This is a genomic window from Pseudomonas ekonensis (assembly GCF_019145435.1).
In the GTDB taxonomy this organism is placed as follows: Bacteria; Pseudomonadota; Gammaproteobacteria; order Pseudomonadales; family Pseudomonadaceae; genus Aquipseudomonas; species Aquipseudomonas ekonensis.
In genome coordinates this window covers 671589-729259 of the sequence record NZ_JAHSTS010000003.1, presented here as the reverse complement: position 1 = coordinate 729259, position 57671 = coordinate 671589, and the positions used below count along the sequence as shown (strand labels likewise).

Sequence of the window (57671 nt, the reverse complement as noted above, 5' to 3'; positions counted from 1 at the left end):
CCGTTCGCGCAAATGTCCCCAGCTCTGCAGGTGCATACGCCGATCCAGCGCCTGCCCCAACAACGCCCCAAGCATGGCCCCCGGAATGCTGGCGATCGCAAAACCCGCTCCGGCTCCAATCAGAGTCCCTGGCCACAACATATCAACGGCTCGCTTCTATCAGTTTTTCGGCTTCGGCCAGACGTTCGTGGGTGCCGACATCCACCCACTGCCCCTTCAGCCGTTCGCCCGTCACCTGGCCGCGAGCCATGGCGTCGCGCAGCAGCGGCGCGAGCTTGAACGCACCCGCCTCGCACCCGTCGAACAACTGCGGGTGCAGGACGGCGATGCCGCTGTAGGTCAGGGTCTGCGCCTGCGGCTGCCCATCCTGGACACGCCCGTTGTCGAGGACGAAATCGCCGGCCGGGTGATGGGCCGGGTTGTCCGCCAGCACCAGATGCGCCAGACCGGCGATCGGCTGATGCAGCACGCTGAAGTCGTAATCGGTCCAGATGTCGCCGTTGACCACCAGGAACGCCTCGTCGCCCAGCAGCGGCAACGCCCGGAATATCCCGCCGCCGGTCTCCAGCGGCTCGCCTTCCGGCGAATAGCGGATGCGCACGCCGTAGCGCGAGCCATCGCCCAGGTAGTCCTCGATCTGCTGGCCGAGCCAGGCGTGGTTGATCACGATGTCATCGAAACCCGCCGCCGCCAGGGCGTGCAGGTGGTACTCGATCAGCGGGATGCCGCCGGCGCGCACCAGCGGCTTGGGGGTGGTCAGGGTCAGCGGACGCATGCGCTCGCCCTTGCCTGCCGCCAGAATCATCGCCTTCATGCATTCACCCCGGCACGCAGGCTGGCGAGCAGCGCCTGCAACGGCGCAAGCTCAGGACGCCGGGCGATCACTTCATCTATATAAGCGAAGAAGCGCGGCACGTCGGTCAGGTAGCGCGGCTTGCCGTCGCGGTGGCAGATGCGGGCGAAGATGCCGATGACCTTGAGGTGGCGCTGCACGCCCATCAGGTCGCTGGCGCGCAGGAACGCCTCGAAGTCCGGCTGCACCGGGATGTTCAGCGCCGAGGCCCGCTGCCAGTAGTCGAGCAGCCAGCCGCGCACGCGCTCCGGCGACCAGCTGAGGAAGGCGTCCTTGAACAGGCAGGTCACGTCGTACGTCACCGGGCCGTACACCGCGTCCTGGAAATCCAGCACGCCGGGGTTCGGCTCGCTGAGCATCAGGTTGCGCGGCATGTAGTCGCGGTGCACCAGCACCTTGGGCTGGGCCAGGGCGCTGTCGATCAGCAGCTCGCTGACCTGCTGCCACTGCCGTTGCTGGGCCGGATCGAACTCGATGCCCAGTTCGCGCTTGACGTACCACTCCGGGAACAGTTCCAGCTCGCGCGTGAGCAAGGCCACATCGTAGCTGGGCAGCGGTGCCACCATCGGCAATTGCTGAAACGCCAGCAGCGCCTTCAGGGCATCGTCGAATAGCGCGTCGGCGTTGTCGCTGCCGATCACGTCCAGATAGGTCTTGTTGCCCAGGTCGTTGAGCAAAAGGAAGCCGCGCTCCAGGTCCTGCGCATAAATTTTCGGCACGTTGATGCCGGATTTGGCCAGCAGAAACGCGATATCCACGAAGGGTTTGCAGTTTTCCTGGGGCGGCGGGGCGTCCATCACGATGAAGCTGCGGCCGGCGCCTTCCCAGCGGAAATAACGGCGGAAACTCGCGTCGCTGCTGGCCGCGGTCAAGGTGGCCGGGGGGACGTCGCCCCACTGGCGGTCGGCGTAAAGGGCCGACAACTGCTCATCGAGCCAAACTTTCAGGTGTTGCAAGCGTACATCTTGGTCAGGCATTGCAAGGGTCTCCGACGGCGCTAGCCGTCAAGCGGGTCATGCTTTATTATCCAGCATCTTTTTCAGACCATCGAGAGGCGTGCGGCCCACACCGCGGGCAGATGGCACGCAGGAAGCCCGGACTAATAAGATGGCATTGAAATCCCCCGCGTTTCGTAAAAAATTTCCGTTGTTGATGACCGGCAGCCTGCTGGCCATGCAACCTCTGGCCAGTTCCTTCGTCACCGCGGCCGAGCAGTATGACTGCTCCGTCTCGGAGTCGGGCGGCTGGGCCTGTGCGCCCAAGTCCACGGCCGCTGCCTTGCCGCCGCGTCCGGTGCATGACGGCAGCGCCGTCAGCGCCGCCGGCGAAGCGCCGGCCGAAAGCGGCGCCAGCCAGGACACCGGCCCCAAACCCGTGCTCGTCACCGAGTCCAAGGGCCGTGGCCTGAAATCCCGCAGCGAAGACTACAGTCACCTCGACTGGGTTCCGCGCGAGAAGCTCACCGCCGCCCAACTGGCCGAGACAGGTCCTTACTGCTCTGGTTCCTATATCGAACCGATTCGTCCTGGCATGAATGACAAGACGAACAAAAGTGACACACCGACCTTCATCGGCGCCAAGGCCTCCCGCTACCAGCAGGATTCGCAGGTCGCCAGCCTGGCCGGCGACGTGGTCATGCGTCAGGGCAGCATGCAGGTCGAGGCCGACGAGGCCAACCTGTACCAGGCCGAGAGCCGTGGCGAACTGGCGGGCAACGTGCGCATCCGCGACAACGGCGCGCTGATCGTCGGCGACCATGCCGACGTGCAGCTGGACACCGGCGAAGCGAAGGTCGACAACGCCGAATACGTGATGCACAAGTCGCACATCCGCGGCAACGCGCTGTACGCCAAACGGGCCGAGAACGCGATCATCCGCCTCAAGGACGGCACGTACACCACGTGCGAACCGAACAGCAACGCCTGGCAGCTCAAGGGCAACAACATCACCCTGAACCCGGCCACCGGCTTCGGCACCGCGACCAACGTGACGCTGCGGGTCAAGGACATTCCGGTTCTGTACACCCCGTACATCTACTTCCCGATCGACGACCGCCGCCAGTCGGGCTTCCTGCCGCCGAGCATCGGCACCAGCAGCGACACCGGCTTCATGCTGGTCACCCCGTACTACTTCAACCTGGCGCCGAACTACGACGCCACGTTGTACCCGCGCTACATGGCCAAGCGCGGCTTGCTGATGGAAGGCGAGTTCCGCTACCTGACCAAATCCAGCGAAGGGCAGTTCGGTGCGGCGTACCTCAATGACGAGGACACCGACCGCAGCAAGCAGACCGACTACCAGAAGAACCGGTACATGTACAACTGGCAGCACAAGGGCGGTCTCGACTCCCGCGTGTTCACCCAGGTCGACTACACCAAGATCAGCGACCCGTACTACTTCCAGGATCTGGAAACCGACCAGATCGGCGTGAAGAGCGCCGACTACGTGAATCAGCAAGGTTCGGTCACCTACCGTGGCGACAGCTACACCGCCCGGTTGAACGCCCAGGCCTACCAGCTGGCGACCGTGTCGAACATCACCCCGTATGACCGCCTGCCGCAGATCACCTTCAACGGCCAGCTGCCTTACCATCCGGAAGGCCTGGACTTCGACTACGAGACGGAGCTGGTCCGCTTCGACCGTGACCTGAAGAACGGCAACTTCGTGAACGAGGACGGCAGCGTCGAAAGCCGCCTCGACAACAACGTCACCGGCCTGGCCCGCGCCAACGGCGACCGCCTGAACCTGAAGCCGGGCGTCAGCCTGCCGCTGAACTGGACCTATGGCTTCATCAAGCCATCGCTCAAGTACCAGTACACCCAGTACCAGCTGGACCTGGACAGCACCGGCAAGAACCAGATCGCGCAGCAGGAGGCGGCGGCAGCCGCTGCCGGCACCAAGTACCTCGGCGGCAAGTTCGGCAGCAACCAGAACCGCGGCGTACCGATCGCCAGCATCGACAGCGGCCTGTACTTCGACCGTGACACGTCCTACTTCGGCAAGAACTACCGCCAGACCCTGGAACCGCGCCTGTTCTACCTCTACGTACCGGAGGTCGACCAAGAGGACATCCCGGTATTCGACACCAGCGAATACACGTTCAACTATGCCTCGCTGTTCCGCGACAACCGCTTCTCCGGCGCCGACCGCGTCGGCGACGAGAACAAGCTGTCGCTGGGCGTGACCAGCCGCTGGATCGAGGACGACGGTTTCGAGCGTCAGCGCATCAGCGTCGGCCAGGCCCTGTACTTCAAGGACCGCGAAGTCCAGTTGCCGGGCATCGACGCCAAGACCCGCGACGACGCGCATTCCAACGTCTCGCCGTACGCGCTGGAATACGAGTACCGCTGGAACCGCGACTGGCGCACCACCGCGGACTACAACTGGGATCCGGACAGCCGCAGCCCTCGCTCGGGCAGCGCGATGTTCCACTACCAGCCTGAAGACAACCCGAACAAGGTGGTCAACTTCGGTTACCGCTACCGCAACGACCAGGTCCGCTACGACCAGAACACCGGCAAGTGGTCGGTGGGCGGCGGCGACTACGGCGTGCCGGGCGATCCGAACTACGTGAAGGACTACTACAAGATCAAGCAGCACGACTTCTCGGCGATCTGGCCGATCGTGCCGCAGTGGAGCGCCATCAGCCGCTGGCAGTACGACTACAACCGCAACCGCACGCTGGAAGCCTTCGGCGGTTTCGAGTACGACAACTGCTGCTGGAAACTGCGCCTGATCAACCGTTACTGGGTGTCCTACGACGAGTTCAGTCAGCAGGCTCCGCAAAACGAAAAAGGCGACCACGGCGTCTTCCTCCAAATCGTCCTGAAGGGCCTCGGCGGTGTCGTAGGCACCAAGGTAGAGAGCTTCCTCGACAAAGGCATCCAAGGTTATCGTCAACGTGAAGACCAAGCTTTCTGATTGTCTGCGCCCGCTGATGCTGGGCGCGCTGTTCCTCGGTACTTCGGCCGGCGCCGCGGTGCAGTCCATCGATAAAGTGGTGGCCATCGTCGACAACGACGTGGTCATGCAGAGCCAGCTGGACCAACGCGTCCACGAGGTGCAGAAAACCATCGCCAAGCGCGGCGGCGGCCTGCCGCCTCCGGGCGTGCTGGACCAGCAGGTGCTGGAACGCCTGATCGTCGAGAACCTGCAGCTGCAGATCGGCGAGCGCTCCGGCATCCGCATCACCGACGAAGAGCTGAACCAGGCCGTAGGCACCATCGCCCAGCGCAACAACATGACCGTGGACCAGTTCCGCGCCGCGTTGTCCCGCGACGGCCTGTCCTACGACGAAGCCCGCGACCAGATCCGCCGCGAGATGGTCATCAGCCGCGTGCGTCAGCGCCGTGTGGCCGAACGCATCCAGGTGTCGGAACAGGAAGTGAAGAACTTCCTGGCCTCTGACCTGGGCAAGATGCAGCTCTCCGAAGAACTGCACCTGGCCAACATCCTGATCCCGACCCCGGAAAGCGCCAGCTCCGAAGCCATTCAGAGCGCCGCCCGCCAGGCCATGGACGTTTACCAGCAGCTCAAGCAAGGCGCCGACTTCGGCCAGATGGCCGTGGCCAAGTCCGCCAGCGACAACGCGCTGGAAGGCGGCGACATGGGCTGGCGCAAGGCCGCCCAGCTGCCGCCGCCGTTCGACCGCGAACTGAGCAGCATGTCGCCGGGCGAAATCACCCAACCGGCCCGCACTCCGGGCGGCTTCATCATCCTGAAGCTGCTGGAGAAGCGCGGCGGCGAAGGCCAGGTGCGCGACGAAGTGCATGTGCGCCACATTCTGGTCAAGCCAAGTCCGGTTCGTGACGAAGCGAAGACCAAGGAACTGGCCCAGTCGCTGTACAACCGTATCGAAGCCGGCGAAGACTTTGCCGAGCTGGCGAAGAAATACTCGGAAGACCCGGGTTCCGCCCTCAACGGCGGCGACCTCAACTGGATCGACCCGAACGCCCTGGTGCCGGAGTTCCGCGCCGTGATGGCCAAGTCCCCGCAGGGTCAGCTGTCCAAGCCGTTCCAGACCCAGTACGGCTGGCACGTCCTGGAAGTCCTTGGCCGCCGCGCCACCGACAGCACCGCCCAGGCGCGCGAGCAACAAGCGATGACCGTGCTGCGCAACCGCAAGTACGACGAAGAGCTGCAGACCTGGCTGCGTCAGATCCGCGACGAAGCCTACGTTGAAATCAAACTCCCTGGCGCAGACCAGGCAGCGCAGTGAAACCCAAGCGTTTCGCGCTGACACCCGGCGAACCGGCCGGCATCGGTCCCGACCTGTGCCTGCTGCTCGCCTCGCAGGCCCAGCCGCACCCCCTGATCGCCATCACCAGCCGCGACCTGCTCCTCGAGCGGGCCGCGCAGCTGGGGCTGGCCGTCGACGTGCTGGCCGTCACCCCTGACCGCTGGCCGGACGCTCCGGCGCCGGCCGGCAGCCTGTACGTCTGGGACACGCCGCTGAGCGCCCCGGTGGTCGCCGGGCAACTGGACAAGGCCAACGCCGCGTTCGTCCTCGAAACCCTGACCCGCGCCGGCCAAGGCTGCCTGAACGGCGACTTCGCCGGGATGATCACCGCGCCGGTGCACAAGGGCGTGATCAACGAATCCGGCATCGCCTTCTCCGGGCACACCGAATTCCTCGCCGACCTGACCCACACCGCCCAGGTGGTGATGATGCTCGCCACCCGCGGCCTGCGCGTGGCGCTGGTCACCACCCACCTGCCCCTGCGCGAGATCGCCGACGCGATCACGCCGCAGCGGCTGGAGCGGGTCACGCGGATCCTGCACGCCGACCTGCAAGACAAGTTCGGCATCGCCCGGCCGCGCATCCTGGTCTGCGGGCTCAACCCGCACGCCGGCGAAGGCGGCCACCTGGGCCATGAAGAAATCGACATCATCGAACCGACGCTGGAGCGTCTGCGCAGCGAAGGCATGGACCTTCGCGGCCCGCTGCCCGCCGACACCCTGTTCACCCCCAAATATCTGGAGCACTGCGACGCGGTGCTGGCGATGTACCACGACCAGGGCCTGCCCGTGCTGAAGTACAAAGGCTTCGGCGCAGCGGTCAACGTGACCCTGGGCCTGCCGATCATCCGCACCTCCGTCGACCACGGCACCGCCCTGGACCTGGCCGGCAGCGGCCGGATCGACACCGGCAGCCTGCAGGTCGCCCTGGAAACCGCCTACCAGATGGCCGAGACCCGTTTATGACCGAGCAATACCAACACAAGGCGCGCAAACGCTTTGGCCAGAACTTCCTGCACGATGCCGGCATCATCGACCGCATCCTGCGCGCCATCCACGCCAAGCCCGAAGACCGCATGCTGGAGATCGGCCCGGGCCAGGGCGCGCTGACCGAAGGCCTGCTCGGCGCCGGCGCCCAACTCGACGTGGTGGAACTGGACAAGGACCTGATCCCGATCCTCAACAGCCAGTTCGCCGGCAAGAGCAACTTCAACCTGCACCAGGGCGATGCGCTGAAGTTCGACTTCAACACCCTCAACGCCGCGCCGAACACACTGCGGGTGGTGGGCAACCTGCCGTACAACATCTCCACCCCGCTGATTTTCCACCTGCTGGACAACTCGCACCTGATCCGCGACATGCACTTCATGCTGCAGAAGGAAGTGGTCGAGCGCCTGGCCGCAGGCCCCGGCGGCGGCGACTGGGGTCGCCTGTCGATCATGGTCCAGTACCATTGCCGGGTCGAACACCTGTTCAACGTCGGCCCCGGCGCGTTCAACCCGCCGCCGAAAGTCGACTCGGCCATCGTGCGCCTGGTGCCCCACGCCGTGCTGCCGCACCCGGCCAAGGATCACCGGCTGCTCGAGCGCGTGGTGCGCGAGGCGTTCAACCAGCGCCGCAAGACCCTGCGCAACACCCTCAAGCAACTGCTCACCAGCGCCGAGATCGAAGCGGCAGGCGTCGACGGCAGCCTGCGCCCCGAGCAACTGGACCTGGCGGCGTTCGTGCGCCTGGCCGACCAGCTCGCCGAGAAACCCCAGCAGCCGCCCAAGGCCGACTGACGGCGTCATCGGGCAACGGCCGCGCTGGTCTGTTGCCCGATACTTGCCTAGACTGAACCCCTATCAGCCGCACCCCTGCGTTGCGCTTCGCTCTTAAGGCCTTTTGCATGTCCGATCCCCGTTATCAGGTCGACGTCAGCGTGGTCACCCGCTATCTGGCAGACCAATCGCAACCCGAGCACGACCGCTTCGCCTTCGCCTATACCATCACCGTACAGAACAACGGCGACCGGCCGGCCCGGCTCATGTCACGGCACTGGGTCATCACCGATGGCGACGGACATGTCGAGGAAGTCCGCGGCGCCGGCGTGGTGGGCCAGCAACCGCTGATCGAGGCGGGCCAGAGCCACACCTACAGCAGCGGCACGGTGATGACCACCCAGGTCGGCACCATGCAGGGCTCCTACGAAATGGTCGCCGACGACGGCAAGCATTTCGACGCCGTCATCAAGCCTTTCCGCCTCGCCGTGCCCGGAGCCCTGCACTGATGGCGACCTATGCCGTAGGCGACCTGCAGGGCTGCCTCGAACCGCTCAAGTGCCTGCTCGGCCAGGTCGCCTTCGACCCGGCCCTGGACCGCCTGTGGCTGGTGGGCGACCTGGTCAACCGCGGCCCGCAGTCCCTGGAGACCCTGCGCTACCTGTACGGGCTGCGCGACTCGCTGGTGTGCGTGCTGGGCAACCATGACCTGCACCTGCTGGCCGCCGGCCAGAACATCGAGCGCATGAAAAAGAGCGACACCCTGCGCGAGATCCTCGAAGCCCCCGACGGCCCCCAACTGCTGGACTGGCTGCGTCGGCAAAAGCTGATGCACTACGACGAGCGGCGCGAGGTCGCCATGGTGCACGCCGGGATCCCGCCGCAATGGTCGCTGCGCAAGGCGCTCAAGTGCGCCGAAGAGGTCGAGTCGGCCCTGCGCGACGACAACCTGTTCCCGGCCTACCTGGACGGCATGTACGGCAACGAGCCGGCGAAATGGGACAACGACCTCAAGGGCGTGACGCGCCTTCGGGTCATCACCAACTATTTCACCCGCATGCGCTTCTGCACCCCCGAGGGCAAGCTCGACCTCAAGAGCAAGGAAGGCCTGGACACCGCCCCGCCCGGCTACAAGCCGTGGTTCCAGCACAAGGAGCGCAAGACCCGCGGCCTGCGGATCATCTTCGGCCACTGGGCGGCGCTCGAAGGCAACGTCCACGAGCCCGGCATCTGCGCCCTCGACACCGGCTGCGTGTGGGGCGGCAGCCTGACCTTGATGAACGTCGACAGCGGTGAGCGCCTGTCGTGCAAATGCGACGACCACGGCAACGCCCTGCCGACCGTCGCCCCGCTTATCCCCCTCTCCACGTCAGCCAGCGCCCCGCGCTAGACTGCGTCACCCGCCGGACCACAGGAACCCGCCATGAGCGAATTCAAACGCATCCCCCCGGAACAGGCCAAGGCCCTGCGCGAGCAAGGCGCCGTGGTGGTCGACATCCGTGACCCGCAAGCCTTCGCCAGCGGACACGTCACCGGGTCGCACCACCTGGACAACCACTCGGTCGCCGATTTCATCCGCAACGCCGACCTCGACGCCCCGACGGTGGTCGTCTGCTACCACGGCAACTCCAGCCAGAGCGCAGCCGCCTACCTGGCGGGCCAGGGCTTCTCCGACGTCTACAGCCTGGACGGCGGCTTTGAGCTGTGGCGTGCGACGTATCCTGCGGAAACCGCCCAAGGCTCCGCCGAATAATTTTTTTGCGCCCCGCAAGCCCCGGCTCCTGCGGGCTTGCACGGTGGCGGACGAACGGTCTGCCACAACTAATTACGCATCTCGCCTTTACCTCGCCAATTCCCAACTATCCTTAAGCCCAGGCCATCCAAAACAGGGGAGAGCCGGTACACCGGCGCACGGGTCATCGGGAGTAGCTTTCGCGGTTGTCCGCGCGGAAGAGTTCTGGGGGGTAAACAACAGCTGCCAAAGCGGCTGCTTGCCAGCATCGACTGAGTGATCCGGCGTCGGCTCCACGTATCGAGCGAGGTGACGTCATGAGTATCTTTAGCCACTTCCAACAACGCTTCGAGTCCACACGCCAGGAAGAATTCTCGCTGCAGGAATACCTGGAACTGTGCAAAAAGGACCGCAGCGCCTACGTTTCCGCCGCCGAGCGTCTGTTGCTGGCCATCGGCGAACCCGAGCTGCTCGACACCTCGACCAATTCGAGGCTGTCACGCATCTTCTCCAACAAGGTGATCCGCCGCTATCCGGCCTTTGAGGACTTCCACGGGATGGAAGAATGCATCGACCAGATCGTGTCGTACTTCCGCCATGCGGCCCAGGGCCTGGAAGAGAAGAAACAGATCCTCTACCTCCTCGGCCCGGTGGGCGGCGGCAAGTCGTCCCTGGCCGAGAAGCTCAAGCAACTGATGGAGAAGGTGCCGTTCTACGCCATCAAGGGCTCGCCGGTGTTCGAGTCGCCCCTGGGGCTGTTCAACGCCACCGAAGACGGCGCGATCCTCGAAGAGGACTTCGGCATCCCCCGCCGCTACCTGAACACCATCATGTCGCCCTGGGCGACCAAACGCCTGGCCGAGTTCGGCGGCGACATCAGCCAGTTCCGCGTGGTCAAGCTGTACCCCTCGATCCTCAACCAGATCGCCGTGGCCAAGACCGAACCGGGCGACGAGAACAACCAGGACATCTCCGCGCTGGTGGGCAAGGTCGATATCCGCAAGCTGGAGGAGTTCCCGCAGAACGACGCCGACGCCTACAGCTACTCCGGGGCGCTGTGCCGGGCCAACCAGGGCCTGATGGAATTCGTCGAAATGTTCAAGGCGCCGATCAAGGTGCTGCACCCGCTGCTGACCGCCACCCAGGAAGGCAACTACAACAGCACCGAAGGCCTGGGCGCGATTCCGTTCACCGGGATCCTGCTGGCCCACTCCAACGAATCGGAGTGGCACACCTTCCGCAACAACAAGAACAACGAAGCCTTCATCGACCGGATCTACATCGTCAAGGTGCCGTACTGCCTGCGGGTCAGCGACGAGGTGAAGATCTACGACAAGCTGCTGTTCAACAGCTCCCTGGCCCGGGCCCACTGCGCGCCGGACACCCTCAAGATGCTGGCGCAGTTCACCGTGCTGTCGCGCCTCAAGGAGCCTGAGAACTCCAACATCTACTCCAAGATGCGCGTGTACGACGGGGAAAACCTCAAGGACACCGATCCGAAGGCCAAGTCGATCCAGGAATACCGCGATGCGGCGGGCGTCGACGAGGGCATGAACGGTCTGTCGACCCGGTTCGCCTTCAAGATCCTGTCCAAGGTGTTCAACTTCGACCCGCACGAAATCGCCGCCAACCCGGTGCACCTGCTCTATGTGCTGGAACAGCAGATCGAACAGGAACAGTTCCAGGCCGAGACCCGCGAACGCTACCTGCGCTACCTGAAGGAATACCTGGCCCCGCGCTACATCGAGTTCATCGGCAAAGAGATCCAGACCGCCTACCTCGAGTCCTACAGCGAGTACGGCCAGAACATCTTCGACCGCTACGTGCTGTACGCGGACTTCTGGATCCAGGACCAGGAATACCGCGATCCGGAAACCGGCGAGATCCTCAACCGCGTCGCCCTCAACGAGGAACTGGAAAAGATCGAGAAACCGGCCGGCATCAGCAATCCGAAGGACTTTCGCAACGAGATCGTCAACTTCGTGCTGCGTGCCCGGGCCAACAACAACGGCAAGAACCCGACCTGGCTCAGCTACGAGAAACTGCGGGTGGTCATCGAGAAGAAAATGTTCTCGAACACCGAGGACCTGCTGCCGGTCATCAGCTTCAACGCCAAGGCCAGCAAAGAGGATCAGCAAAAGCACAACGACTTCGTCACCAGGATGGTCGAACGCGGCTACACCGACAAACAGGTACGGCTGCTCTCCGAGTGGTATCTGCGGGTCAGAAAATCGCAGTGAGGCAGCTGCAAGCTTCTAGCAGCAAGCCGCAAGCGAACAGCGGGTAAGTCCCCATCCCGGGATCTGAGGCGCTTTCGCTTGCAGCTTGAAGCTTACGACTTGAAGCTCCCCGGAGGGGCCTATGAGCTATGTGATCGACCGACGCCTCAATGGCAAGAACAAGAGCACGGTGAACCGCCAGCGCTTCCTGCGGCGCTACCGTGACCACATCAAGAAGGCTGTCGAAGAAGCCGTCAGCCGGCGCTCCATCACCGACATGGAGCACGGCGAGCAGATCAGCATCCCCGGTCGCGACATCGACGAACCGGTGCTTCACCACGGCCGCGGCGGCAAGCAGACCGTGGTGCATCCCGGCAACAAGGAGTTCACCGCCGGCGAACACATCGCCCGCCCGCCGGGAGGCGGCGGAGGCCGGGGCCCCGGCAAGGCCGGCAACTCCGGCGAAGGCATGGACGAGTTCGTCTTCCAGATCACCCAGGAAGAATTCCTCGAATTCATGTTCGAGGACCTCGAACTGCCGAACCTGGTCAAACGCAACCTGACCGGCACCGACACCTTCAAGACCGTGCGCGCCGGCATCAGCAACGAGGGCAACCCCTCGCGCATCAACATCATCCGCACCCTGCGCTCGGCCCATGCCCGGCGCATCGCGCTGTCCGGCAGCAGCCGGTCGAAACTGCGCGAAGCGAAAGAGGAACTGGCCCGGCTCAAGCGCGAAGAACCGGACAACTTCGGCGATATCCAGGATCTGGAGGCGGAAATCGAGAAACTCAGCGCCCGCATCCACCGGGTGCCGTTCCTCGATACGTTCGACCTCAAGTACAACCTGCTGATCAAGCAGCCCAACCCCAGTTCCAAGGCGGTCATGTTCTGCCTGATGGACGTGTCCGGCTCCATGACCCAGGCGACCAAGGACATCGCCAAGCGCTTCTTCATCCTGCTGTACCTGTTCCTCAAGCGGAACTACGACAAGATCGACGTGGTGTTCATCCGCCATCACACCAGCGCCCGGGAAGTGGACGAGGAGGAGTTCTTCTATTCGCGGGAAACCGGCGGCACCATCGTCTCCAGCGCCCTGAAGCTGATGCAGGAGATCATGGCCGAGCGCTACCCGAGCAACGAGTGGAACATCTACGCCGCCCAGGCCTCCGACGGCGACAACTGGAACGACGATTCGCCCATCTGCCGCGACATCCTGATCAACCAGATCATGCCGTTCGTGCAGTACTACACTTATGTGGAGATCACCCCCCGCGAGCACCAGGCCCTCTGGTACGAATACGAACGCATCGCCGAAGCCTTTTCCGACACGTTTGCCCAGCAGCAACTGGTCTCGGCCGGGGATATCTATCCGGTCTTCCGTGAACTCTTCCAGCGCAGGTTAGTGACATGACCGCCAAAGAGCAGAAGCGCCAACCCATCTCCACCGGCTCCGAATGGACGTTCGAGCTGATCCAGGCCTACGACCGCGAAATCGCCCGCATCGCGGCCCGCTATGCGCTGGACACTTATCCCAACCAGATCGAGGTGATCACCGCCGAACAGATGATGGACGCCTACGCGTCGGTCGGCATGCCGCTGGGCTATCACCACTGGTCCTACGGCAAGCACTTCCTCAGCACCGAGAAATCCTACAGCCGCGGGCAGATGGGCCTGGCCTACGAGATCGTGATCAACTCGGATCCGTGCATCGCCTACCTGATGGAGGAGAACACCATCTGCATGCAGGCCCTGGTGGTGGCCCACGCCTGCTACGGCCACAACAGCTTCTTCAAGGGCAATTACCTGTTCCGCACCTGGACCGACGCCAGCTCGATCATCGATTACCTGGTGTTCGCCAAGCAGTACATCATGCAGTGCGAGGAGCGCCACGGCATAGACGCCGTGGAGGACCTGCTCGATTCCTGCCACGCCCTGATGAACTACGGCGTGGACCGCTACAAACGGCCGTATCCGATTTCCGCCGAGGAAGAGCGGCGGCGGCAGAAGGATCGCGAAGAGCACCTGCAGAAGCAGATCAACGACCTGTGGCGCACCATCCCCAAGGGCACCGACAAGCTCAGCGACAAGGACAACGCCCGGTTCCCCGCCGAACCGCAGGAGAACATCCTGTACTTCATCGAGAAGCACGCGCCGCTGCTGGAGCCGTGGCAACGGGAAATCGTGCGCATCGTGCGCAAGATCGCCCAGTACTTCTACCCGCAGCGCCAGACCCAGGTGATGAACGAAGGCTGGGCGACCTTCTGGCACTACACCCTGATGAACGACCTGTACGACGAAGGCCTGGTCACCGACGGTTTCATGATGGAGTTCCTGACGTCCCACACCAGCGTGGTGTTCCAGCCCGGGTTCGACAGCCCCTACTACAGCGGCATCAACCCCTACGCCCTGGGCTTTGCGATGTACCGGGACATCCGGCGCATGTGCGAGGAGCCCACCGAGGAGGATCGGCGCTGGTTCCCGGAGATCGCCGGGTCCGACTGGCTGTCGACCATCAAGTTCGCCATGAGCAGCTTCAAGGACGAAAGCTTCATCCTGCAGTACCTGTCGCCCAAGGTGATCCGCGACCTCAAGCTGTTCAGCATCCTCGACGACGACCAGCGGGACGACTTGCTGGTACCGGCCATCCACGACGAGGGCGGCTACCGGATCATCCGCGAGACCCTGGCGGCGCAGTACAACCTCGGCAACCGCGAGCCGAACGTGCAGATCTACAGCATCGACCGCCGCGGCGACCGTTCGCTGACCCTGCGCCACCAGCAGCATGACCGCAAGCCCTTGGGCGATTCCACGGAAGAAGTGCTCAAGCACCTGCACCGGTTGTGGGGCTTCGACATCCATCTGGAAACCCTGCAAGGCGACCAAGTGATGAAAACCCACCATGTGCCGCCGCGAAACGAGCACAGCGAAGGGGACTACGGTCGGCTCGACCTGGCCGTCATTCATCTTTGATCCCGCTCCAGCCTCCGAAAGTCCGGCGCAAGGGTTATCCTGTCGGGCCAACGGAGGTTTTTTATGCAGATTTACAAGGTCGGCGGCGCCGTGCGCGATCGCCTGCTGGGCAAACCGGTCACCGATATCGACTGGGTGGTGGTCGGCGCGACCACCGAAGAGATGCTCGCTCAGGGCTTTCGCCCGGTCGGCGCGGACTTCCCGGTGTTCCTTCACCCCAAGACCGGCGAGGAATACGCCCTCGCCCGCACCGAACGCAAGAGCGGCCGCGGTTATGGCGGGTTCACCTTCCACGCCAGCCCCGAGGTCACGCTTGAGCAAGACCTGATCCGCCGCGACCTGACCATCAACGCCATGGCTGAGGACGACGGGCAGAACCTGACCGATCCCTACAACGGCCAGCGTGACCTCGAAGACCGCATTCTCCGCCACGTTTCCCCGGCGTTCGCCGAAGATCCGCTGCGCGTGCTACGCGTGGCGCGTTTCGCCGCCCGTTATGCCGCACTGGGGTTCACCGTCGCGCCCGAGACCCTTGAACTGATGCGCACCCTCAGCGAATCGGGGGAGCTGGAAGCTCTGACCGCCGAACGCAACTGGAAGGAGATCTCCCGCGCCCTGATGGAAGAGCAGCCGCAGGTGTTCATTCAGGTGCTGCGCGACTGCGGCGCGCTCAAGGTGCTGATGCCGGAAGTGGATGCGCTGTTCGGCGTGCCGCAGCCGGAAGCCCACCACCCGGAAATCGACAGCGGCGTCCACACCTTGAGCGTGCTGGAGCAATCGGCGCTGCACAGGCAACCCCTGACCGTGCGCTGGGCTTGCCTGCTGCATGACCTGGGCAAAGGCCTGACGCCGCAAGAGGAATGGCCGCGGCACATCGCCCACGAGCATAAAGGACTGAAGTTAATCAAAGCGGTCAACGAACGCTTCAAGGCCCCGAAGGAATGCCAGGAACTGGCGCTGCTGGTCGGCCAATACCACACCCACGGGCACCGTGCCCTTGAGCTGAAGGCCACGACGCTGCTGGAGCTGCTGCAAAGCTTCGACGTCTACCGCCGGCCGCAGCGTTTCGAGGAGTTCATCGCCGCCTGCGAAATGGATGCACGCGGACGCAAAGGCCTGGAGCAGCGCAGTTATCCACAGGCCGATTACTTGCGCGGCGCTGCGAACGTTGCGCGCAGCGTGGCGGTTCAGCCGTTGCTGGAGAAGGGATTCAAAGGCCCGGAACTGGGCGAGGCGCTCAAGCGCGAACGGCTCAAGGCGTTGAAGGCGTACAAGGAGGCGGCAGCCTCCTGATACATGCATTCCGAATCGTCGCACCGCCGATCCCGCAAGGAACGGCGGCGCTTACGGATTCTGTGCTCACAAAACGGTGAGAGCCAGCCTGCTGAAGAGGGCGTCATTGAAGGCGCCTCAGGCCGACAACAGATCCTCGGGGGTCAACGCCTCTCCCCGCCAATCAAAGGCCACCGGCGCCAGCTCCTGATCGATCTGCGCCTCTGCCCACAGCGTGGCAAAGTTTTTTCCCACACCCGGATGCACCCGATCCGGCGCGATCAGCGACAGCGGCCACAGCACGAAGGCGTTTTTCAGGATCTCCGCCCGCGGCAGGACCAGCCCGTCGAAATTGCCCGTCAGGTCGCCGTACAGCAGCACGTCGATGTCCAGCGGCAGGCCCTTGCGATCCGGTGCGTAACGGCCGTTGTCCGCCTCGATGAACTTCAAGCGACGATCCAGTTCCATCAACGGCAGGTCGGTGAACGCCGACACCACGAAATTGAAGAACGGGCCGCTCTTGATGCCCACCGGCTGGCTCTCGAACACCGCCGAACAGCGGATGTCCACCAGGAACGCGGCCAAGGCCTCGAGCCCGGCGCGCAAATGGGTTTCACGCTCGATATTGCTACCGAGGCCGAGGTAGACCTGTGTCAGCGACATCCGCGCTCGATCTCCACACCCACGCCGCCCTTGGCGGCCGGCACGGCGCCCGGCTTGGTCAGCTTCAGGCGCACCCAGGTGATCTTGAATTCGTCCATCAGCGTCTCGACCAGCCGTTCGGCGAAGGTCTCGACCAACTGGAACTGCGCCTGCTCGGCGAAGGCCTGGATCCGCGTGGAGACGCTGGCGTAGTCGAGCGCCAGGGTCAGGTCGTCGCCGGCGGCGGCCGGACGGTTGTCCCAGGCGAAGCTCAGATCAAGGCGCAGGCACTGTCGGATGCCGCGCTCCCAGTCGTAGGCACCGATCACGGTGTCGACTTCCAGGCCCTCGATAAACACTCTGTCCAAGCACTTTTCTCCGTTGCACGACAAGGGCGCGTTGCGCCGTTAGAATCAGGGCGTCCTCGCCCGGAATAGTTAGCATGTTTTGGTCACTGGCGGTTTTCGCCTACCTGCTCGGCTCGCTGTCCTTCGCCATCTTGCTCAGCCGCCTGACCGGAAACCCGGATCCGCGAATGAGCGGCTCGGGCAATGCCGGCGCCACCAACATGCTGCGCCTGGCCGGCCGCAAACTGGCGGTCCTGACCTTGCTCGGCGATCTGTGCAAAGGCCTGCTGCCGGTGCTGATCGCTTCGGCGGCCGGCCTGTCGCTGCAGGACCAGGCCTGGATCGGCGTCTGCGCCGTGATCGGTCACCTGTTCCCGCTGTATTTCCGTTTCCGCGGCGGCAAAGGCGTCGCCACGGCGGCCGGCATGCTGCTGGGGCTGTATCCGCCCGCCGCGCTGCTGGCCATAGGCGCCTGGCTGCTGACGTTCTACCTGACCCGCACCAGCTCGCTCGCGGCCCTGATCGCCACCCCCCTCACCCTGCCGCTGCTGGCCTGGCAGGAACCGGCCGCACTGCTGCCGATGAGCACGCTCACGCTGCTGATCGTCTGGCGGCACCGGGGCAATCTACGCGACCTGTTCGCCGGGCGCGAACGGCATTTTTGAATGCCGTCCTTGAACGACGCTCATCCCAGCGCGGACAACTGCTCCATCGGCCAGCGCGCCTGCACGGTGATCGCCAGGCTTTCCTGCTGGCCGGCCTGCAACCGCTGGCAACCGGCGAACGCGATCATCGCGCCGTTGTCGGTGCAGAACTGGGGACGGGCGTAGAACACGCTGCCCTTCATGTCGCCGAGCATCTTCTCCAGCGACGCACGCAACGCCCGGTTGGCGCTGACGCCGCCGGCGATCACCAGGCGCTTCATGCCGGCTTGCTTGAGGGCACGCTTGCACTTGATGGTCAAAGTCTCCACCACGGCCTGCTGGAACGCCAGCGCGATGTCGCAACGGGCTTGCTCGCCGTCGTCCCCGGCGCTGACGCTCTGTTGCCAGGTGTTGAGGGCGAAGGTCTTCAGGCCGCTGAAACTGAAATCAAGGCCCGGACGGTCGCACATCGGACGCGGGAAGGTGAACCGGCCGGCAACGCCCCGCTCGGCGGCCTTGGCGATCTCGGGCCCGCCCGGATAGTTCAGCCCCATCATCTTGGCGGTCTTGTCGAAGGCTTCGCCGGCGGCATCGTCGAGGGTTTCGCCGAGCAAGGCGTATTGGCCGATGCCATCGACCTGGACCAGTTGCGTATGGCCACCGGAGACCAACAAAGCGACGAACGGAAACTCCGGCGGCTGCGCCTCGAGCATCGGCGCCAGCAGATGGCCTTCCATGTGGTGCACGCCCAGCGCCGGAATGCCCCAGGCGAACGCCAGCGCCTGGGCGCAGGAGGCGCCCACCAGCAGGGCTCCGACCAGGCCGGGGCCTGCGGTGTAGGCGATCGCGTCGATCTCGGTCGGCACGCAGTCGGCCTCCGCCAGCACCTGCCGGATCAGCGGCAGCATGCGCTTGACGTGGTCGCGGGAGGCCAGCTCCGGCACCACGCCGCCGTAGACGCGGTGCAGGTCGATCTGACTGAACAGCGCGTCCGCCAGAAGGCCGCGTTCACTGTCGTAGAGCGCGACGCCGGTTTCGTCGCAGGACGTTTCCAATCCCAGTACTAGCATGGGTTCTGGCCTTGTTTAGGCTAAATTCGAAGGCGCGCATGATAGTCGCCGCGTGATGCTCCGACCAGCGGTTTTCGATCAGAGGCTTTGCATTCCGAGCGTTGAGGGGTTAACATCCGCAACCCTTAAAAACCGACGTCTTCAAGTGCTCTTTTGCCGCGAGGATGTTGACCCCGGTAATGAATGAAGGTAGCTCTGGATGCCAGCCGTCAAAGTTAAAGAGAATGAACCCTTCGACGTAGCTCTGCGTCGTTTCAAGCGCTCCTGCGAAAAAGCCGGTGTACTGGCTGAAGTTCGTAGCCGCGAATTTTACGAGAAGCCAACTTCCGAGCGTAAGCGCAAGGCAGCAGCCGCTGTTAAGCGTCACGCCAAGAAAGTTCAGCGCGAACAGCGCCGCGCCGTTCGTCTGTACTGATACGCAGACGTTCGTAGCAAGCTTCTGCCAAGCCCGGCCTTCCGCCGGGCTTATGGCATTTGCGGAAAACGCTTGATGCTTCACCGTCGAAGCCGCACATGCGACCGAGACAAATCCGCTTCACCGCGTCAGGCCTGGCTCCTTTGCCAGCGGTGCACGTCTTTTCTGACGGGCCTTTCAAGGCTGCCGACGAGCACACCCACTGATTCCTCTCACGACGATCAGCCCAAGGCACCTGCCTGCTTCATGAGCTATCCGAGGCCGCATACCGGCCGTCAGCGGATTCAGCGCAACACTTTCAAACGGTCGGAATCCGATGGCTGCTAACGCCAAGGGAATTTCGGCAGATACACTTCCCGACAGCGATCACGCAGACGACACCGGTCGAGCCGCCGAAAGCACGCGCCCCGCCGGATGAGCCACGTCCTTTGCGCCCATCGCATCGGATCCTTTGAGCGCAGACGACGAGAACGCCATGGCCGGGTTGATCCCCCAGAGCTTCATTGACGACCTTCTGAACCGCACCGACATCGTCGACGTGGTCAGTTCGCGCGTGCAATTGAAGAAGGCCGGCAAGAACTTCACCGCGTGCTGCCCGTTCCACAAGGAAAAGACCCCGTCGTTCAGCGTCAGCCCCGACAAGCAGTTCTACTACTGCTTCGGCTGCGGCGCGGGCGGCAACGCCCTCGGCTTCCTCATGGACCACGACAACCTGGATTTCCCCCAGGCGGTCGAGGACCTGGCCAAGGCCGCCGGCATGGAAGTCCCGCGGGAGGAAGGCGGCCGTTCGCACAAGCCGCGCCAGCCGACCGATTCGCCGCTGTACCCGCTGCTGACCGCGGCGGCCGACTTCTACCGGCAGGCGCTCAAGAGCCACCCGGCGCGCAAGGCCGCCGTGGACTACCTCAAGGGCCGTGGCCTGACCGGCGAGATCGCCCGGGACTTCGGCCTGGGGTTCGCCCCGCCGGGCTGGGACAACCTGTTCAAGCACTTGAGCAGCGACACCCTGCAGCAAAAGGCCATGATCGATGCCGGGCTGCTGATCGAGAACGCCGAGACCGGCAAGCGCTACGACCGCTTCCGCGACCGGGTGATGTTCCCGATCCGCGACACCCGCGGCCGGATCATCGCGTTCGGCGGCAGGGTGCTGGGGGACGACAAGCCCAAGTACCTGAACTCGCCGGAGACTCCGGTGTTCCACAAGGGCCAGGAACTCTACGGCCTGTACGAAGCCCGCAAGAACAACCGCAACCTCGACGAGATCATCGTCGTCGAGGGCTACATGGACGTCATCGCCCTGGCCCAGCAAGGCCTGCGCAACGGCGTCGCGACGCTTGGCACGGCGACCAGCGAAGAGCACATGAAGCGCCTGTTCCGCGTGGTGCCCAACGTCCTGTTCTGCTTCGACGGCGACCAGGCCGGCCGCAACGCCGCCTGGCGCGCCCTGGAAGCCACGCTGTCGAGCCTGCAGGACGGCCGACGCGCGCGTTTTCTGTTCCTGCCCGAAGGCGAAGACCCGGATACGCTGATCCGCGCCGAGGGCACCGATGCCTTCCGCGCCCGGATCAACCAACATGCGCAGCCGCTGGCGGACTACTTCTTCCAGCAACTGACCGAAGAGGCCGATCCCCGTTCGCTCGAGGGCAAGGCGCACATGGTCACCCTCGCGGCACCGCTGATCGAAAAGGTGCCGGGCGCCAACCTGCGGATCCTGATGCGTCAGCGCCTGACCGAAATCACCGGCCTGAACAGCGAAACCGTCAGCCAACTGGCCCAGAGCGCGCCGCAGGAAGCGCCGCCGGCGTACGATCCCGGTATCGATTACGGGGCGATGCCGGACTACAGCGACTACCATCAACCGCAAGCGGCGGAAATGTACGCGCCGCAGCAGGAGTGGACGCCGAAGAAATCCGGTTCCGGCGGCAAGAAGTGGGAAAAGAAGCCCTGGGACAAGAACGGCAAGCGCGGCGGGGACCGCGACCAGCCGCGCACACCCCGGGTGCCTGCCGCGGTCGAGCCGCCGATCCAGGCCGCCCTGCGGACCTTGCTGCACCATCCGCAACTGGCGGAGAAGGTCGAGGACGCCGGGCACTTCGCGGACGAAAGCCAGACCAACGCGCAATTGCTGGTGGCCCTGCTCGAAGCCGTACAGAAGAATCCCAAGCTAAACTCAATTCAGTTGATCGCGCGATGGCACGGAACCGAACAAGGTCGCCTGCTCAGGGCGCTGGCCGAGAAGGAATGGCTGATCGACGGAGACAACCTTGAACAACAGTTTTTCGACACCATTTCCAGTCTGTCAGCCCGTCAACGCGAACGGAATCTGGAACAACTGCTCAGAAAAGCCCGTCAAAGCGAACTGAGCAGCGACGAAAAAAACCAGCTGCGCGACCTGTTGAGTCGCAATGTTCCCGCTTCAAACCCGACCTCAACTGGCGCGTGAGGTCATAGCTCAGGTATAATCCTCGGCTTGTTTTTTGCCCGCCAAGACCTTCAGTGGATAGGGTGTTATGTCCGGAAAAGCGCAACAGCAGTCTCGTATTATTGAGTTGATCAAACTGGGCCGTGAGCAGAAATATCTGACTTACGCCGAGGTCAACGACCACCTGCCCGAGGATATTTCAGATCCGGAGCAGGTGGAAGACATCATCCGCATGATTAACGACATGGGGATCCCCGTACACGAGAGTGCTCCGGATGCGGACGCCCTTATGCTGGCCGACGCCGATACCGACGAGGCCGCTGCGGAAGAAGCAGCCGCCGCGCTCGCGGCGGTGGAGACCGACATCGGTCGCACCACGGATCCCGTGCGCATGTACATGCGCGAAATGGGTACGGTCGAGCTTCTGACCCGCGAAGGCGAAATCGAGATCGCCAAGCGGATCGAAGAAGGCATCCGTGAAGTGATGAGCGCGATCGCCCACTTCCCCGGCACCGTCGAGCACATCCTCTCCGAGTACGACCGCGTCACGTCCGAAGGCGGCCGCCTGTCCGACGTGCTGAGCGGCTACATCGATCCGGACGACGGCACTGCGCCGCCGGCCGCCGAAGTGCCGCCGCCGCTCGACGCCAAGGCCGCGAAAGAGGAAGAGTCCGACGACGATGACGACGCCGAATCTTCCGATGACGAAGAAGAAGCCGAAAGCGGCCCGGATCCGGTCATCGCCGCCCAGCGTTTCGGCGCGGTCGCCGAGCAGATGGAAATCACCCGCAAGGCGCTGAAGAAGCACGGTCGCCACAACAAGGCGGCGATTGCCGAGCTGTTGGTTCTGGCCGACCTGTTCATGCCGATCAAACTGGTGCCGAAGCAATTCGAAGGCCTGGTCGAGCGTGTCCGCAGCGCCCTGGACCGCCTGCGTCAGCAAGAGCGCGCGATCATGCAGCTGTGCGTGCGTGACGCCCGCATGCCGCGTGCCGACTTCCTGCGCCAGTTCCCGGGCAACGAAGTCGACGAGAGCTGGTCCGATGCCCTGGCCAAAGGCAAAGGCAAATACGCCGAAGCCATCGCCCGCCTGCAGCCGGACATCATCCGTTGCCAGCAGAAGCTGGTCGCGCTGGAGACCGAAACCGGCCTGACCATCGCCGAGATCAAGGACATCAACCGTCGCATGTCGATCGGTGAGGCCAAGGCCCGCCGCGCGAAGAAAGAGATGGTCGAGGCGAACCTGCGTCTGGTGATCTCCATCGCCAAGAAGTACACCAACCGCGGCCTGCAGTTCCTCGACCTGATCCAGGAAGGCAACATCGGCCTGATGAAGGCGGTGGACAAGTTCGAATACCGTCGCGGCTACAAGTTCTCGACCTACGCGACCTGGTGGATCCGTCAAGCCATCACCCGTTCGATCGCCGACCAGGCGCGCACCATCCGTATTCCGGTGCACATGATCGAGACGATCAACAAGCTCAACCGCATTTCCCGCCAGATGCTGCAGGAAATGGGTCGCGAACCGACGCCGGAAGAGCTGGGCGAGCGCATGGAGATGCCTGAGGACAAGATCCGCAAGGTACTGAAGATCGCCAAAGAGCCGATCTCCATGGAAACCCCGATCGGTGATGACGAAGACTCCCATCTGGGTGACTTCATCGAAGACTCGACCATGCAGTCGCCGATCGATGTCGCCACCGTGGAGAGCCTGAAGGAAGCGACCCGCGAAGTGCTGTCCGGCCTCACCGCCCGTGAAGCCAAGGTGCTGCGGATGCGTTTCGGCATCGACATGAACACCGACCACACGCTGGAAGAGGTCGGCAAGCAGTTCGACGTGACCCGCGAGCGGATCCGTCAGATCGAAGCCAAGGCGCTGCGCAAGCTGCGCCACCCGACGCGGAGCGAGCATCTGCGCTCCTTCCTCGACGAGTGACACCAGAACCCCCGGCCCAGGCCGGGGGTTTTGTTTTGCGGCAGATTAAATCCCCCGCCCCTCCCTCCCCCCGCGCAGCCCGTCTACACTCGAAACATTCCCCCGTGCCATAACGAGACCGTTATGCCCAGACTGCCGACCGTGCTTTTTTTGCTGTCGCTGATCACCTGGACCGCAACGGCTGGCGCGCTGACTCTGACCGACGAAGAACGTGCCTGGCTGGCGGCTCACCCGGACTTGCGCCTGGGCGTGGACGCCTCGTGGCCGCCCTTCGAGTTCCGGGACGACCAGAACCGCTACCAGGGCCTGGCGGCGGACTACATCGACGTGATCCGCCAGCGCCTGGCAATCAAGCTCACGCCCATAGAGCCGGTGAGCTGGACGGTGGTGCTGGAGCAAGCGAAACAGGGCAGCCTGGACCTGCTGCCGGGCATCATGTCCACCCCGGAGCGCCAGACCTACCTGGCGTTCACCCGTCCGTACCTGGACTTCCCGATCGTCATCCTCGCCCACGTCGGTGGCCCGCAGCCGCGCAAACTGGACGATCTGTACGGCCTGAAAATCGCCGTGGTGGAAAACTACGCACCCCATGAATTGCTGCGCACCCACCACCCCGACCTGAACCTGGTGGCCATGCCCAACGTCAGTTCGGCGCTCCAGGCCCTGGCCACCGACGAGGTGGACGCCGTGGTCGGCGACCTCGCCTCCAGCGTCTGGAGCCTGCGCCAACTCAAGCTCGACGGCCTGTACGTCAGCGGCGAGACACCCTACCGCTACCAGCTGGCGATGGCCGTCCCCCGGGACAACAAGATGCTGGTGACCATCCTGGACAAGGTGCTCGCCGACATGTCTCCGGAGGAAATCAGCAGTATCCAGGAGCATTGGGTCGGCAACGTCCTCGATCACCGGACATTCTGGTCGGATCTTCTGATATACGGCCTGCCGGGCCTGCTGTTGCTGTTCAGCGTGCTGGCGGTGGTGATCCGCATCAACCGCCGCCTGAGTTCGGAGATCGCCCGGCGTATCGATCTCGAACAGGAGCTGCGCAGCAGCGAGTACCACTACCGGGGCCTGGTGGAGAGCCTGTCGGCCATCGCCTGGGAAGCGCGGATCAGCGATTTCACCTACAGCTACGTCTCGCCCCACGCCGAGGATCTGCTCGGTTATCCGCTCTCCCACTGGCTGATCCCCGGCTTCTGGCGCAACATCATCCACCCGGCGGACCTGACCCGGGCCCAGACCTTCTGCGACCACGAGGTGCAGGCCGGGCGCGACCACAGCCTGGACTACCGGGTGATCACCGCCGACGGCCGCTGCCTGTGGGTCCGCGACATCGTCAGCCTGATCGAACACGGCCACGAGCCGGTGATGCGCGGCCTGATGATCGACATCAGCGAAGCCAAGCGCACGGAAGAAGCGCTGCGGCTGTCGGAACAGAAATTCGCCTCGGTGTTCCAGCAGTGCCCGGACATCCTGGTCATCGCCCGGCTGTCCGACGGCTGCCTGCTGGAGGTCAACGAAGCCTTCGAAGAGCAGATCGGGCTGAAGGCCGAAGAGGTGATCGGCCAGACCGCCACCGAACTCAACATCTGGGGCATTCCCGGCGTCGGCCCCGGCCTGCTGCAACGCCTGCAGGCCGGCAGCATCCGCAACCTGGAGATGCCCTTTCGGCGCAGCAACGGCCAACTGTTCACCGGCCTGATCTCCGCCGAACCGTTCGACCTGGACACCACGCCGGCCCTGGTGGTGGTGGTGCGCGACATCTCCCAGCTCAAGGAAACCCAGCAACAGCTGCAGACCTCCGAGGAAAAGTTCGCCAAGGCGTTCCATGCCTCGCCGGACGGCCTGCTCCTGTCGCGCCAGAGCGACGGTCTGCTGCTGGAGGTCAACGAAGGCTTCAGCCGCATCACCGGCTACAACAGCGCCATGTCGGTGGATCGCTCGGCGCTGGATCTCGGGATCTGGGTCAACCTCAACGAACGCAAGCAGATGCTCGACCTGCTGCACCGCGACGGCTACGTGCGCGACTTCAGCTGCCACATCCGCCGCAGCGACGGGCAGATCCGGCTCTGCGAGGTCTCCAGCCGCCCGCTGCCGATCGGCGAGGACGACTGCATGCTGACCATCGCCCGGGACATCACCGAACGGCACCTGATGCAGGAGAAACTGCAGCAGGCGGCCACGGTGTTCGAAAGCACCGCCGAAGGCGTGCTGATCACCGACACCCAGCAGCACATCAGCGCCGTCAACCGCGCCTTCACCGAAATCACCGGCTACAGCGAAAGCGAGGCCCTGGGCCACACCCCTCGCTTGCTGGCGTCGGGCCTGCACGACAGCGCCTTCTATGCCGCCATGTGGCACCAGTTGACCGACGAAGGCCACTGGCAGGGCGAAATCTCCAACCGGCGCAAGAACGGCGAACTCTACCCCAGCTGGCTGACCATCAGCGCCGTGCGCAACCGCGACCGCTCCATCACCCACTTCGTCGCGGTGTTCGCCGACATCTCCAGCCTCAAGCACGCCCAGGCCAAGCTCGACTACCAGGCCCACCACGACCCCCTCACCGGCCTGCCGAACCGCACCCTGTTCGAAAACCGGTTGCTCATGGCACTGAACAGCCAACAAGAAGACGGCGGCCAGGGCGCGGTGCTGTTCCTGGACCTCGACCGCTTCAAACACATCAACGACAGCCTCGGCCACCCGGTCGGCGACCTGCTGCTCAAGGGCATCGCCGTGCGCCTGAAGGAACAGCTGCGCGACATCGACACCGTCGCCCGCCTGGGCGGCGACGAGTTCATCATCCTGTTGCCCGGCCTGCAGCAGGCCAGCGACGCCGACCACATCGCCAACAAGCTGCTGCACTGCTTCAGCGCGCCGTTCCAGGCCGGCGAGCACGAGTTCTTCATCAGCGCCAGCATCGGCACCAGCCTCTACCCTCGGGACGGTTGCGACGTGGCCACGCTGGTCAAGAACGCCGACGCGGCGATGTACCGCTCCAAGGCCAAGGGCCGCAACCGCGTCGAAAGCTACACCCGCGACCTCACCGCCCAGGCCAGCGAACGCGTGGCCCTGGAGCACGAACTGCGCCGGGCCATCGAGCGCGATGAGCTGTACCTCTACTACCAGCCGAAAATCAGCCTCGACGACCACCGCCTGGTCGGCGCCGAAGCCCTGATCCGCTGGCGCCACCCCAACTTCGGCGAGGTGCCGCCGGAGCATTTCATTCCGCTGGCCGAAGAGAACGGCATGATCCTGCAGATCGGCGACTGGGTGCTGGAGACCGCCTGCCGGCAGATGTTCGAGTGGAACCAAATCTACGAAAGCCTCGGACCGCTGTCGGTCAACCTCGCCGGCGCCCAGCTGCGCCAGCCGAACCTGCTGGGCCGCATCGAGCAACTGCTCAAGGACAACCGCCTCAGGCCGGACCTTTTGCAGTTGGAGATCACCGAAAACTTCATCATGAGCCAGGCCGAAGAGGCTCTCGCGGTGCTGCACCAGCTCAAGCGCCTGGGCGTGCAACTGGCCATCGACGACTTCGGCACCGGCTATTCCTCGCTCAGTTACCTCAAGCGCCTGCCGCTGGACATCCTCAAGATCGACCAGTCCTTCGTCCGCGGCCTGCCCGACGACCCGCACGACGCAGCCATCGTCCGCGCCATCATCGCCCTGGGCCGCAGCATGCAGTTCACCGTGATCGCCGAAGGCGTGGAGTCCCAGGCCCAGGAGCAGTTCCTCGCCGCCGAAGGCTGCGAACAGATCCAGGGCTACATCGTCAGCCTGCCCTTGCCGCCCGAAGAGTTCGCCGCCACGTTTCTGCGCATCGCCGTATCGGATTTTTCGGATAGCACAGCCGCCAAACCGTCGCTATAATCCGCCGCCTACTGAGGGCCTATAGCTCAGTCGGTTAGAGCAGAGGACTCATAATCCTTTGGTCCACGGTTCGAGTCCGTGTGGGCCCACCAGACATCAAAAAGCCGCGCGAATGCGCGGCTTTTGCGTTTTTGGCGGAATCGCCTCAGATACGGAATGCTCCTTTGCAACTCGTAAACCCGAGTGCGAGCCGGGTCCTTTCCTCATCCGTTTTTGTGGGGCCGGCGTCGCCTACGCCGCCCGGCCTGACTTTTGCTCGACGACTATTCGCACACAATCTACTCGTCAGCCGGCTCGAAGCGTTCGCCACGAAACACCCGACGTGGATTGCCACGCTCGATGCGGTGATGGAACAACCGCCGCTCCGCGCGCAGTTCGCTGTCGACCTGCTCTGCCTGTTGCGCCAGGCGTTGACCGATGAGCAGCAGCGCCAAGCGTTTGTTGGCGTGCTGGCTACGCTCGCTCTGTACCTTGACGCTGACGCCGCTGGCCAGGTGCGTGGCGCGCACTGCCGAGTCGGTGGTGTTGACATGCTGACCACCCGGCCCGGACGAACGCAAGGTCTCGAAGTGGATCTCGCTCGCCAATTCCGGTGCCGGCGGCGCAAACCGTGCGCCCCCAAAGAACCAGTTCTTGCGCGCATGCCCCGGCCGGTACGGACTGTTGCACGTCCATTGCAGCGAGCCCGTCCAGTGATCCGCCAGGCGCTCGGCCTGCTCGCCATCCAGTGCCAGCAACACCGAGCGCAAGGTACCGCGCCGCGGCCCCGGCTCTTCTTCGACTATCCGTACCGCCACGGCCTGGGCATCCGCTTCGGCCTGCAGCCTGAGCAATGCCTTGGCCACTGCCAGGGCACATTCTTCCGGCCCCTGAGCCGCCGAGAGTTGCAGCAGGATCATCAGCAGCACCCTCCGCGCGTCTTGTAGGTGAGCACCGGTTTCAGTCGTGCCAGCACGCGAACCAACCCCGCTTCACGCAAGGCACCCACCACCGAGTCGATAGCCTTGTAGGCCTCCGGCGCTTCCTCGTAGATCAGCGCCCGGTCGGCGCAGATCACGCGGCTGCCTAGTGCCGTACGACTCAGTTGCTCGACGCTGTAGCGCGAGGCGAGGCGGTCCTTGCACTCGCTGCGCATCCATTTGCGTCCGGCGCCATGGGCCAGGGACAACAGGCTGCGCTCGTCGGCGATCGGCTGTACCAAGTAGCTGTAGTCGCCGCGCGAACCAGGGATCACCACCGCCCCCTGATCCGACGGTGTGGCGCCTTTGCGATGCAGCCAGCCATCGAGCCCGTCGACCTGCGCTGGCGACACCAGGTTGTGGTTGATGTCGAGCAGTACATCGCCATCGGCACGCAAGCGGTCGAGCATGCGCCGGGCAATCAACTGACGGTTGGCTTCGGCAAAACGCAGCGCGCCGTTGTGCCGGCTCAGGTAATGAGTGCTGGCCTCGCTGCCCGCCTCCAGTCCGTGATGACCGAACAGGTCGACCTGCTCACGCAAGATCGCCTCGCCCAAACCACGCGAGCCGCTGTGCACCAGCAACAGCAGGTGTTTGCGCTCGATGCCCAAGGCTGCCAGGGCCGCATCGTCGTAGCCTTCATCGAGTTGCTGCAACTCGGCGAAGTGGTTACCACCACCAATGGTGCCTAGAGAACGCTCGTGCCCCGTGGCAGGCAAACCGAAGCTGGCGACGGCTTCCTGCCACGTCTCGTCGAGCGGCAGGTCGAGGTTGCCAAGGCGTTTCTCCAGCTTGTCCAGATGCAGCTTGGCGGTCGGGATGTCCGTGCGCCACAGCGCCATGCCACAGCCGATGTCATTGCCGACCAGCGTCGGGTACAAACGCCCCACGGAAAAGAATGCCGCGCCGACCGGATAGCCACGCCCCGGATGCAGGTCCGGCATGCCGGCCACCCGATGCATGCCCCCTAGGCGAGCGGTGGTTTCGAGTTGTTGGATCGCTTTTCCTTCGATCCAGGTGTCGTCCGCGGCGACCAATACGGCGCCGTCGGACAAATTGCGAATGCAAGTGCCCATAGTCCAATCCTGATGGGTTGAAACAAAAAGATGTTCGGATTGGCAGGCCAGAGGCCGGGCGTTGCTGTACCGCTAACGAGTAGCGGCGAATGCGTTCAAGCCAGGCGCGACCTGCAAAGGGTGATCAACTGTTGCATGATGTACCTCCTTTGCTGTCGGGTGAGAGAAGGCGGGCATGTTAGGTGTGTAATTGCCACCTTGCAACAACCCTGATCACATTTTTACCAGGCGAACAACGTCATGGCCGAAAAACCTGACCGCTCCGCGGTACAAAAAACAATACACTGGCGACACAGTGCCCAGCTTCCACCCATTTCGCCAAATTCGCGCCCCGCCCGCCGCCAGCAGGATGTACTGCCTTCCGGTCTTGGGCGACACGCAGGTCATCGGGCGGCGGGCGCTTGGTGATGTTCGGGTTGCCCGGATCCCAGGCCCACACCCGTTCGCCGCTGCGCACACGGTTGCCCGCCGCAATGTGTCGCAATAGAAATAAACCAGACAGTCCAGAAACCCTTCGATTGTCGGCCGTAAGCGCTCTCCCGCCTGAATCTGTAACATGCAGCCCATCCGTCCGCGCCCCTGGAGACGCCCTTTGCCTGACATCCGCCCGCCCGTGCTCGACGAAATCGACCGTCAGCTGATCGCCGCCCTGCAAATCAACGCCCGCGAGAGCGTGGCGATGCTTGCGCGGCAATTGGGGATCGCCCGCACCACCGTGACGTCACGGCTGGCACGGCTGGAAAAGGCCAAGGTCATCACCGGTTACGGCGTGCGCCTGGGCCAGCGGGTGGTGGACGGCGGATTGCAGGCGTACGTGGGCATCACCGTGCAACCCCGCTCCGGGAAAGAGGTGTTGCGCCGGCTCAGCGCCATGGCGCAGGTGCAGCAACTGTGTGCGGTGAGTGGTGAATTCGATTATGTGGCGTGGCTGCGCACCGACTCGCCGGAGCAGCTGGATCAGTTGCTCGACCAGATCGGCAGCGTGGACGGGGTGGAAAAGACGACCACGTCGATCATCCTGAGCAGCAAGATTGACCGAGGGCAGCCGGTTTGACCCCCGGGTTCGGCATATTGGTTGTGCGGTCGGGCCTCTTCGCGACCAGGCTCGCTCCTGAACTAGTCACTATGCACAGATATATCGTCATATCGACTGATAAAACGGCATAACGACGACACATTGCGTCTTATTAACGTGTTCTGCGCTCCCTAGAATGGCCGGCATCTTTTCCTATACTCAGACGCGCATCCTGCGTCGGGTCGCCAGCAAGGTCAGCCATGAACAAGAACAATCGCCATCCTGCAGACGGTAAAAAACCGGTCACCATCTTCGGCCCGGACTTCCCCTTCGCCTTCGACGACTGGATCGAACACCCGGCCGGCCTGGGCAGCATTCCCGAGCAGCACCACGGCGCGGAAGTGGCGATCGTCGGCGCCGGCATCGCCGGGCTGGTGGCCGCGTACGAGCTGATGAAGCTGGGCCTCAAGCCCGTAGTCTACGAGGCCTCCAAGCTCGGTGGCCGCCTGCGCTCCCAGGCGTTCAACGGCACCGACGGCATCGTCGCGGAACTGGGCGGTATGCGTTTCCCGGTGTCGTCCACCGCGTTCTACCACTATGTCGACAAGCTCGGCCTGGAAACCAAACCTTTCCCCAACCCGCTGACGCCGGCCTCCGGCAGCACCGTGATCGACCTGGAAGGCAAGACCCATTACGCCCAGAAACTGGCGGATCTTCCTGCACTGTTCCAGGAAGTGGCCGACGCCTGGGCGGACGCCCTGGAGGACGGCGCGCGCTTCGGCGAGATCCAGCAGGCGATCCGCGACCGCGACGTGCCGCGCCTCAAGGAGCTGTGGAACACCCTCGTGCCGCTGTGGGACGACCGCACGTTCTACGACTTTGTCGCCACCTCCAAGGCGTTCGCCAAACTGTCGTTCCACCACCGCGAAGTGTTCGGCCAGGTCGGCTTCGGCACCGGCGGCTGGGACTCGGACTTCCCCAACTCGATGCTGGAAATCTTCCGCGTGGTGATGACCAACTGCGACGATCACCAGCACCTGGTGGTCGGCGGCGTGGAACAGGTGCCGCAAGGCATCTGGCGGCACGTGCCGGAGCGTTGCGTGCACTGGCCGCAAGGCACCAGCCTGAAATCGCTGCACCGCGGCGCGCCGCGTTCGGGCGTGAAGAAGATCGCCCATGCGCCGGGCGGCCGTTTCGCCGTCACCGACAACAACGGCGACACCCGCGAGTACGCCGCCGTGCTGACCACCTGCCAGAGTTGGCTGCTGACCACCCAGATCGAATGCGAAGAGACCCTGTTCTCGCAAAAGATGTGGATGGCCCTCGACCGCACCCGCTACATGCAGTCGTCGAAGACCTTCGTGATGGTCGACCGGCCGTTCTGGAAGGACAAGGATCCGGAAACCGGCCGCGACCTGATGAGCATGACCCTCACCGACCGCCTCACCCGCGGCACCTATCTGTTCGACAACGGCGACGACAAGCCGGGCGTGATCTGCCTGTCGTACTCGTGGATGAGCGACGCGTTGAAGATGCTCCCGCACCCGGTGGAAAAGCGCGTGAAACTGGCGCTGGACGCGTTGAAGAAGATCTACCCGAAGGTCGACATCGCCTCGCGCATCATCGGCGATCCGATCACCGTGTCGTGGGAAGCCGACCCGCACTTCCTCGGTGCCTTCAAGGGCGCCCTGCCCGGCCACTACCGCTACAACCAGCGCATGTACGCGCACTTCATGCAGGACGAGATGCCGGCCGAACAGCGCGGGATCTTCATCGCCGGCGATGACGTGTCGTGGACGCCGGCGTGGGTCGAAGGCGCGGTGCAGACTTCGCTCAACGCGGTGTGGGGAATCATGAAACACTTCGGCGGCGCCACCCATAAAGAGAACCCGGGCCCGGGTGACGTGTTCAAAGACATCGGCCCAGTCGCCTTGCCCGAGTAAGAGGAATCCCTGATGCGCGTAGCCCTTTACCAATGTCCGCCGCAGCCGCTGGAACCGGCCGCGAACCTGCAGCGCCTCCAGCGAGTGGCGATGGAGGCCAAGGGCGCCGACCTGCTGGTGCTGCCGGAGATGTTCATGACCGGCTACAACATCGGCCAGGAAGCGGTCGGTACGCTGGCCGAGGTCTACAACGGTGAGTGGGCGCAACAGATCGGACGGATCGCCAAGGCCGCCGGCCTGGCGATCCTGTACGGCTACCCCGAGCGCGCCGCCGACGGGCAGATCTACAACGCCGTGCAATTGATCGACGCCCGGGGCGAGCGCCTGTGCAACTACCGCAAGACGCACCTGTTCGGCGATCTCGACCGGTCGATGTTCAGCCCCGGCGAAGATGAGTTCCCCATCGTCGAGCTCAACGGCTGGAAGCTCGGTTTCCTGATCTGCTACGACGTGGAGTTCCCGGAGAACGCCCGGCGCCTGGCTCTGCAAGGCGCCGAGCTGATCCTGGTGCCGACGGCGAACATGGTGCCGTACGACTTCATCGCCGACGTCACCGTCCGTTCCCGCGCCTTCGAAAACCAATGCTACGTGGCCTATGCCAATTACTGCGGCCATGAAGGCGACATCCACTACTGCGGCCAGAGCAGCATCGCCGCGCCGGACGGCAGCCGAATCGCCCAGGCCGGCCTGGACGAAGCCTTGATCGTCGGCGAGCTGGACCGGCGCCTGATGGCCGATTCCCGCGCCGCCAACCGCTACTTCACCGATCGTCGCCCAGAGCTGTACGACGCACTGAACAAACGCTGACCCCGCGTAATCCGCTAGCATGGGCACCTCACCGTTCTGGAAGTGCCCATGCCTGTGCCGACTCATCCCCGCCCCTACACCGAAACCCTGGCCAACGGCTTGCGCGTGACCCTGCGCCATGTACCCGGCCTGACGCGCAGCGCTGCCGTGCTGCGGGTGGCCGCCGGCAGCCATGACGTGCCGTTGGCGTGGCCGGGCATGGCGCATTTCCTGGAGCATCTGCTGTTTCTCGGCACCGAGCGCTTTCCCGCGCAGCAGGGGCTGATGGCCTACGTGCAGAGCCACGGCGGCCAGGTGAACGCCAGCACCCGCGAACGCACCACGGACTTTTTCGTTGAGCTGCCGACCGCGTCCTTCACCGGAGGGCTAGAGCGTCTGTCGGACATGCTCGCCCATCCCCGCATGTATCCGGACGAACAGTTGCGCGAACGGGAAGTGCTGCACGCGGAATTCGTCGCCTGGTCTCAAGATGCGGCGGCCCAGCAACAACATGCGCTGTACGCAGGTCTGGCGGCCGACCATCCGCTGCGCGGGTTCCATGCCGGCAACCGGGACAGCCTGCCCGTGCCGCAGGAGGAGTTTCAGCAGGCGTTGAAAGGCTTCCATCAGCGCTGCTACCGCACCGGCCAGATGACCCTGAGCCTGGTCGGCCCGCAGAGCCTCGAAGCATTGCAAGCCCTGGCCCGGCAGTTCGACGCGGCGTTGCCGGTTGGGGATAAGGTTGCGCAAACGCCTCCCGTGCCGCTGATGGCGGGATCGGCAAACAGTTATCAACAGGTCGCTGAGGGGCGGATCCATCAGTTGTTCGCCCTTGAGGATCTGCCGGAAGGATCCGCCGAAGCGATGGCGTTCCTCTGCCATTGGCTGAACAACGCCAAACCCGGCGGGCTGCTCGCCCATCTTCGCCATCAGGGATTGGCGCAAGGGCTGAAGGCCGAGCCGCTGTACCGCTTCGGCGGGCAAGCCTTGCTGCATGTGCAGTTCAGTACCCCCGCCGCTGGCACAGACACCCTCGTCGAAGCGCTGCACGACTGGTTGAGCTTCTTTGCTGCACAACAGGACTGGCCGGCCTTGCGCAAGGAATACGCGACACTGCTGCAACGCCGCCAGCAGGTCAGCGGCGCGCTGCAATCGGCGCGGGCGGACAGTGAGCCCCTGGAAAACCACCTGTCCGATGCCGGCGCCACAGCGCTCGAGCAAGTTCTCCGTCAGCTCGGCGTTGTGGATAACTTCAGCGACCGTTGGCATTTGCCCGCCGCCAATCCGTTCCTGCGCGAAGCGCCGCCGCTGGCCAACGCCAATCTGATCCGCGGCCAGACCAGCGCCCACCGAGGCCTGCGCACCTTTGCCCAGGATCGCTCGCGCAGCCGCCGGGAGCGCTCGGCGATGCAGTTCAGCCAGGCCTTGCCGGATACCGGCGAAGAAGGCGCGGTGTTTCTGCGCTGGGTGCTCGCATCGGCCCCAGCCGAAGGGCTGCCGGCGAAGCTGCAACGGGCTCTGCAAGACGTGAGCGAAGACGCGCGTCAGGCCGGGGTCGAGCTGTCCTTCACGACAACGGGGAATCAATGGCTGCTGAAACTCACGGGCCTGCAGGAGCCGATGCCGGCGGTCCTCGAATCGGCGCTGCAAACGCTGACGCAAACGGACGGCGATGCCCCGCCGGCCGAACAGGACAGGCCGTTGATACCGATCCGCCAGTTGCTCAAGGCGTTGCCGGAGCAAGGCCTGGAATCCGCCGCCACCGCTGACGACGCCGCGCACCTGTGGACAACTTCGCGCTGGGACGGTCTGGCCCTCGGTCTCAACGCCAGAACCCAATCGGCCATGGGCCTGGCCCTGAGCCGCATCCCGGGCACCGCCGACAACCGACTGGCGCCGCTGCCGGCGATCAACGGCGAACGGCTCTGGGCGCACCTCGACACCGCGTCCGGCGAGCACGCGCTGCTGCTGTTCTGCCCGGCCGCCAGCCAGGGGCTCGACGACGAAGCGGCCTGGCGCCTGCTGGCCCACATCGGCCAGACGCCGTTCTACCAACGCCTGCGGGTCGAGCTGCAATTGGGTTATGCCGTGTTCAGCGGGATCCGCACGGTGCACGGCCAGACCGGGCTGCTGTTCGGCGTGCAGTCGCCGAGCGTTGCGCCTGCCGAATTGCTCGAACACATCCGGCAGTTCATGGACGCGCTCGCGGCGCTCGTCGCAAACCTCGACGATCAAACGCTCCTGCAACAGCGCCAGGCGCTGGCCGATCAGTTCGACGCCGCAAGCCTCGCCCTGAAGGACGCCGCCGAGCTGCTGTGGCAGGCCAGGCTGGCCGGCCATCCGTCGGATTATCTGACGCAGTTGGCCGCCGCCATCGAGCGCCTGGAGCGCCCGGCCCTGACCGCCGCCGCGCAGCGCCTGATCCAGGCCGAAGGCGGCTGGCGCTGCCTGGCCAGCAGCCCTTCGCCGGGCGCGCCGTGGCGAACGGCGCAATGATCGTTACCTGAGCTGCAATGAGCTTTCTCGCAGATTCACGGGCAAAGCCTCTGAAATTTTGAGTAACATAGCCGCCTAACTATTTTGAACGTCATTGCGCTGCCGTGGACTATACCTATGGATAGCGCTGTCTCAACCACCCGAAAACCATTGAGGAGTCACCTTATGTCCTGGACCAAACCGGCCTACACCGACCTGCGCATCGGCTTCGAAGTCACCATGTACTTCGCCAGCCGCTGAGTCCTGCCCCTGGCAGAACACAGCAGTGCAACGCCTCGGCCCGCCGGGGCGTTTTGTTTTCCGCGTTGAAATGATGGAGCGCTCATGTTTGTCCAGATTCTGGGTTCGGCCGCCGGCGGCGGCTTTCCGCAGTGGAACTGCAACTGCGTCAACTGCGCCGGCTTTCGCGACGGCAGCCTGAACGCCCGGGCCCGCACCCAATCGTCCATCGCGATCTCCGATGACGGCGTGAACTGGGTGCTGTGCAACGCCTCGCCGGACATCCGCGCCCAGCTCCAGGGCTTCGCCCCTATGCAGCCGGGCCGCGCCCTGCGTGACACCGGCATCGGCGCGATCATCCTGATGGACAGCCAGATCGACCACACCACCGGCCTGCTCAGCCTGCGCGAAGGTTGCCCGCACCAGGTCTGGTGCACGGACATGGTCCACGAAGACCTGAGCACCGGTTTCCCGCTGTTCAACATGCTCAAGCACTGGAACGGCGGACTGGACTGGAACCGCATCGAGCTCGACCAGAGCTTCACCATCGCCGCCTGCCCGAACCTGCGCTTCACCCCGCTACCCCTGCGCAGCGCGGCGCCGCCGTATTCGCCGCACCGCTTCGACCCGCACCCGGGCGACAACATCGGCCTGATCGTCGAAGACCTGAACACCGGCGGCAAGCTGTTCTACGCCCCGGGGCTGGGCAAGGTCGATGCGCCGCTGCTGGAGATCATGGCCGGCAGCGACTGCGTGCTGGTGGACGGCACGCTGTGGGACGACGATGAAATGCAGCGCCGCGGCGTCGGCACCCGCACCGGCCGCGAAATGGGCCACCTGGCCCAGAACGGCCCCGGCGGCATGCTGGAAGTGCTGGAGCGGCTTCCCGAGCAGCGCAAGGTACTTATCCACATCAACAACACCAACCCGATCCTCGACGAAGACTCGCCGGAGCGTGCGCAACTGGTGCGGCGCAATGTTGAAGTGGCGTATGACGGCATGAGTATTGTGCTGTAGCTGAGGGCCTCATCGCTGGCAAGCCGGCTCCCACAGGTTTTGCGTACGCCCCGCAACCTTGCGGGAGCTGGCTTGCCAGCGAAGGCGTCCTGACAGACACCAGAGAATCCAACGGTCGTTCCCGGAGAACAGACATGACTGACACTCCAATGTCCCCCGCCGAATTCGAGGCGGCGCTGCGCGCCAAGGGCGCCTACTACCACATCCATCACCCGTACCACGTGGCGATGTATGAAGGCCGGGCCACCCGCGGGCAGATCCAGGGCTGGGTCGCCAATCGCTTCTACTATCAAGTGAACATTCCCCTGAAGGACGCGGCGATCCTGGCCAACTGCCCGGACCGCGAGATCCGCCGCGAGTGGATCCAGCGTCTGCTCGACCACGACGGCGCGCCCGGCGAGGACGGCGGCATCGAAGCCTGGCTGCGCCTGGGGCAAGCGGTCGGCCTCGACCCGGACCAACTGCGCTCCCAGGAGCTGGTGCTGCCCGGCGTGCGCTTCGCGGTCGACGCCTACGTCAACTTCGCCCGCCGCGCCAGTTGGCAGGAAGCCGCCAGCAGCTCGCTGACCGAGCTGTTCGCGCCGCAGATCCACCAGTCGCGCCTCGACAGCTGGCCCCGGCATTACCCGTGGATCGACCCGGCCGGCTACGAATACTTCCGCACCCGCCTGGGCCAGGCGCGCCGGGACGTGGAGCACGGCCTGGCGATCACCCTGGAGCACTGCCAGACCCGTGAGGGCCAGGAGCGCATGCTGGAAATTCTCCAGTTCAAACTGGACATCCTTTGGAGCATGCTCGACGCCATGAGCATGGCCTACGAACTGAACCGCCCGCCGTATCACAGCGTGACCGGAGAACGGGTCTGGCATAAAGGAATCACCCTATGAGCTTCGACCGCAGCCTGACCCCGCACTGGCGCCCCGGCTACCGTTTCCAGTACGAGCCGGCGCAGAAAGGCCACGTGCTGCTGTACCCCGAAGGCATGATCAAGCTCAACGACAGCGCTGCGCTGATCGGCGGCCTGATCGATGGCGAGCGGGATGTCGCCGCGATCATCGACACCCTCGCGCAGCAGTTCCCCGGCGTGCCGGAGCTCGGTGACGATATCGAGCAATTCATGGAGGTTGCCCGTGCAGAGCACTGGATCACCCTTGCCTGAACCGTCGGTGCAGGTGCCGCCCAAACCTGAGGTCGGCCTGCCGCTGTGGCTGCTCGCCGAGCTGACCTACCGCTGCCCGCTGCAATGCCCGTACTGCTCCAACCCGCTGGACTTTGCGCAGCAAGGCCAGGAGTTGAGCACCGAGCAATGGCTCAAGGTGTTCCGCGAGGCGCGGGAGATGGGCGCGGCGCAACTGGGCTTTTCCGGGGGCGAGCCGCTGGTGCGCCAGGATCTCGCCGAGCTGATCGGCGAGGCGCGCAAGCTGGGCTTCTACACCAACCTGATCACCTCCGGCATCGGCCTCACCGAGCAGAAGATCAGCGACTTCAAGAAAGCCGGCCTCGATCATATCCAGATCAGCTTCCAGGCCAGCGACGAGCAGGTGAACAACCTGCTGGCCGGTTCGAAGAAGGCCTTCGCCCAGAAGCTGGAGATGGCCCGGGCGGTCAAGGCCCATGGTTATCCGATGGTGCTGAACTTCGTCACCCACCGGCACAACATCGACAAGATCGACCGCATCATCGAACTGTGCCTGGCGCTGGAGGCGGATTTCGTCGAACTCGCCACCTGCCAGTTCTACGGCTGGGCGCAGCTCAACCGCGTCGGGCTGCTGCCGACCCGCGAGCAACTGGTGCGCGCCGAGCGGATCACCAACCAATACCGCGCCAGGCTGGAGGCCGAAGGGCATCCGTGCAAGCTGATCTTCGTCACCCCGGACTACTACGAAGAACGCCCCAAGGCCTGCATGAACGGCTGGGGCAGCCTGTTCCTGACGGTCACGCCGGACGGCACCGCCCTGCCCTGCCACGGCGCCCGGCAGTTGCCGGTGCAGTTCCCCAACGTGCGCGACCACAGCATGCAGCACATCTGGTACGACTCGTTCGGCTTCAACCGCTTCCGCGGCTACGACTGGATGCCCGAGCCGTGCCGCTCCTGCGACGAGAAGGAACAGGACTTCGGCGGCTGCCGCTGCCAGGCCTTCATGCTCACCGGCGATGCGAGCAACGCCGACCCGGTGTGCAGCAAGTCCGAACACCACGGCGTGATCCTGGCCGCCCGCGAAGAGGCCGAACACGCCACCCAGACCATCGACCAACTGGCCTTTCGCAATGAACGAAACTCACGCCTCATCGCCAAGGGCTGAACCTTTCAGCGCCACCGCCGCCGTCGCCGCCGGGGTGGATTTCGCCGAGCTGCAACTGGGCACCCTTGGCCTGTTCTGGAACGAATACCGACCCCAGGACGCCGCGTGCCGGATCTGGCACTGGCGGGACGGGCAGGCCCGATGCCTGACCCCGTCCGGGTTCAGCGTGCGCAGCCGCGTGTACGAATACGGCGGCGGAGCGTTCTGCCTGACGGATGACGGGGTGGTGTTCGTCAACGAGGCGGATCAACAGCTTTACCGCCAGACGCTGGAAGGGGCGCCCGCGGCGCTGACCTGCGGCGAGTGTCGCTACGGCGACCTGGGTTTCCATGACGGCCAGGTGCTGGCGGTCGAGGAGCAGCGCGACCGGCACCGTCTGGTGGCCGTCGGTCTGGCTGACGGTCAACGGCAGGTGCTGGCCGAAGGCGCGGACTTCTACGCCGCGCCGGTCATGAGCCCCGACGGCCGGCGCCTGGCCTGGATCGAGTGGAGCCGGCCGCATCAGCCGTGGACGTCGACCCGGCTGATGGTGGCCGAACGTACGGCGCAGGGGATTGGCGCTGCACGATGCATCGCCGGGGACGGGCCTGAAGAGTCGATCCAGCAACCGCGCTTCGATGCTGAGGGACGGCTGGGGTGCCTGACCGACCGCGGCGGGCATTGGCAGCCATGGGTCGAGTCCGCAGCAGGCTTGCAGCCATTGGCCAGTGCCGAGGCCGACCACGCCCCGGCGCCCTGGCAGATGGGCGGCTGCACCTGGCTGCCGCAGGGCGAGGCGTTTCTGGCCAGCTGGAGCGAAGGTGGCTTCGGTCGTCTGGCACTCGCCGGCGAAGACTTCACCGGCGCTTACAGCCGCTTCCGCCATCTCGCGCTGGATGAGCATTTCATCTACGCCATCGCCGCCTCCCCCGTGAGCCCGTCGACGATCATCGCCATCGACCGGGCCTTGCACGCCGTGACGGTACTGGCCGGGGGCACTGCGCCGCTGCCCGCCGAACGCATCAGCCAACCGCAGACCCTGCGCTACCCCAGCGGAGGCGGCGAGGCCCACGGCTTCTTCTATCCGGCCATGAACGGCGACGCCCGGCCGCCGCTGGTGGTGTTCATCCACGGCGGCCCCACGTCAGCCTGCTACCCGATACTCGATCCGCGCATCCAGTACTGGACGCAACGCGGCTTCGCCGTCGCCGACCTCAACTACCGGGGCAGCAGCGGTTACGGCCGTGAATATCGGCAAGCTCTGCACCTGAACTGGGGCGAGGTGGATGTCGAGGACGCCTGTGCGGTGGTGGCGCATCTGTCCGGACGGGGCATGATCGACGGCGAACGCGCCTTCATCCGTGGCGGCAGCGCCGGCGGCTACACGACCTTGTGCGCCCTGGCGTTCCACCGGGTGTTCCGCGCCGGCGCCAGCCTGTACGGGGTCAGCGATCCGGTGGCGCTGGGCCGGGCGACCCACAAGTTCGAGGGCGACTACCTCGACTGGCTGATCGGCGACCCGCAGCGGGACGCCGAACGCTACGCCGCCCGCACGCCCCTGCTGCACGCGGGCAAGATCGGCGTGCCGGTGATTTTCTTTCAGGGCGAACTGGATGCGGTCGTAGTGCCGCAGCAGACCCGCGACATGGTGGCGGCGCTGGCGCGCAACGGCATCCCGGTCGAAGCGCACTATTACGCCGAAGAGCGCCACGGCTTCCGCCGCGCCGCGAACCAGGCCCATGCGCTGGAGCAGGAATGGGCGTTTTATCGGCGGGTGATGGGTCAGACCGACTGACCCCATCGCGGGCGTCAGACGCCGAAGCGCTCAACGCTTGGCGATGATGTACACCGCATGCACGATCCCCGGAATGTACCCGCACAACGTCAGCAGAATGTTCAGCCAGAACGCGCCGCCGAATCCGACCTGAAGGAACACCCCCAGCGGCGGCAGGATGATGGCGATGATGATGCGGATGAAGTCCATGGGCAGCTCCTGATCGTTAGGGGTTCGGCGCAAGCCGTACAAGCCAGTCGACCTGCACGCCGGGTCAGGGGTTCAGTGCAATCGCCGCCCACGGCGCAAAAAAACGCCCCACGCGAAAAGAATCAGGCGTGAGGCGTGCGTTATACCGCGAGACGGTTCTTGAATTCGGGTGGGAAACTTCAGCTCAGACGGCAATCCCTTTGCGGCATTGCACCTGCGCCGTGCGCACCCGGGAGAAGGCCCGGGCCAGGCGCACCAGCATTTCGTCAATGTTGGCCTGGCTGACCGTCAGCGCCGGGGTGAAGCGCAGGCAGTCCGGTTGCGGCGCGTTCAGCAGCAGGCCTTCATGCAAAGCAGCTTTGACTACAGCGTCCGCCGATTCGTCCGACAGGCTCAGCCCCCAGAACAGACCCTGACCGCGCAGCTCGCCGTGGCCGTATCGATGGGCCAACCGGGCCAGGCCTTCACGCAGATGCAGGCCGTTGTCGTTCACGTGCTGAAGAAAGGCACGGTCCTGCACGCTGTCGAGCACCACCAGGCCGGCGGCGCTCATCAGCGCATTGCCGTGATGGGTGCCGCCCAGTTCGCCGGCGTCGAAGCAGCACGCGGTGCCCCGCGCCAGCAGGGCCGCCAGCGGCACGCCGCCGCCGAGGCCCTTGCCCAGCACGACGATGTCGGCGCGCACGCCGAAGGCCTGCTCCGCGAGCAACGTGCCGCAGCGGCCGATGCCGGTCTGTACCTCATCGAGGATCAGCAGGATGCCCAGTTCGCGGCACAGGCGCTCGACGCCCTTGAGGTAATGCTCGCTGGCCGGGATCACCCCGGCATCGCTCTGGATCGGCTCGAGCATGATCGCCACGGTCTGTGCGTCCACCGCCGCATGCAGGGCCGGCAGGTCGTTGAACGGCACCGGGTCGAACCCCGGCAGCAGCGGCGCGAAACGGTTGGTCAGGTTGGCGCTGTCCGAAGCCGAGATCGTCGCCAGGCTGCGGCCGTGGCAACCCTGGCGGGCCACGATGATCCGCGAGGCGCCGCCGCGGTGCCGCTGCCCCCATTTGCGCGCCAGCTTGATCGCCGCCTCGCAGGCTTCGCTGCCGCTGTTGAGCAGGTAGGCCTGATCGCTGGCGGTGCCCGCGCACAGGCGTTCGGCGAGGCTGAGCATGCCGCGGTTGAGCAGGTTGAAACCGGGGTTGATCAGGGCCTGGGCCTGCCCGGCGATGGCCTTGACCAGGGCCGAAGGGCTGTGGCCGAGGCTGTTGGCGCCGCCGGCCTGGGAAAAGTCCAGGTACGCGCGGTCGTTGCTGTCCCACAGCCACGAGCCTTGGCCGCGCACGAACACCTGCTGCGGGCGCTCGACGCCGGACATCAGGCATTCCACGCCGTCGCCGGCATCGGTTTGTCCGGCCTCGAAAGCCAGGTCATCGAGGCTCGGCGCCGGTCGCCGTAATCCGAACAGCGTCATTGGAAAAAACCTCGTTTGAGGTTTTTTGAACTGCCTATGCAAACACGGTTGAAACAAACGCTGGTCATTGCCCTTTCCGGCCCTGCAAGCCCTGTGAATGCGGTTAGACTAGGCCGGTTCCCGGTGTCGGGCCATTTCGATTTACCAGCATTTTCGATAAGTACTGCTTATGGATTTCAAACAACTGCGCTATTTCGTCGCGGTCTACGAGGAAGGTCATGTCGGGCGGGCCGCCGAGCGGCTGTCGATCTCCCAGCCGGCCCTGTCCCAGCAGATCCGTCAGCTCGAACAGCACCTCGACGTCACCCTGTTCGAGCGCAGCAGCAAACGCCTGCTGCCCACCCTCGCCGCCCACACCTTGTACAACCACGCCTTGCCGCTGCTCGACGGCCTGCAGCGGGCCCGGGAAGCCCTGGGCAATTTCAAGGGCCAGGCCCTGCGCACCCTGGCCATCGGCGTGCTGCAGACCGTGCACACCAGCCTGGTGCCACAGATGCTCGAACGGGTGCGCAAGGCCCAGCCACACCTGGTGGTGCAGATCTATGAGTTGACGGGGCTGGAGATCGAACGGCGCCTGCTCAACGGCTCGCTGGACATCGGCATCAGCTACCTGCCGCCGCGCCAGCCCGGGCTGCATGGCGTGAAGCTGTACGAAGACGAACTGACGCTGGTCATCCCGGCGGATCATCCGCTGCGTGAATTCAAGAAAGTCTCGATGAGCCAGGCCGCCGAACTGCCGATGTTGCTGCTGGGCGAAGAGTTCCAGATCCGCCAGATCTGGCAGGCGCAACTGACCCGGCTCGGGCGGCGCCCGCACGTGCAGGCGGAACTGAACAACATGGTGGGGATTCTCGACAGCCTGCACCACACGCGGCTGGCGACGGTGTTGCCCGGCCGTTCGCAGCAGGAATACGACGATCAGGGCCTGCTGTGGAAACCGCTCAGCGAACCGCGGGTGCCGCTGACGGTGGGGCTGGTGTGCCGCGACGTGCAGCGCCAGCAGGCCTCGATGGGCTTGCTGCGAACCTTGCTGGAAGAGGTGATGCAGCGTGAGGCCGATACGCTGTAGGCCGCGAAAGGCCTCGAGGCGGGGGAGGAAACTTTTCTGCGGGCATAAGAAAACCCCGCCGAAGCGGGGCTTTGCAGACTGTTTCCCTGACATCCATTTCACTCCGCCACCCTGGCAGAATCCTACGTGTCCGTGTTGTTGCTTTGCGCTTCCTGCGCGACGTCCATGGAAAGAAGATTAGCTCTGGATCCAATCTGCGCATAGGGGAGAAAAGCGGCACGTCATGTAAGCGAAAGCTTACATGACGTGGCTGGCTCAGAACTGCGCCGCGTCCAGCAGGTAAAGCGACTCGCTGCCGGCCTTCACCGAAGCGCTCAGCGAGTGGATCCGAGGCAGCAGGCGGGCGAAGTAGAACCGCGCGGTGCCGAGCTTGCTCGCGTAGAAGTCGTCCTGCGCCTCTTTGCCCAGCGCGGCCTTGGCCATCAGTGCCCACATGTAGGCATAGGTGGTGTAGCCGAACGCTTGCAGGTACTCGACCGAAGCCGCGCCGATTTCGTTCGGGTTGGTCTTCGCGCGGTCCAGCAGCCAGGCGGTCAACTCGTCGAGGACATCGACCGCCGCGTTCAGCGGCTGGGTGAACTCGGCCAGGCCGGCGTCGGCGGTCGCGGTGAAGTGGCGCATCTCATCGGCGAACAGCTTGTAGAACGCACCGCCGCTGCCGACGATCTTGCGCCCCACCAGGTCCAGCGCCTGGATGCCGTTGGTGCCTTCGTAGATCTGGGTGATGCGCACGTCACGCACCAGTTGCTCCTGGCCCCACTCGCGGATGTAGCCGTGGCCGCCGAAGACCTGCTGGCCGTGGACGGTGGTTTCCAGGCCCAGGTCGGTGAGGAACGCCTTGGCCACCGGCGTCAGCAGCGCGACCAGGTCTTCCGCGCGCTTGCGGGTCGCGGCGTCTTCGCTGAACTTGGCGGTGTCCAGTTGCATGGCCACGTAGGTGGAGAACGCACGGCCGCCTTCGTTGGAGGCCTTCATGGTCAGCAGCATCCGGCGCACGTCCGGGTGGACGATGATCGGATCGGCGACCTTGTCCTTGTTCTGCGCGCCGGTCGGCGCACGGCTCTGCAGGCGGTCACGGGCGTATTCGAGGGCGTTCTGGTAGGAGCGCTCGCCGGTGGCCAGGCCCTGGATGCCGACGCCCAGACGCTCGTAGTTCATCATGGTGAACATCGCGGCCAGGCCCTTGTTCGGCTCGCCGACCAGATAGCCTTCGGCTTCGTCGAAGTTCATCACGCAGGTGGCGGAGGCCTGGATGCCCATCTTGTGCTCGATCGAACCGCAGTTGGCCGGGTTGCGCGCGCCCAGGCTGCCGTCGGCGTTGACCAGGAACTTGGGCACCAGGAACAGCGAAATGCCTTTCGGGCCCGCCGGCGCGTCCGGCAGCTTGGCCAGCACCAGGTGGATGATGTTCTCGGTCAGGTCGTGCTCGCCGCCGGTGATGAAGATCTTGGTGCCGCTGACCTTGTAGGTGCCGTCGGCCTGAGGCTCGGCCTTGGTGCGGATGATGCCCAGGTCCGTGCCGGCGTGCGGCTCGGTCAGGCACATGGAACCGGCCCACACGCCGGCGTACATGTTCGGCAGGTACGCGGCCTTCAGCTCTTCGCTGGCATGGGCGTTGATCGACAGGCAGGCACCGGCGGTCAGCATCGGGTACAGGCCGAACGCCAGGCTGGCGGAGTTGACCATTTCCTCGACCTGGGCCGACACGGCCTTGGGCATGCCCATGCCGCCGTAGGCCGGATCGCCGCCGACGCCGACCCAGCCGCCTTCGGCGTAGGTCTGGTAGGCCTGCGGGAAACCGGCCGGCGTGGTGACGGCGCCATCGGCCCAGCGGCAGCCTTCTTCGTCGGCGGCGCGGCTCAGGGGCGCGATGCTTTTGCTGGTGACCTTGCCGGCCTCTTCGAGAATCGCTTCGACGGTCTCGGCGTCGACGGTCTCGGCCAGCGCCGGCAGCTCGGCCCAGAGCTTGGCGACCTCGAACACTTCATTGAGGACGAAGCGCATATCGCGCAGCGGCGCTTTGTAGTCAGCCATGGCAAACCTCGCAGATCTAAACAGGTGATTCGTGGAGTGTTGGTTTCGTTGAGCCGGAGTGTACATCAACAACTTTTGCGACACATAGGGTCAACAGATGACCATTATGTAATTTTTGGTCACCGCATTCCGCATGTGAAGACCTTGTGGCGAGGGCGCTCGGTCCCTCGCCACAGGTGACGTCAGAGCGAGAACAGCTCCGCCGGCAGCTTCATCAGGCAGTCGCTGCCCGCCTCGACCGCGGCCCGATGCGCCGCGGTGCGCGGCAGCAGGCGCTTGAAATAGAACTCGCAGGTCGCCAGCTTGCCCCGGCAGAAATCGCCGTCGCCCTCGCCCGCCTCCAGTTGCGCCTGGGCCACCCGGGCCATGCGCAGCCACAGGTAAGCGAGGACGATGTAGCCGCTGTACATCAGATAGTCCACCGACGCGGCGCCCACCTCGTCCGGGTTCTTCATCGCCGCGCCGCCGACCAGCAGAGTCAATTCGCCCCACTGCCGGTTGAGCAAATCGAGTTGCGCAACGAACCCGCCCAACTGCGCATGGCCGGCGTGCGCTTGACAGAACTTGTGCACGATCCGGGTGAACCCGCGCAGCAGCTTGCCCTGGCTGCCGAGCACCTTGCGCCCGAGCAGGTCCAGCGCCTGGATGCCGTTGGTGCCTTCGTAGATCGGCGCGATCCGGCAGTCCCGCACCAGTTGCTCCATGCCCCATTCGCGGATGAAGCCGTGGCCGCCGAACACCTGCATGCCGTGGTTGGTCACCTCCAGCCCGGTCTCGGTCATGAACGCCTTGCAGATCGGCGTGAGGAACGCCAGCAGGTCTTCCGCCTCGCGGCGGGCGGCCTCGTCCCGGCTCAGGTGAGCGATGTCGAGCATCTGCGCGGTGAAGTAGGTCAAGGCACGGTTGCCTTCGTTGAAGGCTTTCATGGTCAGCAGCATCCGCCGCACGTCCGGGTGGACGATGATCGGGTCGGCCGGCCTGTCCGGTGCCTTGGCGCCGGTCAGCGAGCGCATCTGCAAGCGGTCGTTGGCGTAGCGGACCGCGCCCTGGAAGCTCGCCTCCCCCAGACACAAGCCTTGCATGCCGGTGCCGAGCCGCGCGTGGTTCATCATGGTGAACATGCAGTTCAGGCCCTTGTTCGGCTCGCCGATCAGAAAGCCTTTGGCCCCGTCGAAGTTCATCACGCAGGTGGCCGACGCCTTGATGCCCATCTTGTGTTCGATGGAACCGCAGGTCACGCCGTTGCGCTCGCCCGCCTCCCCTGCCGCGTCCGGCAGGAACTTGGGCACGATGAACAGCGAAATGCCCTTGGTGCCGGCCGGCGCGTCCGGCAGCTTGGCCAGCACCAGGTGGATGATGTTGGCGCTCATGTCGTGCTCGCCGGCGGAGATGAAGATCTTGCTGCCGGTCACCGCGTAACTGCCGTCGGCCTGGGGCACCGCGCGGGTCTTGATCAGGCCCAGGTCCGTGCCGCAGTGGGCTTCGGTCAGGCACATGGTGCCGGTCCAGCGGCCGGCGGTGAGCGGGGTCAGGTAGGTCTGCTTCTGCGCGTCGCTGCCGTGGGCGTGGATCGCCGACATGGCGCCGTGGGTCAGGCCCGGGTACATGCCCCAGGAGGTGTTGCTGGAGGCGACCATCTCGCTGACCGCCAGCCCCAGCGAACTCGGCAGGCCCTGGCCGCCGTAGGCCGGGTCCGCCGCCAGCCCGTGCCAGCCGCCTTCGACGTACTGTGCGAAGGCTTGCTTGAACCCTGTAGGCGTCGTCACCGCACCGTTGTCGAAACGGCAGCCTTCTTCGTCGCCGCTGCGGTTGAGCGGCGCCAGAACGTTCTCGCAGAATTTCGCGCCCTCTTCGAGGATCGCATGCACCATGTCCGGGCTGGCGTCGTGGGCGCCGAGAGCCGCGTAGTGGGCGTGGAAGTCGAAGACGCGGTCGATCAGAAAGCGCATGTCGCGCAAGGGGGCCTTGTAGTCGGGCATGGTGCTTCTCCTTCAGCGGTTTGCTCCCAACCTACTGCCGGCCGCCCTGCCCCCACAATCAACGTACAGGCGCTGAATGCGCCGTCATCAGTCAGCCCGCAGCATTCTCCGTGCGCACCGCGCCGCGGCGGGTCTGCCCGAACGCCATCACGCAGTTGCGCCCTGCGCCCTTGGCGCTGTAGAGCGCCTGGTCGGCGGACTTGAGCACCTCTTCCGGCGTGCGCTGCTCCAGGCGTTCGGCCGCCCCGATGCTGATCGTGACGGACACGCTGGACGCCCCGGAACCGCCGCGCCGCTGTCGGCCCTGGTGGTCGTCCTGGGGGCGGTTCTCCTGGTTGCGCAACTGGATGTTGTAGGAGGCGATCGCCTCGCGGATGAGCTCCAGATGCGGCAGGCATTCCTCCAAGGTCTTGCCGGCGAACACCACGGCGAACTCCTCGCCGCCGTAGCGGTAGGCGCGGCCGCCGCCGGTGACTTTCGACAGTTTGCTGGCCACCAGCCGCAGCACCTGGTCGCCCACGTCGTGGCCATGGGTGTCGTTGAATTTCTTGAAGTGGTCGACGTCGGTCATCGCCAGCACATAGTTGCGGCCCAGGCGCTGCATCCGCTCGTTCAGCGCACGGCGCCCGGGCAGGCCGGTCAGCTCGTCGCGGAACGCCATCTGGTACGCCTCGTGGGCAACCGCGGCGGCGATCATCAGCATCACCTGGCTGCACATGATGTTCAGGGTGAACGGCAGGATGAAGGTCTTGGGCAGCATCCAGAACACCCCGAGCAGGCCCACCAACTGCGCCGCATGCAGCGGACGCGGGTTGCGCCAGTACTGCCAGGCCAGCAGCAGGAAAGCCGAGAGGAACACCGGGTACGACAGCTGGATCAGGCTCATCCACGCGCCGTGCAGCGCCGGCCAGCGGATTTCCGACAGCCACATCAACAGTGCCTGGGGATAACTTTGCTCCAGCCCCAGCGCCACGCTGCCGAAGGCAAGCAGCACGGCGAAGCGTGCCACCATGTCCTGGAACAGGTGCGTGCGCTCCTGCCAGGCGGCGAACAGGCCGAACAGCAGCGGCAGCAGCAGGCAGACCAGGTGGAACACCACCGCCGCGTCCTCGCGCACGCGGCCGTTGTCGCGGTAATAGTCGGTCTGGGTGTCGAGCAGAAAGTAGGCGATGTACACGGTGACCATCAGGAACAGTTCGCGCTGGCGACAGTAGACCGCGCAGTACGAACCGCCCAGCAACAGCACCAGGGTCGGCAGCACGTTGAACAGCGAAGTGAAGAACACGTTGAGGTCTTTGACGTACGCAGCCGCCAACCCCGCGAGCAACAACAGCAGTGAAGGTAGGAAATGACTGAAACGTACAGCAGAAGAACGCGGCAAGGGTAAAGCTCCGACCCGTCATAGCAAAGAGATATCATTGTGCCTGCAATGTGGCCTGTTAGGCACACACAATGTGATCCACATCACAGCCAGTCTCTTTAACGGCCGAAACCCTCGATTTCTGAGCGCGGGACTCAGGTTTTTTGCAACGGCCGGACGTGCGGGGCCAGCATGGCCACCATTGCTGGTGGCCATGCTGGCAAATCTCCCTCAAAGATCGTTGTAGAACGGCAGCAACGGCCCCTCTTCCGGCCGCCGGCCTTCGGCGCCGTACGGCTTGAGGCTGATCGTCGCGTCCGCTGCCTGGCGGGTCGTCACCTTCGGACTGGCGGGCCGTTGGGTCACGGCGTTCACGTCACCGACGTGGCCCTGCGGGATGACCAGCGACGGATGGTCGAACGGCGCCCGCTCCCAGGCGACGCGCGGGTCGGTCAGGGCCACTTCCATGAATTTCACCAGTGCGTCGACCTCGTCCGGCGTCAGGTTGAGCGCGGTCATGTCAGGGTCGAGGTTGGACGTGTTGTGCTGGTTCACCGCCGGGTGCTCGAAGCCGCTGGTGTTGTTGGCGTCTTCGCCGCGCCGGTCGCCGCCGCGGTTGTAGAACTCCATCACTTGCTTGAGCGTCGCGCGGCTGCCGTTGTGGAAGTACGGCCCGGTGAGCGCGATGTTGCGCAGGGTCGGGGTCTTGAACGCGCCGTCGACCGAATCGCGGAAACCGACGTTCGGCTTGAGCGTGGCGTCGCACGGGATCGCGGCGCTGAGCGGCGCCTCGAAGGTGCACACGTCGACATTCAGCGGATCGGGAATCTGCCCGCCCTGCAGCACGGTGTTGTACTGGCGGGTGAACGACCACGGATTGCCCCACGCGTCCGAACCGCCCAAGGCCAGGTCCTCCGCCGTAGGCCGCACACCGGTGTTGTAGAAGCCGTTGTCGTAGAGGGTGGTCAGGTTGTCCGCCATCACCATCCGCTCGATACGTTCGCGCGGGTGCATCAGCAGGCGGCTGGCGGCGTTGGTCAGCTCGGGGCCGCCATGGCAGTTGACGCATTTGCCCTTGCCGAGGAACAGGTTCATGCCCTCGACCTGCTGGGCGTTCATCGCCGTCGTATCGCCTTGCAGGTAGGCGTCGATCGGCGCCTGATCGGACACCAGCGTGGCCTCGTACATCTGGATCGCCAGCCCGAAGAACAGCGGGAAGTTGGCCTCCATCTGCGTATAGGGCGCTCCGCCCACCAGCACGTTCTGCGTGGCGTTCCACAGGCGCGGCTGGAAGGCGTTCTTGATCAGCTCGCGGTAGGTCGGGCGGCGTGCCCCGGACACCGGCGCCAGCACCGAGTCGGTGGACGAGATCCGCTGCTGCTTGAGCATCAGCGTGTCGAGCATGCGCCGGCCGATGTCGGCGAAGGTGCGGCCGCCGCAGGACATCTCCACGGCGCTGCCGGGCGGGCCCACGGCCTGGGAGGCGGCGGACGCGTCGTTGAGCGCCAGCCTCACTTTCTGCGCCACCCCGCTGTTGCCAGCGGTGACGTAGATGCCCGCATCCGGGTCGCGGTTGCCGAACGGCGAGAAACCGTTGAACACGTTGTTGGCCCGGCCGTCCCAGAAGTTGCGCACGTTGAAGGCCGCGTTGATCACCGAGGGCGCGTTGCGCCCGGTGCTGCGGCGGACGTTGACGCCGCCGATCTGGAAGATGCCGTCCGGCTGCTGGGTGCACTTGTCGAACCGTGCCTGGTTGGGCTTGACGAAGTTGGCGTCGAACACGCCCTGGGAGCCGACCACGTCGTCCGTCGAGTACACGATGGGCGAGTTGCGCTCCAGGGGATTGCTCAGCACATGGGTCGGAAAGTCGGTTTTCTTCAGCGTGTAGTTCGGGCCGCCCTTGCCGCCGGACAGCGTGGCGTAGGACGCCACGTCCCCCGGAATGTTGGAGGCCACGAACGGCTTGTTGAAGATCGACGCGACGTTGGGGTCGGTGTGCGCCTGGCCGGGGTTGATCTGGTTGGTGATGCGGTGGTCGACGCCCGCGTGGTAGTGGCAGGAAGCGCAGGCGGTGGCGCCGTCGCTGCCGATCTCCATGTCCCAGAACAGCGCCTTGCCCAGCAGGATCGCCGCCTGGCGGTTGAGCACGTAGTCGGTCATCAGGTCGACCTTGCGTCCGCCCTCGGTGCCCGAAGGATCCGGCGGCAGCATGCCGCGCAGGGATTGCAGGCTGGGGACTTCCGGAACCGGCGGATCCACTTCCGCCGGGTCGGCGGCCATGGCGCCGTGGGCGCACAGCGCGAACGGGATCCAGAAGGTCAAACGAACGGGTCGACTGATGTTCATAGGCTTCACCCTGACGGTTGTGTTCAAGTGGCCGGGCGTGATGCTTCTATGAGCAGGCAGTTCTCGTCAGCGCCGGTTGACAGGCGCGGTGCAATTAATTTGCCACTCCCTTCTGAAACATTTGGAATCAATAAACACAAAGCTTCGGCGCGGGCCTGCGCCACGACCACTGGGGAACCTGCCCCGATACCGGGGAAAACCGAGCGCAAAAAAAAACCGCTGCCCCACAGGGGGCAGCGGTCTTCAAGAGGACAGCGCTTAGGCTCAGTAGCCCAGGGCGAAGTCTTCTTCTTTCATGTCCATCAGGTTGTTCGCGCCCGACAGCATGGCCGCCACGTGGGTGCGGGTACGCGGCAGCAAGCGCTGGAAGTAGAAACGCGCGGTCTGCAGCTTGGCGGTGTAGAACGCCTCGTCGGTGGTGCCGGCGGCCAGTTTCTCGGCGGCAAGGCGAGCCATGTCGGCCCAGAAGTAGGCCAGGCAGGCGTAACCGGAGTACATCAGGTAGTCCACCGAGGCCGCGCCGACTTCTTCGCGGTCTTTCATGGCGGCCATGCCGACCTTCATGGTCAGTTCGCCCCACTCTTTGTTCAGTGCGGCCAGCGGACCGACGAACTCTTTGACCGCTTCGTTGCCTTCGTTGGCCTGGCAGAACTTGTGGACGATCTTGGTGAAGCCTTTGAGGGCCTCGCCTTGGGTCATCAGCACTTTACGGCCCAGCAGGTCCAGGGCCTGGATGCCGGTGGTGCCTTCGTACAGCATCGAAATGCGGCTGTCGCGAACGTTCTGCTCCATGCCCCACTCGGCGATGAAGCCGTGGCCGCCGTAGATCTGCACGCCGTGGTTGGCGGACTCGAAGCCGACTTCGGTCATGAACGCCTTGGCGATCGGGGTCATGAAGGCCAGCAGTGCGTCGGCCTTCTTCTTCTCTTCTTCGTCCACGCCGTACTTGACGATGTCGACCTGCTTGGCGGTGAAGTACACCATCGCGCGGTTGCCTTCGGCGAACGCCTTCATGGTCAGCAGCATGCGGCGCACGTCAGGGTGCACGATGATCGGGTCAGCGGCCTTGTCCGGTGCTTTCGGGCCGGTCAGGGAACGCATCTGCAGACGGTCGCGAGCGTACTTCAGGCCACCCTGGAAGCCGATCTCGGCGTGGGCCAGGCCTTGGAGCGCGGTGCCCAGGCGTGCGGTGTTCATGAAGGTGAACATGCAGTTGAGGCCTTTGTTCGCCGGGCCGATCAGGAAACCGGTGGCGCCGTCGAAGTTCATCACGCAGGTGGCGTTGCCGTGGATGCCCATCTTGTGTTCGATCGAACCGCAGGCCACGGCGTTGCGGGCACCGACGGTGCCGTCGGCGTTCGGCAGGAACTTGGGCACGATGAACAGGGAAATGCCTTTGGTGCCGGTCGGAGCGTCCGGCAGGCGGGCCAGCACGATGTGGACGATGTTGTCGGCCATGTCGTGTTCACCGGCCGAGATGAAGATCTTGGTGCCGGTGACTTTGTAGGAACCGTCGGCCTGAGGTTCGGCCTTGGTGCGCAGCATGCCCAGGTCGGTGCCGCAATGCGGTTCGGTCAGGCACATGGTGCCGGTCCACTCGCCGGAGACCAGCTTGGTCAGGTAGGCCTCTTGCTGCTCGGGGGTGCCGTGCTCGGAGATGGTGTTCATCGCGCCGTGCGACAGGCCCGGGTACATGCCCCACGACCAGTTGGCTTCGCCGACCATTTCGCTGACCGCCAGGCCCAGCGATTCCGGCAGGCCCTGGCCGCCGTGCTCGACGTCATGGGCCAGGCTCGGCCAGCCGCCTTCGACGAATTGCTTGTAGGCCTCTTTGAAGCCGGTCGGGGTTTTCACGCCGGACTCGCTCCAGGTGCAGCCTTCGGTGTCACCCACGCGGTTCAGCGGTGCCAGCACCTGCTCACAGAACTTGGCGCCCTCTTCGAGAATGGCGTCAACCATGTCCGGCGTTGCTTCGGCGCAGGCCGGAAGGCTCTGATAGTGCGCCTCGTAGCCGAGCAGTTCGTCACGTACGAAGCGAATATCACGCAAGGGGGCCTTGTAGTCAGGCATAGCGATAAACCTCTGCTGATGTAACCGGGAATGAACGACCGCGTTGATTTGTTGTGACGGTCAAACAGTTGTTTGAAACATACGTTTACGCCGAAATCTTGTCAAGCGTCGATCTCTGGCCGTTTGTCATGGCCATCGGCGAACGCCGGACACAGCCGTGCCCCGCGCACCGGACGAATGCACACTGGATGAAAAAAGATTAGTTGAGGAAGAAGGACTTACAACGAAAACGCCGCGAACGGGTCGCGGCGTCGGGTAAAGCGGGGCGGCAGAAAATCAGGCGTAGGTGTCGATCAGCGTACCGAGCACTTCATCGGAAGCCTTGGCGACTTTCACGCCCAGTTCCGCCTGGAATTTGCCTTGGGCCATCTCGACCATGCTGCTGGCCAGATCCGATTGCTGGCTGCGATCCACGCCGCGCAGACGCTCGACTTGCAGCTCCGACGACTGGCTGGTGGCGGCACGTTCAATGGTGTTGCCGGCGATCTGGCTGGCCGCCTGATCGACGCGGTTCTGCCCGGTCTGAATGGTGCTCAGCCCTGCGTAGAAAGCGGTGTTTCCGGAGATTTCCATGGAGCTCTCGTCCCTGGGAAGGATCAATGGCGACCATTGAACCAGAGCCGCCAGAAAAACACCCGTCAAAAACACTAATGGCACACTGCCTTGTCATAGGCAAAAGCCGCGTTCCGAACCTTTCAGTCGAGCAGATCCAGGTGCAGGTGCCCGGCCACCGCCTCGGCGCTGGCCGGCTTGAGCCTCGGCACCCGGCCCAGGCACGGCGCCGGGATCCGCTCGGCCAGCGTCGCCAGATTCTCCTCCAGCCGCGAGGTTTTCGGGTCGATGATGTTCGCCACCCACCCCGCCAACTGCAGCCCGTCCCGGGCAATCGCCTCGGCGGTCAGCAGCGCGTGGCTGATGCAGCCCAGCCGAACGCCGACCACCAGGATCACCGGCAACTGCAAGGCGATCGCCAGATCCGACAGGTTGTCCTGATCCGCCAGCGGCACACGCCAGCCGCCCGCGCCTTCGATCAAGGTGAAGTCAGCGTTCAGCGCCAGGATCTCGCGCATCGGCGCCAGCAGCGACTGCACGGTCAACGCGACACCCGCTTCCCGCGCCGCCAGATGCGGCGCGATGGCCGGCTCGAAAGCGACCGGGTTGACCTGTTGATACGACAGCGGCAACGAACACTCGGCCTGCAACGCCAGCGCATCCGAATTGCGCAGGCCCTTGGGCGTCACCACGCAACCGGACGCCACGGGCTTGCCCGCCGCCGTGCTCAGCCCCGCCGACCGTGCGGCATGCAGCAACCCGGCGGCCACGGTGGTCTTGCCGACGTCGGTGTCGGTTCCGGTGATGAAATAGGCTGCGCTCATAAGGGTTTCTCCAACACGGCATAGACCACTTGATAAGTCGCCGGCAGTCCCTGCGCCTGCCGAAACCGCTCGTACGCCTCGACCAGCCCGAGGATCCGCGCCCGCCCGGTCAACCCGCCCGGCCGGCCGGGGTTGAGGTTGTGCGCCCCCAAGGCCTTGAGTTCATGGGTCAGGCTGCGCACGTCCGGGTAGTGCAGCACATGGGGCCGGTTTTCCAGGCTGACCGTGCGCAAGCCGCTGGCCGCGCACAATTGCCCGTACCGCTCGAACTCGCGGAACCGGTTGACATGCACCAGGCCATCGACCTGACGCCAACTGTCGCGCAGTTCGTACAGCGTCCCTGTGCAAAGACTAGCAAACGCAAAGATCCCGCCCGGTTTCAGCACCCGCGACGCTTCGGCGAGCACCGACCCGAAGTCGGCGCACCACTGCACCGCCAGGCTGGAGAACACCAGGTCGCAGGTCGAGTTCCGCAGGGGCAGACGCTCGGCATCCCCCGCCACGAAGTAATCGGCACCGCCCAACGGACGAGCGTGGTCGAGCATGCCCTCGGCGATGTCCAGCGCCAGCCCTTGGCCGGCGTCGAAACGTTCGGCCAACGCACGGGTGAAATGCCCGGTGCCGCAGCCCAAGTCGAGCCAGCGGGACGGCACGAAGCCCTCAGGCAAGCGCTGCATCAACTGGTTGCCGACATCGCGCTGCAACTCGGCGACGCTGTCGTAGCTGGCCGCCGCCCGGGAAAAAGAAGCTGCCACCTGGCGCTTGTCTGGCAAGCCGCCGGGTGCAGCGCTGGACAATTCAGTCATCACCGCACTCATGTAGAAAAGCCTGGATCGCGCCCGCCACCCCGTCGGGGTTCTCCAGCGGGAATGCATGGCTGGCCTGCTCGACCAGACCGACCTCGACATCCGCGATCAACGCGAACAGTTCGCCCGCCGCCTCGGCCGGCACCAACCCGTCGAGGCCGGCGAACAGGTGCAGTTGCGGTCCGTGAAAGGCCTGCAAGGCCCCGCGGGTGTCCAGGCGGGAAAGCACATGCAGTCCGGCCGTCAGCACGCCCGGCGATGTGGCCGGCGCACGGGCGAGCAACTGCCGCGACACGCCCCGCGGGTCTTGCGCGCCCTGGGCGCACAACAGCGAGAAACGCTTGAGGGTCGCCTGCGGATCGGCGCCGCATCCGGCCAGGAACGCCGCGAAGGTGTCCTGCGCCATCGCGCTCGGCCATTGGTCGCGCACGACAAAGGACGGGTTGCTCGCCAAGGTCAACAAGCCGCAGCAATGTTCGCCGCGACGCGCCGCCAGTTCGCTGGCGAGCATCCCGCCCAGCGACCAGCCGCCGAGCCAGGCGTCCTGGGGAAGGCGTCGGTCGAGCTCATCCAGCCAGTCTTGCGGGTCGCCGGAATCCAGCGCCGGCAACGGCTCGATCTCGACCTTCAGGTGTTCGTCGAGCCCGCGCAGCGCGGCGACCAGCGGCTCCAGCGGCGATGCGCCCAGCCCCCAGCCGGGCAGCAGGATCAGTCGGTCACGCATGGTTCGGCTCCAAGGCCAGTCGGGCACGGCAATCGGCCAGACCGTCCAGCAATTGCTGCACCTGGGCTTCGCTGTGGGCGGCGGTGAGGGTCACCCGCAGCCTCGCGCTGCCGGCCGGCACGGTCGGCGGGCGGATCGCCGTGACCATCAACCCGCGCTCGCGCAGCATCTGCGACAGGCGCACCGCACGCCCGGCGTCGCCGATCAGGATCGGCTGGATCGGCGTGAAGCTGTCCATCAGTTCCAGGCCGATCTGCTCCGCGCCCTGGCGGAAGCGGCGGATCAGCGTCTGCAGATGCTCGCGCCGCCAATGTTCGCTGCGCAGCAGTTCGAGGCTTTTCAGGGTCGCGCAGGCCAGCGCCGGCGGCTGGCTGGTGGTGTAGATGTACGGACGGGCGAACTGCACCAGGCTTTCGATCAGCTCCTCGCTGCCGGCGACGAACGCGCCGGCGGTGCCGAACGCCTTGCCCAGGGTGCCGACCAGCACCGGCACGTCGTCCGGGCTCAGGCCGAAATGCTCGACGATCCCGCCGCCGTTGGCGCCCAGCGGGCCGAAGCCATGGGCGTCGTCGACCATCAGCCACGCGCCTTTGGCCTTCGCTTCACGGGCCAACGCGGGCAGGTCGGCCAGGTCGCCGTCCATGCTGAACACGCCGTCGGTGACCACCAGCGTGTTGCCGGCGGCCTTCTCCAGACGCTTGGCCAGGCTCTCGGCGTCGTTGTGCAGGTAGCGGCTGAACCGTGCGCCGCAGAGCAGCCCCGCGTCCAGCAGCGAGGCGTGGTTGAGGCGATCCTCCAGCACCGTGTCGCCCTGGCCGAGCAGCGCCGTCACCGCGCCGAGGTTGGCCATGTAACCGGTGCTGAACAGCAACGCCCGTGGCCGGCCGGTGAATTCGGCCAAGGCTTCTTCGAGGGCATGGTGCGGGCCGCTGTGGCCGATCACCAGATGCGAAGCGCCGCCGCCCACGCCCCAGCGTTCGGCGCCGGCGCGCCAGGCTTCGATGACCTGCGGATGATTGGCCAGGCCCAGGTAGTCGTTGTTGCAGAACGCCAGCAACGGCTGGCCGTCGACCACCACCTGCGGCCCCTGCGGACTTTCGAGCAGGGGGCGCTGGCGATAGAGGTTGTCGGCACGGCGGGCGGCAAGGCGTGCGGCGAGATCGAAAGACATGCAGGCCTCGACTTTCAAATGACACGGATCCCCTGCGGGCGGGGGCTGCCCGCGAAAGCGCCGGCGCATCCGGCATCGGTGCTGCCTGACGCTCCGTTTTCGCG

Annotated in this window: 47 protein-coding genes and 1 tRNA gene (1 of these 48 only partly in view); 28 read left to right on the top strand and 20 right to left on the bottom strand. The window is 64.9% G+C overall.

What is annotated here, in order from left to right; genetic code table 11:
• The 3 genes in view from KVG96_RS27270 to KVG96_RS27260 are tightly spaced (at most 1 nt apart) and all read right to left on the bottom strand, a layout consistent with a single transcriptional unit that may run on beyond the window.
• On the bottom strand, positions 1–141 hold the start of the coding sequence (locus tag KVG96_RS27270; protein ID WP_217894774.1) for a TerB family tellurite resistance protein. 627 nt of this gene lie to the left of the window's left edge; the window shows 141 of its 768 coding nt (coding positions 1–141); its start codon is at positions 139–141; its stop codon lies off the left edge, out of view.
• A 1-nt stretch (position 142) separates the two neighbouring features.
• Positions 143–814 carry an N-acetylmuramate alpha-1-phosphate uridylyltransferase MurU gene (gene murU / locus KVG96_RS27265; RefSeq protein WP_217894773.1) on the bottom strand — a complete coding sequence of 224 codons (672 nt, stop codon included), beginning with the start codon at positions 812–814 and terminating at the stop codon, positions 143–145.
• Positions 811–1830: an aminoglycoside phosphotransferase family protein gene (locus tag KVG96_RS27260; RefSeq protein WP_217894772.1), complete on the bottom strand. Its 1020-nt coding sequence runs from the start codon at positions 1828–1830 to the stop codon at positions 811–813. Before KVG96_RS27260 ends, murU begins: the two co-directional genes overlap by 4 nt.
• 130 nt (positions 1831–1960) lie before the next feature.
• On the opposite strand from KVG96_RS27260, the gene KVG96_RS27255 reads away from it, so the two are divergent.
• The 11 genes from KVG96_RS27255 (at position 1961) to KVG96_RS27205 (ending at position 16068) form a co-directional block, all read left to right on the top strand.
• On the top strand, positions 1961–4774 hold the full coding sequence (locus KVG96_RS27255) for an LPS-assembly protein LptD (RefSeq protein WP_217894771.1): 2814 nt from the start codon (positions 1961–1963) through the stop codon (positions 4772–4774).
• Positions 4755–6071 (top strand): peptidylprolyl isomerase SurA, encoded by a 1317-nt coding sequence (gene surA / locus KVG96_RS27250; protein WP_217894770.1) that lies wholly within the window; start codon positions 4755–4757, stop codon positions 6069–6071. Before KVG96_RS27255 ends, surA begins: the two co-directional genes overlap by 20 nt.
• Positions 6068–7057 carry a 4-hydroxythreonine-4-phosphate dehydrogenase PdxA gene (pdxA, locus tag KVG96_RS27245; protein ID WP_217894769.1) on the top strand — a complete coding sequence of 330 codons (990 nt, stop codon included), beginning with the start codon at positions 6068–6070 and terminating at the stop codon, positions 7055–7057. Before surA ends, pdxA begins: the two co-directional genes overlap by 4 nt.
• On the top strand, positions 7054–7872 hold the full coding sequence (gene rsmA / locus KVG96_RS27240; RefSeq protein ID WP_085586268.1) for a 16S rRNA (adenine(1518)-N(6)/adenine(1519)-N(6))-dimethyltransferase RsmA: 819 nt from the start codon (positions 7054–7056) through the stop codon (positions 7870–7872). Before pdxA ends, rsmA begins: the two co-directional genes overlap by 4 nt.
• Positions 7873–7979: 107 nt before the next feature.
• Entirely contained in the window at positions 7980–8360 is a 381-nt protein-coding gene (gene apaG, locus KVG96_RS27235; protein ID WP_085586270.1) for a Co2+/Mg2+ efflux facilitator ApaG/CorD, read from the top strand.
• Positions 8360–9241, top strand: a complete 882-nt coding sequence (locus KVG96_RS27230) for a symmetrical bis(5'-nucleosyl)-tetraphosphatase (RefSeq protein WP_217894768.1) — start codon at positions 8360–8362, stop codon at positions 9239–9241. Before apaG ends, KVG96_RS27230 begins: the two co-directional genes overlap by 1 nt.
• Positions 9242–9274: 33 nt before the next feature.
• Entirely contained in the window at positions 9275–9604 is a 330-nt protein-coding gene (gene glpE / locus KVG96_RS27225) for a thiosulfate sulfurtransferase GlpE (RefSeq protein ID WP_217894767.1), read from the top strand.
• A 296-nt stretch (positions 9605–9900) separates the two neighbouring features.
• Entirely contained in the window at positions 9901–11823 is a 1923-nt protein-coding gene (locus tag KVG96_RS27220) for a PrkA family serine protein kinase (protein WP_085586276.1), read from the top strand.
• A 121-nt stretch (positions 11824–11944) separates the two neighbouring features.
• A complete protein-coding gene (locus KVG96_RS27215; protein WP_217894766.1) occupies positions 11945–13216 on the top strand; it encodes a YeaH/YhbH family protein in 1272 nt (423 codons plus the stop codon).
• Positions 13213–14775 (top strand): SpoVR family protein, encoded by a 1563-nt coding sequence (locus KVG96_RS27210; RefSeq protein ID WP_085586278.1) that lies wholly within the window; start codon positions 13213–13215, stop codon positions 14773–14775. The genes KVG96_RS27215 and KVG96_RS27210 overlap by 4 nt, the downstream gene beginning before the upstream one ends.
• Before the next feature lie 63 nt (positions 14776–14838).
• Entirely contained in the window at positions 14839–16068 is a 1230-nt protein-coding gene (locus tag KVG96_RS27205) for a multifunctional CCA addition/repair protein (protein ID WP_217894765.1), read from the top strand.
• Positions 16069–16185: 117 nt separating this feature from the next.
• Here the strand turns inward: KVG96_RS27205 and folK are convergent, their stop codons facing one another.
• Together folK and folB are read right to left on the bottom strand one after the other, a co-directional pair.
• Positions 16186–16710 (bottom strand): 2-amino-4-hydroxy-6-hydroxymethyldihydropteridine diphosphokinase, encoded by a 525-nt coding sequence (gene folK / locus KVG96_RS27200; protein WP_217894764.1) that lies wholly within the window; start codon positions 16708–16710, stop codon positions 16186–16188.
• Positions 16701–17057 carry a dihydroneopterin aldolase gene (gene folB / locus KVG96_RS27195; RefSeq protein WP_085586284.1) on the bottom strand — a complete coding sequence of 119 codons (357 nt, stop codon included), beginning with the start codon at positions 17055–17057 and terminating at the stop codon, positions 16701–16703. Before folB ends, folK begins: the two co-directional genes overlap by 10 nt.
• 74 nt (positions 17058–17131) lie before the next feature.
• Between folB and plsY the strand changes: the two genes are divergently transcribed.
• Complete coding sequence (gene plsY, locus KVG96_RS27190) at positions 17132–17701, top strand: glycerol-3-phosphate 1-O-acyltransferase PlsY (protein ID WP_217894763.1); 570 nt, start codon at positions 17132–17134, stop codon at positions 17699–17701.
• 20 nt (positions 17702–17721) lie between these two features.
• On the opposite strand, the gene tsaD is transcribed toward plsY, so the two are convergent.
• Positions 17722–18750, bottom strand: a complete 1029-nt coding sequence (gene tsaD, locus KVG96_RS27185) for a tRNA (adenosine(37)-N6)-threonylcarbamoyltransferase complex transferase subunit TsaD (RefSeq protein WP_217894762.1) — start codon at positions 18748–18750, stop codon at positions 17722–17724.
• A gap of 199 nt (positions 18751–18949) precedes the next feature.
• On the opposite strand from tsaD, the gene rpsU reads away from it, so the two are divergent.
• From rpsU to KVG96_RS27160, 5 genes are all read left to right on the top strand, one after another.
• Entirely contained in the window at positions 18950–19165 is a 216-nt protein-coding gene (rpsU, locus tag KVG96_RS27180) for a 30S ribosomal protein S21 (RefSeq protein ID WP_002551877.1), read from the top strand.
• Between the two features lie 475 nt (positions 19166–19640).
• On the top strand, positions 19641–21608 hold the full coding sequence (gene dnaG, locus KVG96_RS27175) for a DNA primase (protein WP_217894761.1): 1968 nt from the start codon (positions 19641–19643) through the stop codon (positions 21606–21608).
• 67 nt (positions 21609–21675) lie between these two features.
• Positions 21676–23523, top strand: coding sequence for an RNA polymerase sigma factor RpoD (gene rpoD / locus KVG96_RS27170; protein ID WP_217894760.1), 1848 nt, complete (start codon positions 21676–21678; stop codon positions 23521–23523).
• 123 nt (positions 23524–23646) lie between these two features.
• The gene (locus KVG96_RS27165; RefSeq protein ID WP_217894759.1) at positions 23647–27393 is read left to right on the top strand and encodes a bifunctional diguanylate cyclase/phosphodiesterase; all 3747 of its coding nucleotides are present in this window, start codon (positions 23647–23649) and stop codon (positions 27391–27393) included.
• Between the two features lie 15 nt (positions 27394–27408).
• Positions 27409–27485: transfer RNA gene (locus KVG96_RS27160), tRNA-Ile, on the top strand.
• Between the two features lie 186 nt (positions 27486–27671).
• Here the strand turns inward: KVG96_RS27160 and prfH are convergent.
• Together prfH and KVG96_RS27150 are read right to left on the bottom strand one after the other, a co-directional pair.
• On the bottom strand, positions 27672–28292 hold the full coding sequence (gene prfH / locus KVG96_RS27155; protein ID WP_217894758.1) for a peptide chain release factor H: 621 nt from the start codon (positions 28290–28292) through the stop codon (positions 27672–27674).
• On the bottom strand, positions 28292–29428 hold the full coding sequence (locus KVG96_RS27150) for an RNA ligase RtcB family protein (protein ID WP_217894757.1): 1137 nt from the start codon (positions 29426–29428) through the stop codon (positions 28292–28294). The genes prfH and KVG96_RS27150 overlap by 1 nt, the downstream gene beginning before the upstream one ends.
• A 592-nt stretch (positions 29429–30020) precedes the next feature.
• Here KVG96_RS27150 and KVG96_RS27145 point away from each other — a divergent pair.
• From KVG96_RS27145 to KVG96_RS27100, 10 genes are all read left to right on the top strand, one after another.
• A complete protein-coding gene (locus KVG96_RS27145) occupies positions 30021–30482 on the top strand; it encodes an Lrp/AsnC family transcriptional regulator (RefSeq protein WP_046029956.1) in 462 nt (153 codons plus the stop codon).
• Positions 30483–30703: 221 nt separating this feature from the next.
• Positions 30704–32386, top strand: coding sequence for a flavin monoamine oxidase family protein (locus tag KVG96_RS27140; protein WP_085586300.1), 1683 nt, complete (start codon positions 30704–30706; stop codon positions 32384–32386).
• Between the two features lie 12 nt (positions 32387–32398).
• On the top strand, positions 32399–33193 hold the full coding sequence (locus KVG96_RS27135; RefSeq protein WP_217894756.1) for a carbon-nitrogen hydrolase family protein: 795 nt from the start codon (positions 32399–32401) through the stop codon (positions 33191–33193).
• Between the two features lie 48 nt (positions 33194–33241).
• Positions 33242–35668, top strand: coding sequence for a pyrroloquinoline quinone biosynthesis protein PqqF (pqqF, locus tag KVG96_RS27130; RefSeq protein ID WP_217894755.1), 2427 nt, complete (start codon positions 33242–33244; stop codon positions 35666–35668).
• Positions 35669–35833: 165 nt separating this feature from the next.
• Complete coding sequence (pqqA, locus tag KVG96_RS27125; protein WP_003422658.1) at positions 35834–35908, top strand: pyrroloquinoline quinone precursor peptide PqqA; 75 nt, start codon at positions 35834–35836, stop codon at positions 35906–35908.
• Positions 35909–35992: 84 nt separating this feature from the next.
• The gene (gene pqqB / locus KVG96_RS27120; RefSeq protein WP_217894754.1) at positions 35993–36904 is read left to right on the top strand and encodes a pyrroloquinoline quinone biosynthesis protein PqqB; all 912 of its coding nucleotides are present in this window, start codon (positions 35993–35995) and stop codon (positions 36902–36904) included.
• 134 nt (positions 36905–37038) lie between these two features.
• Complete coding sequence (gene pqqC / locus KVG96_RS27115) at positions 37039–37791, top strand: pyrroloquinoline-quinone synthase PqqC (protein WP_217894753.1); 753 nt, start codon at positions 37039–37041, stop codon at positions 37789–37791.
• Positions 37788–38063, top strand: a complete 276-nt coding sequence (pqqD, locus tag KVG96_RS27110; protein WP_217894752.1) for a pyrroloquinoline quinone biosynthesis peptide chaperone PqqD — start codon at positions 37788–37790, stop codon at positions 38061–38063. Before pqqC ends, pqqD begins: the two co-directional genes overlap by 4 nt.
• The gene (pqqE, locus tag KVG96_RS27105; RefSeq protein ID WP_217894751.1) at positions 38035–39207 is read left to right on the top strand and encodes a pyrroloquinoline quinone biosynthesis protein PqqE; all 1173 of its coding nucleotides are present in this window, start codon (positions 38035–38037) and stop codon (positions 39205–39207) included. The genes pqqD and pqqE overlap by 29 nt, the downstream gene beginning before the upstream one ends.
• Positions 39173–40981, top strand: coding sequence for a S9 family peptidase (locus KVG96_RS27100; protein ID WP_217894750.1), 1809 nt, complete (start codon positions 39173–39175; stop codon positions 40979–40981). The genes pqqE and KVG96_RS27100 overlap by 35 nt, the downstream gene beginning before the upstream one ends.
• Before the next feature lie 30 nt (positions 40982–41011).
• On the opposite strand, the gene KVG96_RS27095 is transcribed toward KVG96_RS27100, so the two are convergent.
• Together KVG96_RS27095 and KVG96_RS27090 are read right to left on the bottom strand one after the other, a co-directional pair.
• The gene (locus KVG96_RS27095; protein ID WP_065259115.1) at positions 41012–41170 is read right to left on the bottom strand and encodes a YqaE/Pmp3 family membrane protein; all 159 of its coding nucleotides are present in this window, start codon (positions 41168–41170) and stop codon (positions 41012–41014) included.
• A 184-nt stretch (positions 41171–41354) separates the two neighbouring features.
• Positions 41355–42632, bottom strand: coding sequence for an aspartate aminotransferase family protein (locus tag KVG96_RS27090; RefSeq protein WP_217894749.1), 1278 nt, complete (start codon positions 42630–42632; stop codon positions 41355–41357).
• Positions 42633–42801: 169 nt separating this feature from the next.
• Between KVG96_RS27090 and KVG96_RS27085 the strand changes: the two genes are divergently transcribed.
• Positions 42802–43701: a LysR family transcriptional regulator gene (locus KVG96_RS27085; RefSeq protein ID WP_217894748.1), complete on the top strand. Its 900-nt coding sequence runs from the start codon at positions 42802–42804 to the stop codon at positions 43699–43701.
• A 255-nt stretch (positions 43702–43956) separates the two neighbouring features.
• On the opposite strand, the gene KVG96_RS27080 is transcribed toward KVG96_RS27085, so the two are convergent.
• From KVG96_RS27080 to bioF, 10 genes are all read right to left on the bottom strand, one after another.
• Positions 43957–45735, bottom strand: coding sequence for an acyl-CoA dehydrogenase C-terminal domain-containing protein (locus tag KVG96_RS27080; RefSeq protein WP_217894747.1), 1779 nt, complete (start codon positions 45733–45735; stop codon positions 43957–43959).
• Positions 45736–45917: 182 nt separating this feature from the next.
• Complete coding sequence (locus tag KVG96_RS27075) at positions 45918–47714, bottom strand: acyl-CoA dehydrogenase C-terminal domain-containing protein (RefSeq protein ID WP_217894746.1); 1797 nt, start codon at positions 47712–47714, stop codon at positions 45918–45920.
• Between the two features lie 91 nt (positions 47715–47805).
• Complete coding sequence (locus tag KVG96_RS27070; protein WP_217894745.1) at positions 47806–49095, bottom strand: GGDEF domain-containing protein; 1290 nt, start codon at positions 49093–49095, stop codon at positions 47806–47808.
• Between the two features lie 210 nt (positions 49096–49305).
• The gene (locus tag KVG96_RS27065; protein ID WP_217894744.1) at positions 49306–51420 is read right to left on the bottom strand and encodes a cytochrome-c peroxidase; all 2115 of its coding nucleotides are present in this window, start codon (positions 51418–51420) and stop codon (positions 49306–49308) included.
• A 264-nt stretch (positions 51421–51684) separates the two neighbouring features.
• Positions 51685–53490, bottom strand: coding sequence for a phenylacyl-CoA dehydrogenase (locus KVG96_RS27060; protein ID WP_217894743.1), 1806 nt, complete (start codon positions 53488–53490; stop codon positions 51685–51687).
• 276 nt (positions 53491–53766) lie between these two features.
• Positions 53767–54063: a pyrroloquinoline quinone biosynthesis protein PqqE gene (locus KVG96_RS27055; RefSeq protein ID WP_217894742.1), complete on the bottom strand. Its 297-nt coding sequence runs from the start codon at positions 54061–54063 to the stop codon at positions 53767–53769.
• Positions 54064–54185: 122 nt separating this feature from the next.
• A complete protein-coding gene (bioD, locus tag KVG96_RS27050; RefSeq protein WP_217894741.1) occupies positions 54186–54866 on the bottom strand; it encodes a dethiobiotin synthase in 681 nt (226 codons plus the stop codon).
• Positions 54863–55672, bottom strand: a complete 810-nt coding sequence (gene bioC / locus KVG96_RS27045; protein WP_217894740.1) for a malonyl-ACP O-methyltransferase BioC — start codon at positions 55670–55672, stop codon at positions 54863–54865. The genes bioD and bioC overlap by 4 nt, the downstream gene beginning before the upstream one ends.
• Positions 55665–56396 (bottom strand): alpha/beta fold hydrolase, encoded by a 732-nt coding sequence (locus KVG96_RS27040; RefSeq protein WP_217894739.1) that lies wholly within the window; start codon positions 56394–56396, stop codon positions 55665–55667. Before KVG96_RS27040 ends, bioC begins: the two co-directional genes overlap by 8 nt.
• Positions 56389–57567: an 8-amino-7-oxononanoate synthase gene (bioF, locus tag KVG96_RS27035; protein ID WP_217894738.1), complete on the bottom strand. Its 1179-nt coding sequence runs from the start codon at positions 57565–57567 to the stop codon at positions 56389–56391. The genes KVG96_RS27040 and bioF overlap by 8 nt, the downstream gene beginning before the upstream one ends.
• Positions 57568–57671 lie beyond the last annotated feature (104 nt).

Excerpts from the sequence above, each read along its gene's own strand:
- murU (WP_217894773.1), bottom strand. The coding sequence starts at position 814 with ATGAAGGCGATGATTCTGGCGGCAGGCAAGGGCGAGCGCATGCGTCCG.
- KVG96_RS27260 (WP_217894772.1), bottom strand. The coding sequence starts at position 1,830 with ATGCCTGACCAAGATGTACGCTTGCAACACCTGAAAGTTTGGCTCGAT.
- KVG96_RS27255 (WP_217894771.1), top strand. The coding sequence starts at position 1,961 with ATGGCATTGAAATCCCCCGCGTTTCGTAAAAAATTTCCGTTGTTGATG.
- rsmA (WP_085586268.1), top strand. The coding sequence starts at position 7,054 with ATGACCGAGCAATACCAACACAAGGCGCGCAAACGCTTTGGCCAGAAC.
- apaG (WP_085586270.1), top strand. The coding sequence starts at position 7,980 with ATGTCCGATCCCCGTTATCAGGTCGACGTCAGCGTGGTCACCCGCTAT.
- KVG96_RS27230 (WP_217894768.1), top strand. The coding sequence starts at position 8,360 with ATGGCGACCTATGCCGTAGGCGACCTGCAGGGCTGCCTCGAACCGCTC.
- glpE (WP_217894767.1), top strand. The coding sequence starts at position 9,275 with ATGAGCGAATTCAAACGCATCCCCCCGGAACAGGCCAAGGCCCTGCGC.
- KVG96_RS27220 (WP_085586276.1), top strand. The coding sequence starts at position 9,901 with ATGAGTATCTTTAGCCACTTCCAACAACGCTTCGAGTCCACACGCCAG.
- KVG96_RS27215 (WP_217894766.1), top strand. The coding sequence starts at position 11,945 with ATGAGCTATGTGATCGACCGACGCCTCAATGGCAAGAACAAGAGCACG.
- KVG96_RS27210 (WP_085586278.1), top strand. The coding sequence starts at position 13,213 with ATGACCGCCAAAGAGCAGAAGCGCCAACCCATCTCCACCGGCTCCGAA.
- KVG96_RS27205 (WP_217894765.1), top strand. The coding sequence starts at position 14,839 with ATGCAGATTTACAAGGTCGGCGGCGCCGTGCGCGATCGCCTGCTGGGC.
- folK (WP_217894764.1), bottom strand. The coding sequence starts at position 16,710 with ATGTCGCTGACACAGGTCTACCTCGGCCTCGGTAGCAATATCGAGCGT.
- plsY (WP_217894763.1), top strand. The coding sequence starts at position 17,132 with ATGTTTTGGTCACTGGCGGTTTTCGCCTACCTGCTCGGCTCGCTGTCC.
- tsaD (WP_217894762.1), bottom strand. The coding sequence starts at position 18,750 with ATGCTAGTACTGGGATTGGAAACGTCCTGCGACGAAACCGGCGTCGCG.
- rpsU (WP_002551877.1), top strand. The coding sequence starts at position 18,950 with ATGCCAGCCGTCAAAGTTAAAGAGAATGAACCCTTCGACGTAGCTCTG.
- dnaG (WP_217894761.1), top strand. The coding sequence starts at position 19,641 with ATGGCCGGGTTGATCCCCCAGAGCTTCATTGACGACCTTCTGAACCGC.
- rpoD (WP_217894760.1), top strand. The coding sequence starts at position 21,676 with ATGTCCGGAAAAGCGCAACAGCAGTCTCGTATTATTGAGTTGATCAAA.
- KVG96_RS27165 (WP_217894759.1), top strand. The coding sequence starts at position 23,647 with ATGCCCAGACTGCCGACCGTGCTTTTTTTGCTGTCGCTGATCACCTGG.
- prfH (WP_217894758.1), bottom strand. The coding sequence starts at position 28,292 with ATGATCCTGCTGCAACTCTCGGCGGCTCAGGGGCCGGAAGAATGTGCC.
- KVG96_RS27150 (WP_217894757.1), bottom strand. The coding sequence starts at position 29,428 with ATGGGCACTTGCATTCGCAATTTGTCCGACGGCGCCGTATTGGTCGCC.
- KVG96_RS27140 (WP_085586300.1), top strand. The coding sequence starts at position 30,704 with ATGAACAAGAACAATCGCCATCCTGCAGACGGTAAAAAACCGGTCACC.
- KVG96_RS27135 (WP_217894756.1), top strand. The coding sequence starts at position 32,399 with ATGCGCGTAGCCCTTTACCAATGTCCGCCGCAGCCGCTGGAACCGGCC.
- pqqF (WP_217894755.1), top strand. The coding sequence starts at position 33,242 with ATGCCTGTGCCGACTCATCCCCGCCCCTACACCGAAACCCTGGCCAAC.
- pqqB (WP_217894754.1), top strand. The coding sequence starts at position 35,993 with ATGTTTGTCCAGATTCTGGGTTCGGCCGCCGGCGGCGGCTTTCCGCAG.
- pqqC (WP_217894753.1), top strand. The coding sequence starts at position 37,039 with ATGACTGACACTCCAATGTCCCCCGCCGAATTCGAGGCGGCGCTGCGC.
- pqqD (WP_217894752.1), top strand. The coding sequence starts at position 37,788 with ATGAGCTTCGACCGCAGCCTGACCCCGCACTGGCGCCCCGGCTACCGT.
- KVG96_RS27100 (WP_217894750.1), top strand. The coding sequence starts at position 39,173 with ATGAACGAAACTCACGCCTCATCGCCAAGGGCTGAACCTTTCAGCGCC.
- KVG96_RS27095 (WP_065259115.1), bottom strand. The coding sequence starts at position 41,170 with ATGGACTTCATCCGCATCATCATCGCCATCATCCTGCCGCCGCTGGGG.
- KVG96_RS27090 (WP_217894749.1), bottom strand. The coding sequence starts at position 42,632 with ATGACGCTGTTCGGATTACGGCGACCGGCGCCGAGCCTCGATGACCTG.
- KVG96_RS27085 (WP_217894748.1), top strand. The coding sequence starts at position 42,802 with ATGGATTTCAAACAACTGCGCTATTTCGTCGCGGTCTACGAGGAAGGT.
- KVG96_RS27080 (WP_217894747.1), bottom strand. The coding sequence starts at position 45,735 with ATGGCTGACTACAAAGCGCCGCTGCGCGATATGCGCTTCGTCCTCAAT.
- KVG96_RS27075 (WP_217894746.1), bottom strand. The coding sequence starts at position 47,714 with ATGCCCGACTACAAGGCCCCCTTGCGCGACATGCGCTTTCTGATCGAC.
- KVG96_RS27065 (WP_217894744.1), bottom strand. The coding sequence starts at position 51,420 with ATGAACATCAGTCGACCCGTTCGTTTGACCTTCTGGATCCCGTTCGCG.
- KVG96_RS27060 (WP_217894743.1), bottom strand. The coding sequence starts at position 53,490 with ATGCCTGACTACAAGGCCCCCTTGCGTGATATTCGCTTCGTACGTGAC.
- KVG96_RS27055 (WP_217894742.1), bottom strand. The coding sequence starts at position 54,063 with ATGGAAATCTCCGGAAACACCGCTTTCTACGCAGGGCTGAGCACCATT.
- bioD (WP_217894741.1), bottom strand. The coding sequence starts at position 54,866 with ATGAGCGCAGCCTATTTCATCACCGGAACCGACACCGACGTCGGCAAG.
- bioC (WP_217894740.1), bottom strand. The coding sequence starts at position 55,672 with ATGACTGAATTGTCCAGCGCTGCACCCGGCGGCTTGCCAGACAAGCGC.
- KVG96_RS27040 (WP_217894739.1), bottom strand. The coding sequence starts at position 56,396 with ATGCGTGACCGACTGATCCTGCTGCCCGGCTGGGGGCTGGGCGCATCG.
- bioF (WP_217894738.1), bottom strand. The coding sequence starts at position 57,567 with ATGTCTTTCGATCTCGCCGCACGCCTTGCCGCCCGCCGTGCCGACAAC.